This is a genomic window from Pseudomonas sp. NMI760_13 (assembly GCF_021283245.1).
GTDB lineage: Bacteria > Pseudomonadota > Gammaproteobacteria > Pseudomonadales > Pseudomonadaceae > Aquipseudomonas > Aquipseudomonas peradeniyensis.
The window spans coordinates 1-57671 of sequence record NZ_JAJSRC010000019.1 but is presented as its reverse complement, the minus strand read 5'-3'; the positions used below and the strand labels follow the sequence as shown (position 1 = coordinate 57671).

49 protein-coding genes and 1 pseudogene (1 of these 50 running past the window's edge) are annotated in these 57671 nt (G+C 62.9%); 7 read left to right on the top strand and 43 right to left on the bottom strand.

Annotated features, from left to right (window positions below):
* The 33 genes from LU671_RS18930 to LU671_RS18770 form a co-directional block, all read right to left on the bottom strand.
* Nucleotides 1-622, bottom strand: the 5' portion of a protein-coding gene (locus tag LU671_RS18930) for a protein phosphatase CheZ (protein ID WP_203651664.1). 167 nt of this gene lie to the left of the window's left edge; 622 of the gene's 789 nt are visible here — the first part of the coding sequence; it begins with the start codon at nucleotides 620-622; the stop codon falls past the left edge of the window.
* A gap of 19 nt (nucleotides 623-641) precedes the next feature.
* Nucleotides 642-1016 (bottom strand): chemotaxis response regulator CheY, encoded by a 375-nt coding sequence (locus tag LU671_RS18925; protein WP_023630863.1) that lies wholly within the window; start codon nucleotides 1014-1016, stop codon nucleotides 642-644.
* Nucleotides 1017-1120: 104 nt separating this feature from the next.
* Complete coding sequence (gene fliA / locus LU671_RS18920; RefSeq protein ID WP_050706656.1) at nucleotides 1121-1861, bottom strand: RNA polymerase sigma factor FliA; 741 nt, start codon at nucleotides 1859-1861, stop codon at nucleotides 1121-1123.
* Nucleotides 1858-2691 (bottom strand): flagellar synthesis regulator FleN, encoded by an 834-nt coding sequence (fleN, locus tag LU671_RS18915; protein ID WP_016393812.1) that lies wholly within the window; start codon nucleotides 2689-2691, stop codon nucleotides 1858-1860. The genes fliA and fleN overlap by 4 nt, the downstream gene beginning before the upstream one ends.
* A gap of 114 nt (nucleotides 2692-2805) precedes the next feature.
* Complete coding sequence (gene flhF, locus LU671_RS18910; RefSeq protein ID WP_050706657.1) at nucleotides 2806-4119, bottom strand: flagellar biosynthesis protein FlhF; 1314 nt, start codon at nucleotides 4117-4119, stop codon at nucleotides 2806-2808.
* 11 nt (nucleotides 4120-4130) lie between these two features.
* Entirely contained in the window at nucleotides 4131-6260 is a 2130-nt protein-coding gene (flhA, locus tag LU671_RS18905) for a flagellar biosynthesis protein FlhA (protein ID WP_232856538.1), read from the bottom strand.
* A gap of 1027 nt (nucleotides 6261-7287) precedes the next feature.
* A complete protein-coding gene (gene flhB / locus LU671_RS18900) occupies nucleotides 7288-8430 on the bottom strand; it encodes a flagellar biosynthesis protein FlhB (protein ID WP_232856537.1) in 1143 nt (380 codons plus the stop codon).
* Between the two features lie 2 nt (nucleotides 8431-8432).
* Complete coding sequence (gene fliR, locus LU671_RS18895; RefSeq protein WP_198742974.1) at nucleotides 8433-9209, bottom strand: flagellar biosynthetic protein FliR; 777 nt, start codon at nucleotides 9207-9209, stop codon at nucleotides 8433-8435.
* 7 nt (nucleotides 9210-9216) lie between these two features.
* Nucleotides 9217-9486, bottom strand: coding sequence for a flagellar biosynthesis protein FliQ (gene fliQ / locus LU671_RS18890; RefSeq protein ID WP_050706662.1), 270 nt, complete (start codon nucleotides 9484-9486; stop codon nucleotides 9217-9219).
* Between the two features lie 21 nt (nucleotides 9487-9507).
* Nucleotides 9508-10263, bottom strand: a complete 756-nt coding sequence (fliP, locus tag LU671_RS18885) for a flagellar type III secretion system pore protein FliP (RefSeq protein WP_232856536.1) — start codon at nucleotides 10261-10263, stop codon at nucleotides 9508-9510.
* Entirely contained in the window at nucleotides 10263-10700 is a 438-nt protein-coding gene (gene fliO / locus LU671_RS18880; protein WP_267967042.1) for a flagellar biosynthetic protein FliO, read from the bottom strand. The genes fliP and fliO overlap by 1 nt, the downstream gene beginning before the upstream one ends.
* 9 nt (nucleotides 10701-10709) lie before the next feature.
* Entirely contained in the window at nucleotides 10710-11174 is a 465-nt protein-coding gene (fliN, locus tag LU671_RS18875) for a flagellar motor switch protein FliN (protein ID WP_050706705.1), read from the bottom strand.
* A 46-nt stretch (nucleotides 11175-11220) separates the two neighbouring features.
* Complete coding sequence (gene fliM, locus LU671_RS18870; RefSeq protein WP_050706665.1) at nucleotides 11221-12189, bottom strand: flagellar motor switch protein FliM; 969 nt, start codon at nucleotides 12187-12189, stop codon at nucleotides 11221-11223.
* Nucleotides 12190-12199: 10 nt separating this feature from the next.
* The gene (gene fliL / locus LU671_RS18865) at nucleotides 12200-12697 is read right to left on the bottom strand and encodes a flagellar basal body-associated protein FliL (protein ID WP_050706666.1); all 498 of its coding nucleotides are present in this window, start codon (nucleotides 12695-12697) and stop codon (nucleotides 12200-12202) included.
* A gap of 147 nt (nucleotides 12698-12844) precedes the next feature.
* Nucleotides 12845-14191, bottom strand: a complete 1347-nt coding sequence (locus LU671_RS18860; protein ID WP_232856535.1) for a flagellar hook-length control protein FliK — start codon at nucleotides 14189-14191, stop codon at nucleotides 12845-12847.
* Nucleotides 14192-14258: 67 nt separating this feature from the next.
* Nucleotides 14259-14606, bottom strand: coding sequence for an Hpt domain-containing protein (locus LU671_RS18855; protein WP_232856534.1), 348 nt, complete (start codon nucleotides 14604-14606; stop codon nucleotides 14259-14261).
* 50 nt (nucleotides 14607-14656) lie between these two features.
* On the bottom strand, nucleotides 14657-16348 hold the full coding sequence (locus LU671_RS18850) for a fused response regulator/phosphatase (protein WP_232856533.1): 1692 nt from the start codon (nucleotides 16346-16348) through the stop codon (nucleotides 14657-14659).
* A gap of 8 nt (nucleotides 16349-16356) precedes the next feature.
* On the bottom strand, nucleotides 16357-16662 hold the full coding sequence (locus LU671_RS18845; protein ID WP_232856532.1) for an STAS domain-containing protein: 306 nt from the start codon (nucleotides 16660-16662) through the stop codon (nucleotides 16357-16359).
* A gap of 287 nt (nucleotides 16663-16949) precedes the next feature.
* Nucleotides 16950-17405, bottom strand: a complete 456-nt coding sequence (gene fliJ, locus LU671_RS18840; RefSeq protein WP_232856531.1) for a flagellar export protein FliJ — start codon at nucleotides 17403-17405, stop codon at nucleotides 16950-16952.
* Between the two features lie 6 nt (nucleotides 17406-17411).
* Nucleotides 17412-18767 (bottom strand): flagellar protein export ATPase FliI, encoded by a 1356-nt coding sequence (gene fliI / locus LU671_RS18835; RefSeq protein WP_203651647.1) that lies wholly within the window; start codon nucleotides 18765-18767, stop codon nucleotides 17412-17414.
* A complete protein-coding gene (gene fliH, locus LU671_RS18830) occupies nucleotides 18757-19530 on the bottom strand; it encodes a flagellar assembly protein FliH (protein ID WP_232856530.1) in 774 nt (257 codons plus the stop codon). Before fliH ends, fliI begins: the two co-directional genes overlap by 11 nt.
* A 176-nt stretch (nucleotides 19531-19706) precedes the next feature.
* A complete protein-coding gene (fliG, locus tag LU671_RS18825) occupies nucleotides 19707-20726 on the bottom strand; it encodes a flagellar motor switch protein FliG (RefSeq protein ID WP_023631000.1) in 1020 nt (339 codons plus the stop codon).
* Complete coding sequence (gene fliF / locus LU671_RS18820; RefSeq protein WP_050706673.1) at nucleotides 20719-22497, bottom strand: flagellar basal-body MS-ring/collar protein FliF; 1779 nt, start codon at nucleotides 22495-22497, stop codon at nucleotides 20719-20721. Before fliF ends, fliG begins: the two co-directional genes overlap by 8 nt.
* Before the next feature lie 15 nt (nucleotides 22498-22512).
* Nucleotides 22513-22845, bottom strand: coding sequence for a flagellar hook-basal body complex protein FliE (fliE, locus tag LU671_RS18815; RefSeq protein WP_050706674.1), 333 nt, complete (start codon nucleotides 22843-22845; stop codon nucleotides 22513-22515).
* Nucleotides 22846-22952: 107 nt separating this feature from the next.
* Nucleotides 22953-24329 (bottom strand): sigma-54-dependent transcriptional regulator, encoded by a 1377-nt coding sequence (locus LU671_RS18810; protein WP_232856529.1) that lies wholly within the window; start codon nucleotides 24327-24329, stop codon nucleotides 22953-22955.
* Entirely contained in the window at nucleotides 24326-25543 is a 1218-nt protein-coding gene (locus LU671_RS18805; RefSeq protein ID WP_050706676.1) for a sensor histidine kinase, read from the bottom strand. Before LU671_RS18805 ends, LU671_RS18810 begins: the two co-directional genes overlap by 4 nt.
* Before the next feature lie 160 nt (nucleotides 25544-25703).
* Nucleotides 25704-27179 (bottom strand): transcriptional regulator FleQ, encoded by a 1476-nt coding sequence (gene fleQ, locus LU671_RS18800; RefSeq protein ID WP_186714839.1) that lies wholly within the window; start codon nucleotides 27177-27179, stop codon nucleotides 25704-25706.
* A 166-nt stretch (nucleotides 27180-27345) separates the two neighbouring features.
* Nucleotides 27346-27642, bottom strand: coding sequence for a flagellar protein FliT (locus LU671_RS18795; RefSeq protein WP_186714840.1), 297 nt, complete (start codon nucleotides 27640-27642; stop codon nucleotides 27346-27348).
* Between the two features lie 14 nt (nucleotides 27643-27656).
* A complete protein-coding gene (gene fliS, locus LU671_RS18790; protein WP_232856528.1) occupies nucleotides 27657-28052 on the bottom strand; it encodes a flagellar export chaperone FliS in 396 nt (131 codons plus the stop codon).
* A 131-nt stretch (nucleotides 28053-28183) separates the two neighbouring features.
* A complete protein-coding gene (gene fliD, locus LU671_RS18785) occupies nucleotides 28184-29587 on the bottom strand; it encodes a flagellar filament capping protein FliD (protein ID WP_232856527.1) in 1404 nt (467 codons plus the stop codon).
* A gap of 78 nt (nucleotides 29588-29665) precedes the next feature.
* A complete protein-coding gene (locus LU671_RS18780) occupies nucleotides 29666-30043 on the bottom strand; it encodes a flagellar protein FlaG (protein ID WP_198742987.1) in 378 nt (125 codons plus the stop codon).
* Between the two features lie 73 nt (nucleotides 30044-30116).
* Nucleotides 30117-30977 (bottom strand): flagellin domain-containing protein, encoded by an 861-nt coding sequence (locus LU671_RS18775; protein WP_232856526.1) that lies wholly within the window; start codon nucleotides 30975-30977, stop codon nucleotides 30117-30119.
* 249 nt (nucleotides 30978-31226) lie between these two features.
* Complete coding sequence (locus LU671_RS18770; RefSeq protein WP_232856570.1) at nucleotides 31227-32162, bottom strand: ketoacyl-ACP synthase III; 936 nt, start codon at nucleotides 32160-32162, stop codon at nucleotides 31227-31229.
* A gap of 312 nt (nucleotides 32163-32474) precedes the next feature.
* Here LU671_RS18770 and LU671_RS18765 point away from each other — a divergent pair.
* From LU671_RS18765 to LU671_RS18735, 7 genes and pseudogenes are all read left to right on the top strand, one after another.
* Nucleotides 32475-33594 (top strand): annotated as a pseudogene (locus LU671_RS18765) (DegT/DnrJ/EryC1/StrS family aminotransferase).
* Nucleotides 33591-34322 carry a WbqC family protein gene (locus tag LU671_RS18760; RefSeq protein WP_232856525.1) on the top strand — a complete coding sequence of 244 codons (732 nt, stop codon included), beginning with the start codon at nucleotides 33591-33593 and terminating at the stop codon, nucleotides 34320-34322. The pseudogene LU671_RS18765 and the gene LU671_RS18760 overlap by 4 nt, the downstream one beginning before the upstream one ends.
* Nucleotides 34315-35295 (top strand): hypothetical protein, encoded by a 981-nt coding sequence (locus LU671_RS18755; RefSeq protein ID WP_232856524.1) that lies wholly within the window; start codon nucleotides 34315-34317, stop codon nucleotides 35293-35295. The genes LU671_RS18760 and LU671_RS18755 overlap by 8 nt, the downstream gene beginning before the upstream one ends.
* Nucleotides 35292-35849, top strand: coding sequence for a GNAT family N-acetyltransferase (locus tag LU671_RS18750; protein WP_232856523.1), 558 nt, complete (start codon nucleotides 35292-35294; stop codon nucleotides 35847-35849). The genes LU671_RS18755 and LU671_RS18750 overlap by 4 nt, the downstream gene beginning before the upstream one ends.
* Nucleotides 35846-36625 (top strand): phytanoyl-CoA dioxygenase family protein, encoded by a 780-nt coding sequence (locus LU671_RS18745; RefSeq protein WP_232856522.1) that lies wholly within the window; start codon nucleotides 35846-35848, stop codon nucleotides 36623-36625. The genes LU671_RS18750 and LU671_RS18745 overlap by 4 nt, the downstream gene beginning before the upstream one ends.
* Before the next feature lie 5 nt (nucleotides 36626-36630).
* Complete coding sequence (locus LU671_RS18740) at nucleotides 36631-37383, top strand: class I SAM-dependent methyltransferase (protein WP_232856521.1); 753 nt, start codon at nucleotides 36631-36633, stop codon at nucleotides 37381-37383.
* Entirely contained in the window at nucleotides 37380-40889 is a 3510-nt protein-coding gene (locus tag LU671_RS18735) for a glycosyltransferase family 2 protein (RefSeq protein ID WP_232856520.1), read from the top strand. The genes LU671_RS18740 and LU671_RS18735 overlap by 4 nt, the downstream gene beginning before the upstream one ends.
* Nucleotides 40890-41170: 281 nt before the next feature.
* Here LU671_RS18735 and LU671_RS18730 read toward each other — a convergent pair whose 3' ends face one another.
* From LU671_RS18730 to LU671_RS18685, 10 genes are all read right to left on the bottom strand, one after another.
* Nucleotides 41171-43909 (bottom strand): glycosyltransferase, encoded by a 2739-nt coding sequence (locus tag LU671_RS18730; RefSeq protein WP_232856519.1) that lies wholly within the window; start codon nucleotides 43907-43909, stop codon nucleotides 41171-41173.
* A 50-nt stretch (nucleotides 43910-43959) separates the two neighbouring features.
* Entirely contained in the window at nucleotides 43960-47535 is a 3576-nt protein-coding gene (locus tag LU671_RS18725) for a glycosyltransferase (protein ID WP_232856518.1), read from the bottom strand.
* 126 nt (nucleotides 47536-47661) lie between these two features.
* Nucleotides 47662-49230, bottom strand: a complete 1569-nt coding sequence (locus tag LU671_RS18720) for a flagellar hook-associated protein 3 (protein ID WP_232856517.1) — start codon at nucleotides 49228-49230, stop codon at nucleotides 47662-47664.
* A gap of 13 nt (nucleotides 49231-49243) precedes the next feature.
* Nucleotides 49244-51292, bottom strand: coding sequence for a flagellar hook-associated protein FlgK (gene flgK / locus LU671_RS18715; protein ID WP_232856516.1), 2049 nt, complete (start codon nucleotides 51290-51292; stop codon nucleotides 49244-49246).
* Nucleotides 51293-51304: 12 nt separating this feature from the next.
* A complete protein-coding gene (flgJ, locus tag LU671_RS18710) occupies nucleotides 51305-52498 on the bottom strand; it encodes a flagellar assembly peptidoglycan hydrolase FlgJ (protein WP_203651608.1) in 1194 nt (397 codons plus the stop codon).
* An 11-nt stretch (nucleotides 52499-52509) separates the two neighbouring features.
* A complete protein-coding gene (locus tag LU671_RS18705) occupies nucleotides 52510-53619 on the bottom strand; it encodes a flagellar basal body P-ring protein FlgI (RefSeq protein WP_408005613.1) in 1110 nt (369 codons plus the stop codon).
* A gap of 12 nt (nucleotides 53620-53631) precedes the next feature.
* The gene (gene flgH / locus LU671_RS18700; protein ID WP_050706703.1) at nucleotides 53632-54327 is read right to left on the bottom strand and encodes a flagellar basal body L-ring protein FlgH; all 696 of its coding nucleotides are present in this window, start codon (nucleotides 54325-54327) and stop codon (nucleotides 53632-53634) included.
* A 79-nt stretch (nucleotides 54328-54406) separates the two neighbouring features.
* Nucleotides 54407-55192 (bottom strand): flagellar basal-body rod protein FlgG, encoded by a 786-nt coding sequence (flgG, locus tag LU671_RS18695; RefSeq protein ID WP_050706704.1) that lies wholly within the window; start codon nucleotides 55190-55192, stop codon nucleotides 54407-54409.
* A gap of 48 nt (nucleotides 55193-55240) precedes the next feature.
* A complete protein-coding gene (locus LU671_RS18690) occupies nucleotides 55241-55981 on the bottom strand; it encodes a flagellar basal body rod protein FlgF (protein WP_203651601.1) in 741 nt (246 codons plus the stop codon).
* A gap of 217 nt (nucleotides 55982-56198) precedes the next feature.
* The coding region (locus tag LU671_RS18685) for a calcium-binding protein (RefSeq protein WP_269806769.1) at nucleotides 56199-57671 on the bottom strand (1473 nt) is incomplete at its 5' end.

Here is a 57671-nt window from a genome sequence, read left to right as displayed (position 1 = left end):
CGACCTGGCTTGCCATCAGCACGAGCTTGAGCAGATTGCTTTCGACTTCGGTGACCAGCGCGGTCACCCGTTTGATCACCTGGCCGGTGAGATCCTGATAATCCTGGGCCAGGACGATATCGTTGAGATGGCCGGCGACCTTCTGGTTACCTTCGGCACTGTGCGCCAGGAAACTGTCCACACGCTTGACCAGCTCACGGAATTCCGGCGCTGCCACCTCGCGGCGCATGAAGCGCTGCCAGTCGGCGGACAGGCTCTGGGCCTCGGCGGCGAGGTCGTTGAGCACCGGGGTGCACGCCTCCGCCAGGTCCATGGTGCGGTTGGCCGCACCTTCGGTGAGGCGAACCACGTAGGAGAGGCGTTCGGCGGCGTCGGTAATCTGCGACACTTCCTCGGCCTGCGGCATGGACGGGTCGATCTGGAAGTTGACGATTGCACTGTGCAGTTCACGGGTGAGCTTGCCGACCTCCTGGTACAGCCCGCGGTCGCGGGTCTGGTTCAGTTGGTGGATCAGCTGCACCGCATCACCGAACCGGCCGCGCTCAAGGCTCTCGACCAGCTCCTGGGCATGCTTCTTCAGGGTTGATTCAAACTCACCCAAAGAGTTGTTGGTTGACTCCATTGCGCCCCCCAGACGTGACTCAGCCGTTGACGCGTTCGAAGATCTTCTCGATCTTTTCTTTCAGCGCCAGGGCGGTGAAAGGCTTGACCACATAGCCGTTTACGCCGGCCTGGGCAGCTTCGATGATCTGCTCGCGCTTGGCTTCGGCGGTGACCATCAACACCGGCAGGTGCTTGAGGCGCTCGTCGGCACGGACCGCGCGCAGCAGGTCGATACCGGTCATGCCCGGCATGTTCCAGTCGGTTACCAGGAAGTCAAAGTGCTCACTGGTGAGCATCGGCAGTGCCGTGTTGCCGTCATCGGCTTCCTTGACGTTGGTGAAACCCAGATCACGCAACAGGTTCTTGATGATCCGCCGCATCGTCGAGAAGTCGTCAACGATGAGGATTTTCATGTCTTTGTTCAATTAGACCTCCAAGCAGTCTTAAACGCGCTCGGCGCCGAGCGCGCACTCAATCAATTCGGCACCACAAAAAAACGACTGCATCGAACCTTGGCTCAACGCGCCCGCCATTCACCCAGGCGACTGCGCAGACGTGCCGCGCACTGGCTGTGCAACTGGCTGACACGCGATTCGCTGACCCCCAGCACCTCACCAATTTCCTTGAGGTTCAGCTCTTCGTCGTAGTACAGCGCCAGCACCAGGCGCTCGCGTTCCGGCAGGTTGGCGATCGCCTCGGCCAATGCGGCCTGGAAGCGCTCGTCCTCCAGGTCCCGCGCCGGCTCCAGCTGGTTGCTGGCGCCATCCTCGTGCAGCCCCTCGTGTTCGCCGTCCTGCAGCAGGTCGTCGAAACTGAACAGGCGACTGCCCAGGGTGTCGTTCAAAATCCCGTAGTAATCATCGAGACTCAATTGGAGTTCGGCAGCAACCTCGTGATCTTTAGCGTCGCGCCCCGTCTTTGCTTCAACGCAGCGAATCGCGTCGCTGACCATGCGCGTGTTGCGGTGCACCGAGCGTGGCGCCCAGTCACCCTTGCGCACCTCGTCGAGCATGGCGCCGCGGATGCGGATACCGGCATAGGTCTCGAAACTGGCGCCCTTGCTGGCATCGTATTTGTTGGCCACTTCCAGCAGGCCGATCATCCCGGCCTGGATCAGGTCCTCGACCTGGACGTTGGCTGGCAGGCGCGCCAGCAGGTGGTAGGCGATACGCTTGACCAGTGGCGCGTAGCGTTCGATCAGCTCGTACTGAGCGTCCTTGGCGGCCTTGCTGTACATCTTGAAACCACTCGCGTTCATAACACTGGCCCTGCACTGGTGGGCTGCACCAGGCGCTCGACGAAGAATTCCAGGTGCCCGCGCGGGTTGGCAGGCAACGGCCAGCTGTCGACCTTCTGCGCGATGGCCTTGAACGCCAGCGCGCACTTGGAGCGCGGGAAAGCCTCGTAGACCGCCCGCTGCTTCTGCACGGCCTTGCGCACACACTCGTCGTACGGCACGGCGCCGACGTATTGTAGGGCGACGTCGAGGAAGCGGTCGGTGACCTTGGTCAACTTGGCGAACAGGTTGCGCCCTTCCTGCGGGCTCTGGGCCATGTTGGCCAGCACGCGGAACCGATTCATCCCGTAGTCGCGGTTGAGCAGCTTGATCAGGGCGTAGGCGTCGGTGATCGAGGTGGGCTCGTCACACACCACCAGCAACACTTCCTGGGCCGCGCGGACAAAGCTGACCACCGAGTCACCAATACCCGCAGCGGTGTCGATCACCAGTACGTCGAGGTTGTCGCCGATCTCGCTGAAGGCCTGGATCAGGCCGGCGTGCTGGGCGGGCGCCAGGTGCACCATGCTCTGGGTGCCGGAAGCCGCCGGGACGATACGCACGCCGCCGGGGCCCTGCAGCAGCACATCGCGCAGCTCGCAGCGGCCTTCGATGACGTCGGCCAGGGTGCGCTTGGGCGTGAGCCCCAGCAGAACGTCGACATTGGCCAGGCCCAGGTCGGCGTCCAGCAACATGACCCGGCGACCGAGTTCGGCCAGCGCCAGGGACAGGTTCACTGAAACGTTAGTCTTGCCGACGCCACCTTTGCCACCGGTCACGGCGATCACCTGTACGGGATGCATGCTACCCATGTCTGTTCTTTACCTTGTCTCGCTTGGACCCAGGCCACATGAGGGGCTGAACGTTCAAGGCCACGGTCCGGCCGGGCAACCCCATGATGTAGGTACTTTGCACAGTATTCACCCTCAACCCGCACGCTTGCCAGGGTTGTGGTAGAGATCAGCGAACATGTCGGCCATGGCCTCGTCGCTGGGCTCGTCCTGCAACTGCACGCTGACCGCGCGACTCACCAGTTGGTGCTTGCGCGGCAGTTGCAGGTCGTCAGGAATGCGCGGCCCATCGGTCAGATAGGCCACCGGCAGTTCATGACTGATGGCAAGGCTCAGCACTTCGCCGAGGCATGCCGTTTCATCGAGCTTGGTCAGGATGCAACCGGCCAGGCCGCAGCGCTTGTAGCTGTGGTAGGCGGCGGTGAGCACCTGCTTCTGGCTGGTGGTTGCCAGCACCAGGTAATTCTTGGCGGCGATGCCGCGCCCGGCCAGGGTCTCGAGCTGCATGCGCAGCGCCGGGTCGCTGGCCTGCAGGCCGGCGGTGTCGATCAGCACCACGCGCTTGCGCAGCAGTGGTTCCAGCGCCTGGGCCAGCGACTCGCCCGGGTCGACATAGGTGACCGGCACGTTGAGGATGCGCCCCAGGGTCTTGAGCTGCTCCTGGGCGCCGATGCGGAAGCTGTCCATGCTGACCAGCGCCAGGTTGTTCGCGCCGTACTTGAGCACGTAGCGGGCGGCCAGCTTGGCCAGGGTGGTGGTCTTGCCCATGCCGGCCGGGCCGACCATGGCGATGACCCCGCCCTCCTCGATCGGTTCGATCTCGGGCACTTCGATCATCCGCGCCAGGTGTGCCAGGACCATGCGCCAGGCATGACGTGGGTCTTCGATTTCGGCAGTGAGGTCGAGCAACTCGCGGGCCAGGCCACCGGACAGGCCGAGGCGCTGCAGACGGCGCCAGAGGTTGGCCTGCTGTGGCTTGCTGCCCTGCAGCTGGCTCCAGGCGAGCGAACCGAGCTGGACTTCCAGCAGCTCGCGCAGGCCGGTCAGTTCGGAGCGCATGGCATCGAACAGACGCGGATCGACGGGGGCCGCTGCCGGCACAGCCGCGACCACCGGCTCATCGACATGCGGTTCGATCAACGGCTCGGACGCAGTCAGCGACTGGCCGGCAAACAATTGCCGGTTGCCGCCTTCGACGGCATCACCGCGCCCGGTCAATTCGGCCTGGGCGGTGACGATGCGCGACTGCGTCTTGCGCAACTCGTCCTCGAGCTCCGCATTGGGCACGCGTGGGGCCAGGGCGGACAGCTTGTAGTCCAGCGCGGCCGTCAGTTCGACACCGCCAGCGATGCGGCGGTTGCCGATGATGGCGGCGTCGGAGCCGAGCTCATCCCGGACCAGCTTCATGGCCTGACGCATATCGGCGGCGAAAAAACGCTTAACTTGCATAACCCACTACCTCAGCCGTTGGGGCCCACGGTGGCAACAATGGTGACTTGCTTGTTGTCAGGTATTTCCTGATACGCCAAAACATGCAAATTCGGTACAGCCAGGCGACCGAAGCGCGACAGCATGGCGCGGATCGGGCCGGCGACCAGGAGGATGGCCGGCTGGCCCTGCATTTCCTGACGCTGGGCCGCCTCGATCAGCGAACGCTGAAGCTTCTCGGCCATGCTCGGCTCAAGAAGAACACCATCTTCCTGACCCTGCCCGGCCCTTTGCAAACTATTGAGCAAGATCTGTTCCAACCTTGGCTCCAAGGTAATCACAGGCAGCTCGGACTCAACGCCGACAATGCTTTGCACGATGGCGCGGGACAAACCGACGCGCACCAGCGCCACCAGCGCGGCGGTATCTTGACTCTTCGCCGCGTTGTTGGCGATGGCTTCGGCAATGCTGCGGATGTCACGCACTGGTACCTGCTCGGCGAGCAGCGCCTGCAGGACCTTGAGCAGGCCCGACAAGGAAATGACACCCGGCACCACCTCCTCGGCCAGCTTCGGCGAGACCTTGGCCAGCACCTGCAGCAATTGCACCACCTCCTCGTGCCCGATCAGCTCGTGGCAGTGCTTCTGCAGGATCTGGTTGAGGTGGGTGGCGACCACGGTGCTGGCGTCCACCACCGTATAGCCCAACGATTGCGCCTGGGCGCGCTGGCCGACATCGATCCACACGGCTTCCAGGCCGAAGGCCGGATCGCGCGAGGCGATGCCGTTGACCGAGCCGAACACCTGGCCCGGGTTGATCGCCAGCTCCCGATCCGGGTAGATCTCGGCCTCGGCCAGGATCACCCCCATCAGCGTCAAGCGGTAGGCGCTGGGTTGCAGGTCGAGGTTGTCGCGAATGTGCACGGTCGGCATGAGGAAGCCCAGGTCCTGGGAGAGCTTCTTGCGCACGCCCTTGATCCGCGCCAGCAACTGGCCACCCTGGTTGCGGTCCACCAGCGGAATCAGGCGATAGCCGACCTCAAGGCCGATCATGTCGATGGGCGTGACGTCGTCCCAGCCCAGCTCCTTGGTGTCCATGGCGCGCTGCGGTGAAGGCAGCAGGTCCTGCTGACGCTGGACCTCCTGCTCAGCCACGAGCTTGGCCTTCTGCTGTTTCTTCCATACCAGGTAGGCGCCACCGCAAGCCAACCCGCCCAGGCCGAGGAAGGCGATGTGCGGCATGCCGGGCACCAGGCCCATGACAATCATCAACGCACCGGAGACCGCCAGGGCTTTGGGCGAATCGAACATCTGCCGATTGATCAGCTTGCCCATGTCCTCGGACCCCGAGGCGCGGGTAACCATGATCGCAGCGGCGGTGGACAGCAGCAGCGATGGCAATTGCGCCACCAATCCGTCACCAATGGTCAGCAGGGCGTAGACCTTGCCGGCGTCGCCGAAGGTCATGCCGTGCTGCAACATGCCGATCAGCATGCCGCCGATGAGGTTGATGAACAGGATCAGCAGGCCGGCGATGGCGTCACCGCGGACGAACTTGCTGGCACCGTCCATGGAGCCGTAGAACTCGGCCTCCTGGGCGACCTCGGCGCGGCGCGACTTGGCCTGGGCCTGGTCGATCAGGCCGGCGTTGAGGTCGGCGTCGATGGCCATCTGCTTGCCGGGCATGGCGTCGAGGGTGAAGCGCGCGCTCACCTCGGAGATACGCCCGGCGCCCTTGGTCACCACGACGAAGTTGATGATCATGAGGATGGCGAACACCACCGCACCGACGACGTAGTTGCCGCCGATCACCACTTCACCGAAGGCCTGGATCACCTTGCCCGCGGCGCCATGGCCCTCCTGGCCATGGAGCATGACCACGCGGGTGGAGGCGACGTTCAGCGCCAGGCGCAGCAGCGTTGCCACCAGCAGGATGGTGGGAAACGCGGCGAAGTCCAGGGGACGCAGGGCGTAGACGCAGACCAGCAGGACCACGATCGACAGGGCGATGTTGAAGGTGAAGAACACGTCGAGCAGGAACGGCGGGATCGGCAACATCATCATTGCCAGCATCACCAGCAGGAGCAGCGGCACGCCGAGGTTGCCCCGGCCGAGACCGGCCAGGTTGTTGCGGGCGTTGCTGATTAACTGAGTGCGATCCACCGCTATTCCTCTTCAAGCAAAACTTTGACGCCTGTGTGGCGGCTGGCGCTGCCTTTGCAAGAAGCTTTCCAACTTTTCTGGGGGTGGGGGTTTTCGGGGGTTCGGGGATTACTGTTTTGATTTTTTTATGCGCATTCATTGGCGATGGTGACGCATAGGCACCTTTTCGCCTTTACGGCGACCTACTTTTGCTCTTGGGCAAAAGTAGGCAAAAACCGCTGGCTCCATTCATCCGGCCCCTACGCTTCGCTCCGGGGTTCCCTCGCTCCGTTCTTGCTCCCGTGGGTACCGCGCTGTACGGCCCATCCTGGGCCGCAGCGCTCGACGGCCATCCATGGCCGTCGCCCCACTACGCAAGAACTCCGCTCGGCCTCCTGAAGTCGCAATTGGTGGCGCCTGAACTATCGCGCGTTTAGAATCAAGAGCAAGAGCAAGAGCAAGAGCAAGAGCAAGAGCAAGAGCAAGAGCAAGAAATTCGAAGTTGGTTATTTGACGGTTAATTATGTATTGGCTGTTCCGGCCCTTTCGCGGGGCAAGCCCGCTCCTACAGGGATCTATATAACGGCGACTATTGCGTGGGAGCGGGCTTGCCCCGCGATGTAATCGAGAGCTTAATTAAGCTTCAACTAGCGATAGCTGCGCCAGTCCAGGCGCCGCTCGTAACTTCGCGACTTCAGGAGGCCGAACGGAGGTCTTGCGGAGGGAGGTGACGGGCATGGATGCCCGTCAAGCGCTGGGGCCCAGGATGGGCCCTGCAGCGCGGCCCTCCCGGGAGCAAGGCCGGAGTGAGGGGACCCCGGAGCGAAGCGCAGGGGCCGGATGAATGGAGCGAGGATTTTTTGGTGACTTTTTGATCCTTCAAAAAGTTACCCGCCGTAAGGGCGGAAGGTGAATAAGCGTCGACATCACAAATGAATGCACATACAACTTTCAACACAACCACAACCACAACCACAACCACAACCACAACCACAACCACAACCAAACCAAACCAAACCAAACCAAACCAAACCAAACCAAACCAAACTCAACTATCCCGCCGCAAATCATCAGGAATCGGCAAATCCTCTTTCAAAGGCTCCGGCGCCTTCCCCTTGCCCGCCCGATACTGCCGAATCTGGAACACATAGGCCAACACCTGCGCCACCGCCAGGTACAACCCCGCCGGAATCTCCTGCTCCATCTCGGTAGAGTAATAGATCGCCCGCGCCAGGGCCGGCGACTCAAGTATCTGCACGTTATGCTCGACCCCGATCTCCCGCATCTTCAAGGCGACAAAATCGGTACCCTTGGCCACCAGCAGCGGCGCCGAGCCGCCCTTCTCGGGGTCGTACTGCAAGGCCACGGCATAGTGGGTCGGGTTGGTAATTATCACATCAGCATCCGGCACCGCCGCCATCATCCGGCGCTGCGACGCCTCGCGCTGCAGCTGGCGAATACGCTGCTTGACCTCAGGCTTGCCCTCGCTGTCCTTGTACTCGTCCTTCACTTCCTGCTTGGTCATCTTCATTTTCTTGTGGGTCTGCCACAGCTGGAACGGCACATCGGCCGCAGCGATGAGCAACAACCCAGCCGCCATCCACAACGCGCTCCAACCCACCACCTGAACCGAATGGATGATCGCCTGCTCGAGCGGTTCGTTGGCAATCGCCTGCAGTGCCTGGCGATCCCCGGCCAACACCACCAGTGCCACGATCAGGATCACGAAGAACTTGGCCAGTGCCTTGAGCAGCTCGGTCAGCGCATTCATCGAAAACATGCGCTTGATCCCCGACAAAGGGTTCATGCGACTGAACTTGGGCTGCAGCAGGCTTCCGGAAAACAGGAAGCCGCCCAACGCGATCGGGCCGACGAACGCGATCACGAACAGCAGGATCAGCACCGGCTGCGCCGCCCAGATGGCCATCTTGCCCGAGGCCAGCAGGAACGCCGCCATGCTCCCCTCGTCCACCACCACCTCGCGGGTAAGGCTGAAGTTCATGCGCATCAGCGCCATCAATTCTTCAGCCAGGTGCCCACCAAAGGCCAGCAGTCCCCCGGCGCCAGCCAGGGTCACCGCCACCGTGTTCAATTCCTTGGAGCGGGCGATCTCACCTTTTTCCCGCGCGTCGCGCTTGCGCTTGTCGGTGGGTTCCTCTGTCTTGTCCTGACCGCTTTCGCTTTCAGCCATGCTCAGCGCGCCCGTGCCAGCTCACGCAGCCACTGCAGCGCTTCGCTGGCCAGTGCCTGGTAGTGTGAAAGGATATCGGCCAGGCCGATCCAGAAGATCACCATGCCCAGCACCAGCGTAAGCGGGAAACCAATGGAGAAGATATTCAACTGCGGGGCGGCGCGGGTCATCACGCCAAAGGCGATGTTGACCACCAGCAGCGAGGCGATAGCCGGCAGGATCAGCAACAACCCGGCCCCCAGCACCCAGCTCATGCGCCCGGCCATTTCCCAGAAATGATCGACCACCAGCGCGTGCCCCACCGGCAACGTGGTGAAGCTCTCGGTGAGTATCTCGAACGCGACCAGGTGGCCATTCATCAGCAGGAACAGCATGCTCACCAGCATGGTCATGAACTGACCGATAACCGCGACGTTGACGCCGTTGGCCGGATCGACCATGGAGGCGAAGGCCATGCCCATCTGCACCGCGACGATCTGCCCTGCGACCACGAAGGCCTGGAACAGCAACTGCAGGGAAAAACCGAACAATGCCCCGACAATCACCTGCTCGGCGCACAACAGCACGCCACGCAGGCTCAACGGGTCGATTTCAGGCAGCGGTGGCAGGGCCGGCACGATCACCACGGTGATGGCAACGGCAACGTACAGGCGTATCCGGGCCGACAGCATCTTGGTGCCGATGATCGGCATCGTCATCAGCAAGGCGGTCACCCGGAACAACGGCAGGATGAAGGTGGCGACCCAGGTGCCGATCTGCGTGTCGGTCAATTCCAGCATCGTGGCGTCAACCGACCAGCTGCGGAATGCTGGTGTAGAGGCCGATGAAGTACTCCATGAACTTCTGCGTCAGCCACGGACCGACGACGATCAGCGTGACCAGCATCACCAGCAGGCGCGGAAGAAAGCTCAGGGTCTGTTCGTTGATCTGCGTCGCCGCCTGGAACATGGCCACCACAAGGCCCACCAGCAGGCTCGGCACCACCAGGATGGCGACCATCATGGTGGTCATCCACAACGCTTCGCGAAACAGGTCGATGGCGACTTCAGGTGTCATGCGAGGCTCTCCTTGACGGCGTCAGACACCGCCGAAACTTCCGGCCAGGGTGCCCATGATCAGCGCCCAGCCATCGACCAGGACGAACAGCATGATCTTGAACGGCAGCGAGATGATCAACGGCGACAGCATCATCATACCCATGGCCATCAGCACGCTGGCGACCACCATGTCGATGATCAGGAACGGGATGAAGATCATGAAGCCGATCTGGAACGCAGTCTTGAGCTCGGAGGTGACGAACGCCGGCACCAGGATCGTCAGCGGCACCTGGTCGGGCCCGGCGATATCGGTGCGCTTGGACAGGCGCATGAACAGGTCGAGATCGCTCTGCCGGGTCTGTGCCAGCATGAAGTCCTTCAACGGTACCTGGGCCTTGTCGATCGCTTGCTGGGCGGTCATCTGCTCGGCCAGGTAGGGCTGCAAGGCGTCCTTGTTCACCCGATCGAACACTGACGCCATGATGAACATGGTCAGGAACAGCGCCATGCCGGTAAGCAACTGGTTCGAAGGAGTCTGCTGCAGACCCAGGGCCTGACGCAGGATCGAGAAAACGATGATAATGCGGGTGAAGCTGGTCATCAGGATGACGAACGCCGGGATAAAGCTCAGCGCCGTCATGATCAGCAGGATCTGCAGGCTGACCGAATACTCCTGCTGCCCGTCCGCCCCACTGGACAGGGTGATGGCCGGAATCGACAACGGATCGGCGGCCAGGGCCAGCGGCGCGGCCAGCAGCAGCGCCAGGGTCAACAGAAAGCGCACTGCGCCGCTCATCACTTCTTGTCCTTCTGGTCCTTGCCCATCAGCTCGAGCAGCCGCTGGGCGAATTCCGGCGTGGCCTGGCGCGCCGAGGCGGGCACATCCACGGGTTCGGCCAGCACGTGCAGGGCCTCGATGCTGCCGGGGGTATGGCCGATCAGGATCTGCTCCTTGCCGACCTGCACCAGCAGCAGCCGATCACGCGGACCGATGGCCCGGGTGCCGATGACCTCGATCACCTGGGCGCCCTGCTGCGCGCTGCCCTGCATGCGTCGCAGCAGCCAGGCCAGGAAGAAGATCAGCCCCACCACCAGCAGCAGGCCGATCACCGTTTGCGCCAGCTGCGCGCCCATTCCACCGGGCGTCGCCGTCGAGGCAGCAGCAGGCTCGGCGGCGGCGATCACCACCTCGCTGACCAGCAACGCACCGAAGGCTGTGACGCTCCGCAGCATGCCCTTCACTCAGCGCAGCTTCTTGATACGTTCGCTGGGGCTGATCACGTCAGTCAGGCGGATGCCGAACTTCTCGTTGACCACCACCACCTCGCCATGGGCGATCAGCGTGCCGTTGACCAGTACGTCCAGCGGCTCGCCGGCCAGGCGGTCGAGCTCGATCACCGAGCCCTGGTTGAGCTGCAGCAGGTTGCGGATGCTGATCTCGGTGCTGCCCACTTCCATGGAGATGCTCACCGGGATATCCAGGATCACGTCCAGGTTGGGGCCTTCGAGGCTGACATGCTCGTTGGGCTTGGGCGAGCTGGCGAACTCTTCCATTGGCAGGCGGCCGGCGCCGGCCGAAGCGGCGTCGGCTGCCAGCAGTGCGTCGATGTCAGACTGACCGGCATCACCGGTCTCTTCCAGGGCGGCAGCCCACTCATCGGCCAGGGCCTGTTCCTCGGGAGAGTTGATCTCGTTTTCGTTAGCCATGATTTCCTCGACAGGCATTCAATACGTTGGAGCGACCGGCACGCCGTCAGCGGCGTTCGATCGGGTCGATGATCTGCAGCGACAAGGTGCCCTTGTGCGAACCCAGCCGCGCCTTGAACGACGGCACGCCGTTGGCGCGCAGCACCAGGTGCTCCGGCAGTTCCACCGGAATCACGTCACCCGGCTGCATGTGCAGGATGTCGCGCAGCTTCAGCTGGCGACGGGCGACCGTGGCCGACACCGGCACGTTGACGTCCAGTACGTCTTCGCGCAGGGCCTTGACCCAGCGCTCATCCTGGTCGTCCAGGTCGGACTGGAACCCGGCGTCGAGCATTTCGCGCACCGGCTCGATCATCGAATAGGGCATGGTCACGTGCAGGTCGCCGCCACCGCCATCGAGTTCGATGTGGAAGGTCGAGACCACCACCGCCTCGCTGGGGCCGACGATGTTGGCCATGGCCGGGTTGACCTCGGAGTTGATGTACTCGAAGTTGACCGGCATGATCGCTTGCCAGGCTTCCTTGAGGTCGACGAAGCACTGGTCCAGGACCATGCGCACCACGCGCAGCTCGGTCGGGGTGAACTCGCGACCCTCGATCTTGGCGTGACGCCCGTCGCCACCGAAGAAGTTGTCCACCAGCTTGAACACCAGCTTGGCGTCGAGGATGAACAGCGCGGTACCGCGCAACGGCTTGATCTTGACCAGGTTGAGGCTGGTGGGTACGTAAAGCGAGTGCACGTACTCGCCGAACTTCATCACCTGCACGCCGCCCACCGCCACGTCGGCGGAGCGACGCAGCAGGTTGAACATGCTGATACGGGTATAACGGGCGAAACGCTCGTTGATCATTTCCAGGGTCGGCATGCGACCCCGCACGATACGGTCCTGACTGGTCAGGTCGTAGCTCTTGATGCTGCCGGGCTCGCCAGCGCTCTCGGTTTGTACCAGCCCATCGTCCACCCCATGCAGCAGGGCGTCGATCTCATCCTGGGACAGCAGGTCCTGCACGGCCATCTATGTGCTCCTACTGCAATACGAAATTGGTGAACAGCAGCTGGTCGACGACCGGCCTGCCGACTTCCTTCTGCGCCACTTCCTGCACCACCGCGGTGGCCTTCTGGCGCAGCATCTCCTGCCCGACGGGGCTGGCGGCAAGGGTGTCGAAGCCCTGGCCGGAGAACATCATCACCAGGTTGTTGCGGATCACCGGCATGTGCACCTTGAGCGCTTCAAGATCGGCCTGGCTGCGCCCCTGCATGGTGATGCTCACCTGCATGTAGCGCTGGCGGCCATTCTGGTTGAAGTTGACCACGAAGGCCGGTGCCAGCGGCTCGTAGATCGCCGGCAGCTTGACATTGCTCTGCGCGGCGTCAGGCGCTGGCGCCGACTCGCTCTTGTGCATGAAGAACCAGGTAGCGCCTACCGACAGGCCGACCGCCAGGAGCAGGGCCAGCACCAGCAGCAGGATCAACTTGAGTTTGCCTTTAGTGGCGGGGTCTTTCACTGCGTCACTCTTCGCCATGCCAATAATCCGTCGTCCATCGGGGTTTCAAGGAAGGATGACGTGGCTTGAGCAAGTGTTATGCCAAATCTGCCCGAGTCGGAAAGTACCAGCCCCGTCGCGGGAAAGTACCCGCCCGACGGGGCATGGCCAGGGCCGGGGGGAAGATCAGGCGTAGTAGTCGACCATGCTGCTGCCGATCACCGTCTGCTGCTCGACGGGATGCGCGGCATCGGCCAGTTCGCTGCCCTCCCCGGCCGCCTCGGCGCGCCTCGCCGCGACGCCGGACAGGTTCGACCCACCCTGCTGCGCCTGCTGCTGTTGCTGCTGCTCGCGGGACTGATCGGCCACGCTGACGTCCGGCTGCGCCAGGCCTTGCTGGGCGAACAGCTCGCGCAAACGGTAGGCCTGGCTGTCGAGGGCATCGCGCACCCCGGCGTGACCGCTGACGAAGTGAATCTGGGTGGATTGATCCGCCGCGACATTGACACGAATGTCCAGGCGACCCAGCTCGGCAGGTTCAAGCTGGATATCCGCCGACTTCAGGTTCTGGCTGGACAGGTACATGACCCGATTCACCAGGCCTTCGGTCCAGGCCCCCTGGTTCATCGCCAGCGGCTGCTGCAGCGGGCTCGGCGCTACCGGCACGGCGTTGGCGGTCTTGGGCGTCGCCGCTTGCGTCAGGTTTGCCAGGCGATTGGCGAAGTCATCCACACGCGTGTCGCTGCTGGCTTCCTTGATATCCTTGAGGCCATCGTCGATCAGCCCGGCGAACGCCTTGTCGCCACGCTCGGAGTGCCCGGCCTCGGACTCGGCCTTCTCTGTCACATTCGCCAAGGTATTGACGGCAGTCGCGGCCGGGTCGGCCGGTACCTGGCCATTTTCCGGGCGCGCGCTGGCGGCATGCGCCGAAGTCGTGCCCTTGGCCTGGGCCTCGTGCTCCAACGCCAGACGCAAGGTCGGCATATCGGCCAATGGGTCGGCCTGCGGATCGAAGTTTGCGTCCTTGAGGACCTCCTCACCGACCGGCGGAGCCGGCACGGCGGGTTGCGGCGTCTGCACCGCCGCCTGCAAAACCGGCGCGACCGCTTCGGCCTGGGCCTGGATCAACTGCGCGCCGGCCTGGGCATCGGTGATCTGCCCTGCCACCAGATTGGCATCGAGGGAGGGAGTATTACTGCTATCAGCCGACTCGTCCGTTTCGCCGACCGGCTTGGCTTCAGCCGTCGCAGGCAAGTTCTTGCCGTCATCGGCAACCGCTGGCTTGCTGGCATCCGCCGGCTTGCCGCCATTGGCGGGGGCTGCCTGCTCCTTGGGCTTGGCCGCAGCGGTATCCTTGGCAACCTTGACATCACGGGAAGGGGTATTGTCGCGACCCTGCCGAGCCATGACCTGGTCGAAGCCACCGACCTGGCTGGCCGGGGCTTGCAGCGGCTTGTCCGCCACTCCGGCAGCCGGGCGCGACGCCGTGTTGACGAGGCCGGCTTGCAACAATGGATTGGATGCGACAGGCATTGAAAGGTCTCCGCGGCAGAACTGGTAAAGTGCATCTGTGCGAAGAAAAGCAAAACTCGCGCCAGCTTTACTCGGCGGCGATTCGCTGACGCTCGCCACGGTAGAAGCGCTGGACCTCCAGGTACTCCTGGTCGATGCGGTTGATCAGGTCCTCGATGCCATACAAGGGTTGTTGACGCACTCGCTCCTCGAGCTGCTGACACAGCTTGGCCAGGCCCACGGCCCCCATATTGCTGCTGCTGCCCTTGAAACTGTGTGCGGCAAGGCCCAGCTCGTCGGCATCCTTGGCCTCGTGCAGCTGGTTCAGACGCCGCTCGGAGTCTTCCAGGAAGGTTTCCAGCAACTGCAGGTAGCCATCTTCCATGACCTCCCGCAAATCACTCAGCACCTTCTGATCAATATGCATGTCCGCCACTTGCTCACTCCTTGATCAAGCCTGATTAGGCCCGAGCCGCGCAAACCGGCTCACCATTGAAACGCCACGCGCGCCAAGCGTCCACCCTCCAACCACTGGGCATTGCCGGCCAACCGCCGCACCAGGCCCACCCCTCGCCCACTGAAGCCCTGTTCCACTGGCGTGGCGGCCGACAGGCGCTCCACGTCGAAGCCCGCGCCGCTGTCGCGGACCTCGATGATCAGACGCCCACCCGCACCTTGAGGTTCCACCCGCAGGGCAATACAGACGCTGCCGTGCACCTCTCGCCCCAGGCGCTCGGCGCGCTGGCGATAGTACTCGGCGAAGCCTTCGGCGTCGCGCTTGAGCGCCGAGTCCAGCCCCAGCACACCATGCTCCAGCGCATTGGAGTACAGCTCGCTCAGCACACTGTGCAACTTGCCGCTGCTGGGCCTGAGGCCGTGGATTTCCTGCAACAGCTGTACCAGATAAGGGACCGGGTTGAAGCGCCCCAGGCTCTCGCCCCGCAACTCGAACTGCATCGACCAGTCCAACGGACTGGAACGACCACTGTCGGAGTACACCACCGCCTGCGGTACTACATGTTCAGGCGCCAACATGCGGATATCGCACAGGCTGATATCGTCACGAGACTGGCCGCCGAAGCCCGCCAGTGCCTGCATGACCTCGTCGAACAACACCACCGGATCGCGGTTGGCCGCCAGCACCGCCAACAGACGCTCCACACCGAACAGGCATTCCCGGGCATCCCCGGTGTCGACCACGCCATCAGACAGCAGGAACAGTCGCTCCCCCGCCGCAAGCGGCCTCACCTCGGTGGTATCGTCGAACTGCTCGGGCGGCAGGATGCCCAGCGGCAGGTGACGCGAAGGCAACACCTCGAGCACCTCGCCTTGCGCCGACAACCGATAGCCATCCGGCATGCCACCGTTCCAGAGCTCCACGGTTTCTCGCTGGAAACTCAGGTTGAGCAACAGCGCACAACAGAACATGTCCACAGGCAGGATGCGCTTGAGCTTGGCGTTCATCTCCCGCAGCGTTTCGACCAGGCCGTAGCCCTTGGCGGTCATGCCATAGAACACCTCCGCCAGCGGCATGGCGCCGACCGCGGCCGGCAGGCCATGGCCGGTAAAATCCCCCAGCAGCACATGCATGTCGCCCGAAGGGGTAAACGCCGCCAGCAACAGATCGCCATTGAACAGCGCGTAGGGCGATTGCAGGTAGCGGATGTTCGAGGCACCCAGGCAGCCGGAGTGGGCGACCTTGTCGAACACCGCCTTGGCCACCCGCTGCTCGTTGAGCAGGTGATGGTGATGGCGGGCGATCTGGTCGCGCTGCTCCAGCACCGTCGCCTGCAGGCGACGCAAGCGGTCCATGGCTCGGATCTTCGCCGCCAGGATGACGGCGCTGTAGGGCTTGGCCATGAAATCGTCGCCCCCGGCCTCCAGGCAACGTACCAGCCCCTCCTCTTCATTAAGGGAGGTCAGGAAGATGATCGGCACCAGCGCCTCGCCGGCCAGCGCCTTGATCCGCCGCGCCGCCTCGAAGCCATCCATCACCGGCATCAGCGCATCGAGCAGCACCAACTGCGGCCGCCGCTCGGCAAACAGCGCCACCGCCTGCTCGCCGTTCTCGGCAGTGACCACCTCATGCCCCTGGCGCCGGACGATCTGCGCCAGCAATAGCCTGTCCGCGGTGCCGTCCTCGGCCACCAGCACGGTCAACGGCTGATCGGCGGACATGGCCACGCTCAACTGATGTCGAACAGCTTTTCGAAGTTGGAGATCGCCAGGATCTTGCGCACATCAGGGCTGGCATGGACCACGCGGATATCCGAATCCTCGCCACCGACATGGTCGCGCAGCAGCAGCAACATGCCCAACGCCGAGCTGTCGAGATACGTGGCCTCCTTCAGGTCGACCACCACGGAGTCCGGACGCGGGCGCTGGCGCTCGTAGGCATCCCTGAATTCCTGATGCTTGCCGAAATCGAAACGACCCTTGACCTTGATCGTCAGCTTTTTCCCATCCTGTGAAAAATCAGTTTCGACTGCCATGCGAGCGATTCCTTCGATGATGGCGAATGCGACTTCTGAAGGTTTAGCAGGCGCTGACGGCAGGTGCAAGGTGGTGGACCTGGGTTGCCCCCGTGCAGGGCTGTCGCGCAGAGAACCGCGATTGCCTGGCCAGCACACACCCTGTGGGAGCGGGTTTGCCCGCGAAGCCGACATCGTGGTGGATGGCACGGGCTTCGCCCGTGTTCGCGGGCAAGCCCGCTCCCACAGGGATCGCGCCAGACTCTAAAAATTGAGCAAGACAGTTGCTCCCACAGGTCCCTGCTAAATCAATAAGTTATGTGCTGGCGCGGCAGGCGCTGGGACAGCTCATCGAGCAGCTTCTGCTCGCGCTTGTCCTCAGCCCGGCGCGCTTCGTCCAGGTAGCGCTGGACCAGCTTGCGCAGCCCTTCGACCCGGGCATAGGCCTGCTGCCAGGTGTTGCGGGCGTTGTTCAGGTTGTTCTGGTGCCAGGCCATGCTCTGGCGCTGCTGGGTCATTGCCGCTTCCAACTGCCCGAGGAAGCGCTGGTAGTTGACCAGCCAGTTGCCGTCGACACCCTGGCTGCCGCGATTGATCCATTGCTGCTGATAGGCCTCGCGAAAACTCTCGAGCTCGGCCTGCTTGGCCTGGGCATCGCTGAGCAGCCTCTGGAAATGCCCCAGGCGCTGGGCGGCCTTGCGCTCGGCCTCCTCGGCCATGTCCACCACCGGCACCAGGCGTGCCGCTCGGCTGGGCTGGGCCATGGCCTATCAGCCCGCCGGCGGCGCGAACACCGCGGCCAGTTCTTCACGGCTCTGCGCCATGCCGACGTTTTCATCCAGACCCTGGCGCAGGAAGTCCACCAGCCTGGGTTGCAAGGCGATGGCCAGGTCCGTCTCCGGATCGCCACCAGCCACATAGGCGCCGACGCTGATCAGATCGCGACTCTGCGACAGGCGCGACCACAGCTGCTTGAACTTCTGCGCCTGACGCAGGTGATCGGGGTCGACCACCTGGGGCATGACCCGGCTGATCGAGGCCTCGATGTCGATGGCTGGGTAGTGCCCTTCCTCGGCCAGGCGTCGGGACAGCACAAAGTGGCCGTCGAGCACGCCCCGCGCCGAATCGGCGATCGGGTCCTGCTGGTCGTCGCCTTCGGACAGCACCGTGTAGAACGCGGTAATCGAGCCACCGCCCGGTTCACCATTACCAGCCCGCTCCACCAGTTTGGGCAGCTTGGCGAACACCGACGGCGGATAACCGCGGGTGGCGGGCGGCTCGCCGATGGCCAGGGCAATTTCGCGCTGGGCCTGGGCAAAACGGGTCAGCGAGTCCATCAGCAACAGGACATTCTTGCCCTTGTCGCGGAAATACTCGGCAATGCGCGTGCAATACATCGCTGCGCGCAGACGCATCAAGGGCGCGTCATCCGCTGGCGAGGCGACCACCACCGAGCGCTTGAGCCCCTCCTCTCCGAGGATATGCTCGATGAATTCCTTCACTTCCCGACCCCGCTCGCCGATCAGGCCGACCACGATGATCTCGGCCTCGGTAAAGCGGGTCATCATGCCCAGCAGCACCGACTTACCGACACCGGTACCGGCGAACAGGCCCAGGCGTTGGCCGCGGCCGACAGTGAGCAAACCATTGATACTGCGGATACCGACATCCAGCGGTTGGCTGATCGGATCACGGTTGAGCGGGTTGATGATCGGGCCGTCCATCGGCACCCAGTCCTCGGCCTTCATCCCACCCTTGCCGTCCAGCGCGCGACCGGCGCCATCGAGCACCCGGCCAAGCATGCTCATGCCCATGGGCAGGCGGCCGCTGTCGTCCAGCGGCACCACGCGGGCACCGGGCGCCAGGCCGACAATACTGCCGACCGGCATCAGGAACACCTTGCTGCCGGCAAAGCCCATGACTTCGGCCTCCACCTGCACCGGGTGATAGCTGTCGTCGTTGATCACCAGGCAGCGGCTGCCCACCGCAGCGCGCAGGCCTTCAGCCTCCAGGGTGAGACCGACCATGCGCAGCAGGCGCCCTTCGACGATCGGCTGGTCGGGCAGCTTCACCGCGTCGGCATAGCCCTCCAGGCGCTTGCCGAAGCTGGTCCGGTCAAGGCGCATCGGCTTCACCCGCCGGCACGTCCAGCTCGACGGATATATCCGGCGCAGCAGGATGCAGGGCCTGGTCGTGGAACTGGTCGAACAACTGCATCACGGCCTTTTCGATGCGAGTCTCCATGGTCGCGTCGATACGGCTGTGAGCGGTCTCGATCCGGCAGCCGCCCGGCAGCAACGACTCATCCTCAAGCAGTTTCCAGCTCTCCTCATGACGCTCGCGCAAGGCCTTGGCCAGCTCGAAATCCTGCGGGTTGAGGTGGATACGGATGTTGTCGGCACCCATCGGCAGCAGTTTCAGCGCCTCACGCAGGACGTGGGTGATCTGGCTCGAATCGCTGCGCAACTCGCGACCGATGACCTGGCGGGTCATGCTGGCGACCAGTTGCACCAGGGCTTTCTCGATCTGGGTGTCCTGCTCGGCGATGGGCTCGAGCAGATGGTTCATGACCTGTTCGAGGCTGGCCAATTTGGCCGCCAGGGCCACTTCGGCCTCCTGGCGAACCTTCAGCTGGGTGCTGTGGAAGCCTTCGCGCTCGCCAGTGGCGAAGCCTTCGTTGTAGGCCTCCTGGCGGATGGCCTCGAGCTCTTCGAGGGTCAGCGGCTGGACTTCCTCCAGCGGCACCTCTTCGACTTCTTCCTCGATAACCTCAGGCTCCGGCTCGGGTTGCGGCTCGGGCTCGGGGTCGAAGCTGGGCAGCGCCCACACATCCACGCCCTCGAGGTCGCGGGCACGGATCAGGTCGCTGGGGTGTTCGGTGGTGGACATGTTTTCAGGTACTCAAAAGCCATCTGCAACCAACGCGCCCCTGTAGGAGCGGCCTTGTGCCGCGAAAGGGCTGCAAAGCAGCCCCTCGATATCGATGTCACCGCAAAATTGTCGGGGCAGCCTTGCCCTTTCGCGGCACAAGGCCGCTCCTATAGGGGACCGCGTCGCCCCGCTGATCAGATCATTTCCTCGGCGCCCTTGCCGCCCAGCACGATCTCGCCGGCCTCGGCCATGCGACGGGCGATGGTGAGGATTTCCTTCTGCGCCGTCTCCACGTCGCTGACCCGAACCGGCCCCTTGGCCTCCAGGTCGTCGCGCAACAGCTCCGACGCACGCTTGGACATGTTCTTGAAGATCTTGTCCTTGACCCGCTCGTCGGCGCCCTTGAGCGACACCACCAGCACGTCCGAAGACACCTCGCGCAGCAGCGCCTGGATGCCACGGTCGTCGACGTCGGCCAGGTTGTTGAAGACGAACATCAAGTCTTCGATCTGCTCCGACAGGTCGCTGTCGATCTCGCGGATCGAGTCCATGAGCGCGCCTTCCACGGAACTGTCGAGGAAGTTCATGATGTCGGCGGCGCGCTTGATGCCACCCAGGGTGGTGCGCGCGGCATTGGAGTTGCCGGAGAACTGCTTCTCGAGGATCTGGTTGAGCTCCTTGAGCGCCGCCGGCTGCACGGTGTTGAGCGACGACACGCGCAAGACGATGTCCAGGCGCACCTTGTGGTCGAAGTTGCTCAGCACCTCGCCGGCCTGGTCGGGGTCGAGGTAGGCGACCACGATGGCCTGGATCTGCGGGTGCTCGTAGCGGATGACGTCGGCCACGGCACGCGGCTCCATCCACTTGAGGCTGTCCAGGCCGCTGGTGTTGCCACCGAGCAGGATGCGGTCGATCAGGCCGTTGGCCTTGTCCTCGCCAAGAGCCTGGTTGAGCATCTTGCGGATATAGCCGTCGGAACCGACACCCAGGCTGGTCTGGTCGCCGACGATCTCGACGAACTCGCTCATCACCTGCTCGACCTGCTCGCGATGGACGTTGCCCATCTGCGCCATGGCCACACCGACCCGCTGCACTTCCTTGGGCCCCATGTGGCGCAGGACCTGCGCGGCATCGGTCTCGCCGAGCGAGAGCAGGAGGATGGCCGCCTTGTCGACGCGGCTCAGCTTGGCGGTAATGGCTCGATTGTCACTCATCGGCGTTGATCCACTCTTTCACGACCTGGGCCACGCGGCCCGGGTCTTCGGCCACCAGGCCCTTGATTGCGTTGAGCTGTGCCTCGTAACCCTCGCTCGGGCTCGGCAACAGAATGCTTGTCGGGCCACCCAGGCTGACGCGGTCGTTGGCCAGTTCGCCATCCAGACCGATCATGCCGCCCAGCTCCATGTCGCTGTCCGTGGCAGCCTGCTTGCCGCCACCTGTGATGTTGTTGAGCACCGGACGCAGCACGCCGAACACCAGCACCAGGATGAACAGCACGCCCAGCACTTGCTTGACGATGTCCCAGAACCACGGCTGCGAGTAGAACGGAATGTCGACCAGCTCGTCGCCACGGTCGGCGGCGAACGGCACGTTGATCACGGTGACGCTGTCGCCACGGCTGGCATCGAAGCCCACTGCGTCCTGCACCAGGCGAGTGAAGCGCGCCAGGTCCTCGGCACCCCACGGAGTGCGGGTGGTTTCGCCGGTGGCGGCGTCGAGCTTGACCTGGTCGTCCACCACCACGGCCACCGACAGGCGGGTCAGGCGACCTTGCTGCTGACGGGTGTGGCTGATGGAGCGATCCAGCTCGAAGTTCTTGGTGCTCTGCTGACGCTTGTCGCTCGGGTACGGCGCAAGCATCGGCTGGCCGGTGGCCGGGTCCATGATCTGCTGGCCGTTGGCATCCACCAGCGGCTGGCCAGGCTGGATGGCACCGGCCGGCGTGGCGGCGGCCTTGGCGTTCTCGGGCGCGGAGGCGCCGGCCGGCGGCTGGTTGCTCAGGGCACCCGGCACACCTTGCGGGCCCTGGCTGCTGGCACGCTGTTCGTTGACCGACTGTTCGCTGCGCAGCGCCGGCTGGTCTGGATTGAACTGCTCGGAGGTGGACTCGACGGCGCTGAAGTCGACGTCGGTCGACACCTCAGCCTTGTAGCGGTCGTTGCCCAGCACCGGCTGGAGGATATTGTGCACGCGCTGGGTGAGCATGCCTTCCATGCGGCGGCTGTAGTCGAACTGCTTGCCCGCCATGGTCAGGGCGGTGTCCTGCAACTGGTCGGAAAGCAGGTTGCCCTTCTGGTCGACCACGGTCACCTGGGACTTGTCCAGTTCCGGAACGCTGGTGGCCACGAGGTTGACGATGGCCATGACCTGGCCCGCCTCCAGGGCGCGGCCCGGGTACAGCTCGACCAGCACCGAGGCGCTGGGCTTGCGCTCGTCACGCACGAACACCGAGCTTTTCGGGATCGCCAGGTGCACGCGGGCGGCCTTGACATTGTTCAGGCTCGACACGGTACGCGCCAGCTCGCCTTCCAGGCTGCGACGGTAGCGAGTGGCTTCCATGAACTGGCTGGTGCCCAGGCCCTGCTCCTTGTCGAGCAGCTCGAAGCCGACGTTGCCATCGCTTGGCGCAACACCGGCGGAAGCCAGTTTCAGGCGCGCACGGGAGAGGTCGTCGGCCTTGACCAACAGGGCACCGGAGTTCGGCTCTACGCGATAGGGGATATCGGCGGCGGTCAGGGCATCGATCACCTGCTTGGTGTCGGTGCCCGCCAGGCTGCCGTACAGCGGCCGGTAGTCCGGTTGCTGCGACCACAGCACCACGGCGAAACCGATGGCCACGCTGGCGGCCAGGCCGACCAGCAGGCCGACCTGACGCAGCATGGGCATCTGCGAGATGTTTTCCAGGAATGCCATGCCGAACAGCGGCGGCTTGGCCGCTGGCGGACCACTCTTGGCGGGGGCGTTATCGACGACTGCTTCGGCCATGACTCACTCTCGCCCTTATACCGGCATCTGCATGATGTCCTGGTACGCCTGTACCAGCTTGTTGCGCACCTGGGTCAGGGCCTGGAACGACACCGAGGCCTTCTGCGAGGCGATCATCACGTCGGTCAGGTCGACTCCGCTCTTGCCGATCTCGAAAGCGTTGGACAGCTGGGAGGAGGCCTGCTGCGTTTCATGCACCTTGCCAATGGCCTGGCCAAGCATGTCGGCAAAGCTGCTCTGGCCTGGCGCCAGTTCAGGCGCGGCGACAGCCTTGGGCTGGGACATGGCTTCGGCCTGCATGGCACGCATGTCCAACATCAGACGATTGAATTCAACACCTTGGGTCATGGACTTCTCTCTCCGGCTGCCGCACTTTTTTTGACACTCGTGCAGCGAATGGGTTGGAACTAGCAAGAGGAGTGCCAGCCAACCCGAAAATCATTCAAAACGACGCATCAACCGAACAGGCTGGCCTCGACATCCAGGCCCGCGTCACGCATCTGCGCCAGCTTGTAGCGCAAGGTGCGCGGACTGATCCCCAGGCGCTCGGCAGCCTCCTTGCGACGGCCGCGCTCGGCACGCAAGGTGTCGATGATCATCTGGAACTCATGACGACGCATGTCGTCGCCCAGCCCCCCAACCTCGACAACCGGCTCAGCAGGTAATGGCTCAATAGTGGCCACTTTCGGCGCCGACAATGGAATGGCGCCAGCCAGACAGAAATCCGCCGCCTCGATCACACCGCCCTGCTGCAGGATCAGCGCCCGCTGCACGGCGTTATCCAGCTCCCGCACGTTACCCGGCCAGGCATACGCCTGCAGGCACGCCCGCGCCTCGCTGGACAGGCACACCTGGGCATGGCGCATCTTGCGGGCATGGCGCGCCAGCAGGCGCTCGGCCAGCGGCAGGATATCGGCAGGACGCTCGCGCAGGGAGCGCCAGGCCATGGGGAACACCGAAAGGCGGTAGTACAGGTCTTCACGGAAACGGCCGGCCGCCACCTCCCCCACCAGGTCGCGGTTGGTCGTGGCAAGGATGCGGATGTCCAGGGCGATGGGCTTGCGCCCACCGACGCGCTCGACTTCGCGTTCCTGCAGCACCCGCAGCAGCTTGGCCTGCAAGCCGAGCGGCATCTCGGAAATCTCGTCCAGCAGCAAGGTGCCGCCGTCGGCCTGCTCGAACTTGCCGGCCTGGGCGGCGATCGCCCCGGTGAAGGCGCCCTTTTCATGGCCGAACAGGGTCGCCTCGAGCATGTTGTCCGGGATTGCCGCGCAGTTGATCGCCACGAAGGGCTGATCCGCCCGCCGCGACTGCTGATGGATGTAGCGCGCCAGCACTTCCTTGCCGGTTCCCGACTCGCCGGAGATCAGCACGGTGGAGTCGCTTTGCGCAACCCGTGCCGCCAATTCCAGCAATTGCCGGCTGGCCGGCTCGCACGCCACCGGCCCCTCGTCATCGCTGCCGGCAGCGCTGCCGACGGCATGACGCGCCACCAGGCCGTTCAGCGCTCCGGGCTCGAAAGGCTTGACCAGATAATCGACAGCCCCCTGGCGCATGGCCTCCACCGCCCGCTCCACCGCCGCATGGGCGGTCATCAGCAACACCGGTAGCTGTGGGTGCTGCCGACGCAGTTGGGCGAGCAGTTGATGACCGTCCATGCCCGGCATGTTCACGTCGCTGACCACCAGGCTGAACGACTCTTCAGCCACCGCCAGCAAGGCCTCCTCGGCACTGCCGACGGCACGGTGGCAGAAACCGCCGATCTCCAGGGTATCGGCCAACGCCTGACGCAGGACCCGATCATCCTCGACCAGCAGTACCTTGACGCTCATTGATTTACCTCCCCACGGCCGTCGATCAACGGCAGCAGCACGGTGACACAGGTACCACGGCCAAGCCTGGAGCGTAGCTGCAGGGTGCCGCGGTGCGCGCGCACCACCGCCTGGACCACCGCCAACCCCAAGCCGGTGCCGGTCGCCTTGGTGGTCACGAATGGCTCCCCCAGGCGCGCCAGCAGCTGCTCGTCGATACCGCTGCCGGCATCGCTGACGCACACGCGCAGATTGTCGTCGCGACGCGACAGGTGCACCTTGAGTTTCGCCGGCCCGCTGCTGGCCTGCAGGGCATTTTCGATCAGGTTGAGCAAGGCGCCGACCAGGGTGTCACGGTTGCACAGCAACTCCCCGAGACGACTGTCGCACTGCCAGCGCACCGCATGCCCCTCGACATGGGCATGAGCCGCCTGCTGCAGCGCCTGGAACAACGCCTTCGGGCTGATCCGGTCATTGAGCGGCAATTCCCCGCGGGCGAACACCAGCATGTCACGCACCTGGTGTTCGAGCTCGTGGAGACGCTCCTTGAGGTTGCCGGCAAAGCGCAGCCGGGTTTCGTCGGTCAATACCTGCTGCGGTTCGGCCAGGTGGCTGGCATAGAGCATCGCCGCCGAGAGCGGCGTGCGGATCTGATGCGCCAGGGACGCGATCATGCGCCCCAGCGAGGACAGGCGCTCGTGCCGCGCCAGCTGATCCTGCATACGGCGGGTTTCGGTCAGGTCGTTGAGCAACACCAACTGCCCCGGCTCGGCATCCAGAGAGCGCGTCGCGATGGACAGGCGACGCCCGTCACGCAGGGAGACCTCATGGCCGTCATCGTCACGCGGCGCGAAACTGCGGGCGATCACCTCGCGCCAGCGCATGCCGATCAATGGCTCGCCGAGCAACTCGCAGGCCGCCGGATTGGCTTCGCGCACGCACCCTTCGGCGTCGATCACGATCACCCCGCCCGGCAGCAGGTCGAGCAGGTTCTGCAGGCGATTGGCCAGGCGCTCCTTCTCATCGAGCTCGGCCATGCGCTGCGCACTGACCACCGCCAGCTCGCCCTTGAGCTCGCTGACCCGCGTCTCGAGCATGGTGTAGGACTGGCTCAGCTGGCTGGAAACCTGATCGAACAGGGCGAACGCCTGCTCAAGACCCTGCCGGCTTTCCTGCTCGAGCGGGGTGTGCCCGCGCGGATCGGCGGCATGGGAACGGTGGGCGGCCTGGGGCATCGTGCTCTCTCGCATGGCTGACCGTCATAAAAACGGTATGTTGCCTGCGCTGTAGCAATAGCCGTGCCGGAGATGGGGATAATCGACTGCAGGATCGTTGATCGAAGGCAATGGCCGGGACTGTCACAGCCCCCGACCATTGCGTCCAGGCAAGACGGGATCAGTCGTCCGCCTGTTCCTCGCCACCTTGGCGGCTCATGCCGTACTTGCGCATCTTCTCCACCAGCGTGGTACGCCGGATGCGCAGTCGTTCGGCAGCCCGGGCAACGATGCCGTTGGCATCATCCAGCGCCTGCTGGATCAGCCCCTGCTCGAGGCTGCCGAGGTAGTCCTTGAGGTCCAGCCCCTCGGGCGGCAGCATGGCGTGGCTGGCGAAGTTCGGCGCATGGCCATTGATCGCCACGCGCTCCTCGAGATCGGAGCGCAGGCTGTCGACCAGCTGTTCATCCTCGTCATCCACATAACGGAACTTCTTCGGCAGCTCCGCCACGCCGATCACCCCGTACGGATGCATGATCGCCATGCGCTCCACCAGGTTGGCCAACTCGCGGACGTTGCCCGGCCAGCCGTGGCGACACAACGACATGATCGACGCCGAGTTGAAGCGGATCGAGCCGCGCTTCTCGTGCTCCATGCGCGAGATCAGCTCGTTCATCAGCAACGGGATGTCTTCGACCCGCTCACGCAATGGCGCCATCTCGATCGGGAACACATTCAGCCGGTAATACAAATCCTCGCGGAAGGTCCCGTCCTCGATCATGGTCTCGAGGTTCTTGTGCGTCGCGGCGATGATGCGCACATCGATGCTCTGGGTCTTGTTGCTGCCGACCCGCTCGAAGGTACGCTCCTGCAGCACGCGCAGCAGCTTGACCTGCATCGGCAGCGGCATGTCGCCAATTTCGTCGAGGAACAGCGTGCCGCCGTTGGCCAGCTCAAAACGCCCGGCACGGCTGGTGATCGCCCCGGTGAAGGCGCCCTTTTCGTGGCCGAACAGTTCGCTTTCGAGCAGCTCCGCCGGGATCGCCCCGCAGTTGACCGGCACGAACGGTGCCTCGCGACGCTTGGAGTGGTAGTGCAGATTGCGCGCCACCACTTCCTTGCCGGTGCCCGACTCGCCAAGGATCAGCACGCTGGCATCGGTGTCGGCCACTTGCTGCATCATCTGCCGCACATGCTGGATGGCACGGCTGGTGCCCACCAGGCTGCGGAACAGGTTGGGCTCGCGCTGGCGACCACGCTCGCGGGCCTGGTCGTACATCTCGCGATAGACCTGGGCACGGTGCAGGGAGTCGAGCAACTGGCTGTAGCTCGGCGGCATCTCGAGGTTGGACAGCACACGGCGGCGCAGGTCCTCGGGGAAGTCCGCAGAAGAAATTTCACCCAGAAGCAGAACCGGAAGGAACTCATCCCACCCGGCCACTGTCTTAAGGAGCCCCAGCACGCTGGCCGGGGCATTTACGGTACCGATCAGGACACACAGCACTTCACGGCTGGAAGACAAACCCTCGACCACCTGCTGCCAGTCGTCGCTGGAGCAGGACAGGTTTTCTTCGCCGAGAAAATTCAGGACCACCGCCAGATCGCGGCGGCGTTCGCTGTCGTCATCGATCAGGAGAATCTTGGTTTCACGCCACATGCAATAGCAACTTCCCTAGTCATATCGGCGCCCGAAGGCGTGCACGACATCATTCCGACTGAATGGTCAGTGTTCGGACGTCTGAATTTCGAAAACAGCCACTAGTAAAGTCAAAAAACGGCACACAGTCAAATTTATGGCGCGCTGATTTTTGTGTAACCTGTGGTCAGGTGAACAAATGGTATACCTTTGTCGCGTTTTCTGCCTGACGTATCTTCGCCATCTCGTCGACCACTGATTGACGCTCGCCACTTGCAACTTCGATTAGCTGCCGATAGACAGCCTGCAGCTGCTCCAGACTGGCACGCACCTCATCCTCGTTCGACAACGCCTCGGCCAGCACATCGTCGACGCACAGGCGGCACTCCAGATCCAGCTCGCCAACCGCCTCCCAGTCACGACTGGCCAGGGCGGCGAGCAGCAGCTCGCGGGTCTGGTCGATACGCTCGATCACCTCACTCATGACAACCTCCTGGTTCAGGGCGCCGGCTGCTGTTCGCCGATCGCGTCCCAGCCTTCCTTGACCGTGATCAGCAGACGCGCGACTTCGTCGATGATCTCGGGATCGCTCTTGACGTTGGCCTCGACCAGGCGACGACTCATGTAGGTGTACAGGTTGTCCAGGTCGGTCAGGCTGTCGGCGTGGTTCTCCAGGTCGAGACCCTCGCGCAGACCGCCGATGATATCGATGGCCTTGCCGATCAGAATGCCCTTCTGGGCGATATCCTTGCGGGCAATGGCGCCCTTGGCCTGGGCCAGGCGGTCGAGACCACCCTGCATGAGCATCTGCACCAGGCGGTGCGGACTGGCCTCGGAAGTCTGTGCCACGCCATTGACTTTCTGGTATTGCCGAAGGGCCAACATCGGGTTCATGGATCTACCTCGTTGCAGCGAAAAGGTGCATATACCTCTTGTATCGCCGCCGCGTCAAAAAACTTTAGCCGGAAAAGACAAAGCCCGGCACGCCTGTGAGACGCCGCCGGGCTTTTGTCATGCGCGATCGATCAGGACTTCTTGGCCTGGGCGTTGATCGCCTCGAAGATCGAGGTGATCTGCTCGCCTTGTTTCTTCATCTTGGCCAGGGCGGTATCGAGCGCAGAGAATTTCTTGGTCAGCGACGCAGTCAGCAACTCGGTACGACGATCAAGCGCCGCCTGCTGGTTCTGCAGGTTCCTGGCAGCCTTGTCGAGGTTGCTCTTGCGAGTATCAAGCGAACCACCCGTGGAATTGTACGGATCAATTGCCTTGTTCATCCGCTCGAACAGACCATTGGTGCCGGTGAACAGCTCCTGGATTTCCGAACCGAGCTTCTTGTCGTTCAATGCAGAGGTGAACTTGGTGCTATTGAACTCCAGGGTGCCATCTTTCTGGGTGTTGATACCCAACTGACTGAGCGTGGTCAGCTTGTCTCCTGCCCCCACTTCCGTCAGCACCTTGCGCACATCGGCAAGCAACGACCGGGTAGTCGGGTCGTTGGTCAGCGGACCAAGGCTCTTGACGTTGCCGTTGGCGTCCTTCTCTGGCGTGACCAGCGCAGTAACAGCCTTCTGCAGGGTGTTATAGGCATCGACGAACGACTGCACCGATTTCTTCAGGCCTTCGTTGTCCAGCGCTACAGTAGCCTTGGTGGCATTACCGCCCGTGGAGACACCGGTGAGCTCGAGCGTCAGGCCACTGATAGCCTGGTCGACAGTATTCTTCGGGCTTTTCAGCGCCAGCCCGTCGATGGAAAATTCCGCATCCTGGGCCAGCCCACTGATGTAACCCGCGCCACTTCCGCTGATGGGCTGAGTACCGTTGATGGTCAGCTCCGGAATACCACCGATAGAGATGTCGCTGCCCTTGCCGGTCGTGGTGGAGCTGAACACCAGGCGAGAACCACCCGCCTCATTGATGATGTTGGCGGTGATACCGTTGGCGCTCATTTCCTTGTTGATCTGGTCGCGCACGCTCTGCAGTGTGGCACCGCTGGCGACGTTGACCTTGTAGTCCTTGCCGTTCTGGCTGATGGTCAGCTCACCGGCGCCGATCGCCGTGCTGGCACCACCCACGAACTGCTTGCTGGCGACCTTGGAGCCGGTGGCCAGCTTGTCGACCTTGATATCGTAGGTCCCAGCGACCGCCGAGTTGCTCGACTTGATCTTGACCACTTTTTCGTCAGCGGAAGTGCCAGCGAAGGCATTGAACGAAGGGGCGTTCTTGTCGTTGAGCTTCTTCATGGCGTCCTGGAACGCCGTCAAGGCGCTGCGCAGGGAACCGATACCGGAGATCATCGCGGAGTTGTTGCTCGTCTGCCGAGCAATCTGGTTGGCCTTGGCCGAGGTGTCGGCATTCACCAACACGCTGACGATGTTCTTGATATCGAGCCCGTAGCCCGCACCCGTGTTGGTAGTAATCGGGCTTGCCATGCTGTCGCTCCTCTCTTCGATGAGTCGGCCCCGCTCCTGCAAGACCGACTTGAATCACACATTTGCGTTCGCCGCCAATCAGACCTTGGCGTCGAACAGAATACTTTTGACATCGCTCAGGCTATGGGCGATCCGCAGGGCCTCTTCCGAGGGCAACTGACGAATCAACTCACCGGTTTCACTGGCGATGACCTTGACCACGATCTTACCGGACTCTTCGTCTGTGACGAACTCCAGATTGCGTCGCGTTTCCTTCAGGAACTTCTCGATTTCCGAGACAGCGCCTTTGACATCATTTGCAGCCTGCACCTTGTCGGCGCCCTGCACCTTACCCGGATCCTGCTGCTTCTCGCCATCACCGGAAGTGCCTGGCGACCGCGCAACCGGTTTTTCAGCAACCTGCTCGGCCGTGCGTGCAGCCGGGTAAGACAGGTTCAGCTTGACGCTCATGTCCATGTCCAGCACCTCACAATGAAAAAGGCGGGGAAGCGCCTGGAGAGCACTCCCCCGCCATCAGCTATCAGGCAGATTAGCCCAGCAGCTTCAGGACTGCCGATGGCAGCTGGTTGGCCTGGGCCAGAACCGAAGTCGAAGCTTGCTGCAGAGTCTGCTGCTTGGTCAGCTGTGCAGTTTCAGAAGCGAAGTCGGTGTCCTGTACACGGCCACGAGCGGCTTCGGCGTTCTCGTTGATGTTTTGCAGGTTGTTGATGGTGCTGGTCAGACGGTTCTGCGAAGCACCCAGGTCGGCACGCGAGGTGTTGATTGCCTGCAGGGCGTCGTCGATGGCGCTGACGGCGGCGCTGAAGGTAGCCTGGGCGCTGCTGCTGTCGGCACCGGTGATGCTCTTGCCGGCCAGGGCAGTCAGGGCTGCGTCAGTACCAGTGGTCTTCATTGCAGCGCTGAGGCTGATGGTGATCTGGTTGGCAGCGCCAACGTTCGAACCGACCTGGAAGGTCATCACGCCGCCGGAACCGTCCAGCAGGTTCTTGCCGTTCAGCTGGGTGCTGTCAGCGATACGGTCGATCTCTTTCAGCATCGACTGGAACTCTTTGTCCAGAGCGTCGCGGTCTTGCGAGCTGTTCGAGTCGTTTCGCGATTGCAGTGCCAGTTCACGCATACGCTGCAGGATGTTGGTCTGCTCTTGCATCGCGCCTTCAGCGGTCTGGGCGATGGAGATACCGTCGTTGGCGTTTTTGATGGCCATGGTCTGACCACGGATCTGCGAGGTCATGCGGGTAGCGATCTGCAGGCCGGCGGCGTCGTCTTTGGCGCTGTTGATTTTCAGGCCGGAGGACAGACGGGTCATCGAGGTGCTCAGTGCGTCGGAAGCACGGTTCAGGTTCTTCTGAACGCCCAGAGAGGTGGTGTTAGTGTTTACAGTCAAAGCCATGACGAATTCCTCGTTGGATTGGGTACTACGGCTTCCGGCCTTGGCAATTCGCCGGGTAGGTGGCCTAGAGAACCTTCGTAATGTTTATCGTCGTCAGGGCAGTTTGCTTTAGGGCGATTTCCCAATTTTTTTACTGGCATCCTGCCACCCCAATGAAATCAGGGGTTTGACGCCAAATTACCAACAGCCAAAAACAAAAAAGCGCTGACCGATAACGGGCAGCGCCTCTTCTATATAGACACGCGGAGCTTAGCCATTGCGCTCGATGATTGCCGAGCCCCATGACAGGCCGACGCCGAAACCACTGAGCGCGACACGCTTGCACTGCGAGCCGATCACATGCTTTTCCAATAGCAGCGGAATGCTCGAGGAAACGGTATTGCCGGTCTCGACCATGTCCTTGACGAACTTCTCGCGCTGACGCCCCTCGTCGAAACGCTGCGAGACCGCATCGACGATCGCCGCGCTCCCCTGATGCAGGCAGTAAAGGTCAATATCCTCGGCCTTCAAGTGACTGGCCTCGAGCAACTGCTGCAGGTGCGCCGGGACCTTGACCAGCGCAAAATTGTAGACTTGGCGACCATTCATGAAGAACGTGCCTTGGGTGGTGCGCAAGTGCTCGGCACCCGCCCCATCACTGCCAAACAGCGACTTGCCCAGCTGCCAGGCAGCGTCCTCGCCCATCCAGGTGGCCGTTGCAGCATCGCCGAACAGCATGGTGGTATTGCGATCTTCAGGGTCGACAATCTTCGAATAGGGATCTGCGGTGATCAACAAGCCATTCTTCAGCCCCGCGGCATCCATGAAGCCCTTCATGGCATACAGGCCATAGACATAGCCGGAGCAGCCCAGCGAGATATCGAAGGCAGCGATGGCGGTGGACAAGCCCAGCTTGTTCTGGACGATCGCCGCGGTATGCGGCAGGCCCTCGGCATCGCCATTCTGGGTAACGACGATCACCACATCGATGGACGCCGGATCCAGCGCCGGATTGCCAGCAAACAGCGTACGGGCGGCCTCGACGCACAGATCAGAGGTTTCCTGATCGGCACCCTTGCGCGGCAGGAAGGTCGAACCGATCTTGCCGAAGATGAAATCCTGATCCTTGCCGAATTTCGCACCCTGGGCGTAATTGTCGACACCCTCTACAGGTACGTAACTGGCGATACTTTTGATGCCAATCATTGTGGCTTCCCGATGGAAATGGCGAAAATTCACGGGCTTCGCGACCAAGGCCATACACCCTGCCTACCGTCTCGACGAGGCTGCCCGCTGACTCAATAGATTAGAGATGCACGTTTCGACTGCCAAGTCACTCTCGCAACTCGACTGCGTCCCGCCATGCCGACACCGGAGGTTGGCCGACTTTTTGCTAACCAAGCAGAATTCCCGGTGCGAGACGTCGGTTTCATGGCGAAACCCTGACTGGATACACCGTTCGGCGCCAGGCCTATCAAGCCCTGCTTCCCCTAATTCGTAAAAAGAGCCGACCCGTCCATGGCCAAACCCATCACAGTCACCAGCCCACTGCTGCCTCCACTGGAGGAATTCCTGCCCTACCTGGAAAGCATCTGGGAGAGCAAGCGACTGACCAATGCCGGGCCATTCCATGCGCAACCGGGAGCAGGAGCTGGCCGAATACCTGGGGGTAGAGCACATTTCGCTGTTCTCCAACGGTACTCTCGCATTGGTAACGGCACTGCAAGCCCTTCGCGTGACGGGGGAAGTGATCACCACGCCCTACTCCTTCGTGGCAACCGGCCATTCGCTGCTTTGGAACAACCTCAAGCCGGTCTTCGTCGATATCGACCCGCTCACCAACAACCTGGATCCCCAGCGCATCATCGAAGCCATCACGCCGGAGACCACAGCGATACTGCCCGTGCACTGCTACGGCATCCCCTGCGATGTCGAGGCCATCCAGGAAGTAGCGGACACCTACGGTTTGAAAGTCATCTACGACGCCGCCCATGCCTTCGGCGTACGCCAGAACGGCGAGAGCATCCTCAACAATGGCGATCTGTCGATCCTCAGCTTCCACGCCACCAAGGTGTTCAACACCTTCGAAGGCGGTGCCATTGTCTGCAAGGATGAAAAGCTCAAGCGCCGCATCGATTTCCTGAAGAATTTCGGCTTCGTCGACGAAACGGTGATCATGGCCACCGGAATCAACGGCAAGATGAACGAGATCCAGGCCGCCTTCGGTGTACTGCAGCTGCGCCATATAGATGATGCGCTCCAGCGCCGCCGGCGGGTATTCGAACGCTACCGTCAGGCGCTGGAGAGCGTCGAGGGCATCACGCTGTTGCGTCAACCGCAGGGACTGGACTGGAACTATGCCTACTGCCCGATCCTGATTGATGAAGAGCGCTTCGGCACCTCGCGCGACAAGGTCTACCAGCTTTACCGCGACCAGAACATCCTGGTCCGCCGATATTTTTATCCGCTGATCTGTGAGTTCCCGATGTACCGCGGCCTGGCGAGTGCCAACCTCGACCACCTGCCCAACGCCCTGGAAGTCTCGCGCCAGGTTCTCTGCCTGCCTATCTATCCGGATCTCGACGACGACACTCTGGAACAGATCATCGACATCCTGCTGGGAGCCCGTCAGGCATGAGCAACGCAGTTGTGGGCGAACACCGGCGAATCGCGCTCATGCAACCCTACTTCCTGCCGTATCTGGGATACTTCCAGCTGATTGCCGCATCGGACCACTTCGTCCTGTATGACAATGTGCAATTCATCAAGAACGGCTGGATCGAACGCAATCGATATCTGCTGGAGGGCGAGGCGAAGTGGTTCCGCATCTCCCTGACCAAGGACAGTCACACCCAGCAGATCATGAACCGGCGCATCGCCGAGCAATTCAGCCTGGAGGATCTGCTCAACAAGCTGGAGTTCGCCTATCGCAAGGCCCCTCGTCGCGAACCGACGATGACCTGGCTCGAAGGCCTGCTCGCACCAGCGGCAGACAGCATCGCGACCCTCAACGAACGCCTGCTCAAGGCATGCTGCTCACTCCTGGCGATCGACACCCCCATTTCACGAGCCAGCGAGCTCGGACCCGGCAAAGGCCTGCTGGGCGAAGAGCGGGTCATCGAAATCGTCCAGGCGTGCCGCGGCACCCACTACCTCAACCCTGTCGGTGGCGGCCACCTGTACCAGGCCCAGGCCTTCGGGCAGTCCGGCATCACCCTTGAGCTGCTTCACGCCAGCCTGCCACCCTATGCCCAGGGTAGCAGTCGCCCATTTGTTGCCGGCCTGTCGATCCTTGATGCCCTGATGTTCCACGAGCCCGAAAACGTGGCCGCATGGGCAAGACTTGGCGAGATCCAATATGCCTGACGCCATCGGTGGCTACTTCGAACTGGAATTGCGCAAGGGCCAGACGCCCTACCCCCAAGCCTCGGCCTTCAACAGTGCACGCGCCGCTTTTCGCGCCCTGGTGCAGGCCCGGGCTCCACGCCGCATTCACCTGCCGTACTACATCTGCAACGTTCTCGAGCAAGCCCTGCAAGGCCTGGAGGTCGAACTATGCCGCTATGGGCTGGACGCCGACCTGAGCCTGGCCGCGCCGCCCGGACTGACGAGTGACGAGGCCTTGTTGTACGTCGACTACTTCGGGCTCAAGGGAGACTATGTTCGCCAAGTGCTTGCTCCACGATACGGATACCAGTTGATCGTGGACAACTCACAAGCACTGTTCAGCGACGCCCTGCCCGACATTGCCACGATCTATTCGCCACGCAAGTTCGTCGGTGTTGCCGATGGCGGCTGGCTGGTCAATGGCCCGGCCGAATTGCCTACCCCACCGCAAGGCACTTCCCTGGATCGATTCGGGGCATTGCTCGGACGCCTGGAGCAAGCTGCCGAGCACCATTATGTCGATTACCAGGCCAACGAGGCATCGCTCACCCGGCAAGGCGTCATGGCCATGTCCACCAGTACCGCGCGGGTGCTCGACAGCATCGACTACGCGCAGGTCAAGGAGCGGCGCGGCAACAACTTGAACGTCCTGCGCCAGCATCTCGACACCTTCAACAGCTTCCGCTATTGGCCAGATGCCATTGTTCCGGCGCTGTGCTACCCCTTGCTGCTCGACTCGGCATCCGCGGCGGGCAGCTTGCGCCAGCACCTGCTCGAACAGGCCATCTACGTTCCCTGCTACTGGCGGGAACTCATCGACAATCCGGCGACACCTCCTATGGAGCGCCATCTGGCCGAATGCCTGTTACCGCTTCCCCTGGATCAACGCTACGACGCAAAAGACATGCAGCGACTGGCTGACGCCGTCATCACTCATCTGAGGAAATCATGAGCATCAAAGGTCAACGCATCGTGCTGAGGGCACTGGAACTCGAAGACCTGCCTGCACTGCACCGCTGGTCCAATGACGAGGCCCTGTGGAGCTTGCTGGGTGGCTGGCACTTCCCGGTTTCTCGCGAAGCACAGAAGGAATGGCTGCTAGGGCTCAAGAATGACCCGATGAATCAGCGCTTCGGCATCGAGACCCTAGACCACGGACTGATCGGCACTGCAAACCTGGTCGGTATCGACTGGAAGAACGGCACCGCCGAACATGGAATGATGATCGGTGACTCGACACTGCGCGGCAAGGGCTATGGCACCGAAGTCATCGGCACGGTCATGCGCTATGCCTTCGACGAACTGGGCCTGCACCGGTTGTGGACGACGATCATCGAATACAACGAAGCGTCCCTGGCAACCTATACCCGCAAAGTACCCTGGACCATCGAGGGCGTGCAGCGTCAATGGTACTACCGCAAGGGTCGTCGCTGGGACCGTGTCGTCCTCGGCGTCACCGTCGACGATTACCGCAACTGGCTCGAGCAGCAGGAGCAAGACCGATGAACGCACTACATGAGGAACTGCGACTCAACGGCTATGCCTGTGTACCCGAGCTGATTGGACAGCCACTGCTCGATCAGTTGCGTGACGACCTGAGTGCCGCCATTGATCGTTGCCGCCAGGTCCAACTGGAGAACGGCATCACCCAGCGCACCGAGCAGACAGCCCATCATATCCTGACCTCGGACAGCCGATTCATCGAGCTGCTGGCCAGGCTCGCGCACTGGGGACTGACTGACGCTCTCACGCACATGCTTGGGGGCCTGCCGATCCTCAACTCCTTTGGTGGCCTGAACAATCTCAGCAGCACCGACGCTTATGTGCGAAACGTACACAGGGATGTTCGCTCATGGTCCGCCGAACACATGCAGATGGCCCAGGCCCTGGTGCTGCTTGACGATTTCACCGTCGACAACGGCGCAACACTGTTCCTGCCAGGCTCGCATACCGCGCCTGACAAACCCACTGACGTCGACTTCGAGACAGGTGCCAACAAGGCGCTCGGCAAGGCCGGCTCCATCTACCTGTTCGACTCGCGGATCTGGCATGCGGCCGGCATCAACCGAACGCCGGATCCACGCCGCTGCCTGACGCTGACATTCACTCGCAGCTACTTCAAACCGCAATTCGATTATTGCCGGGCATTGGGCGATACGTTCTGCATCGCCCAGCCGGCGGCCGTGCAACAACTGCTCGGCTGGCACGCCCGGACCCCTACGACCCTCCATGAGTGGTACCAGCCTGAAGATCAGCGCTTCTACCGCAAGAACCAGGGATGAGCCCCATGACCACACGCGACTACAACCAGGAATTCCAGGACAACGCCCATCGCAGCTATTTCTATGACTTCGATGCGCGGCTGCGGCGCTACATGCTGGAAACCTTCTCACCCTGGCTGCTCGACGGTGCGGCACTGGAGATGGGGTGCTTTGAGGGCGCCTTCACCGCATTGTTCGCCGAGCGCTTCAAGGACCTGACGGTTATCGAGGCCGCCAGCGACCTGATCGAAGTGACCCGCAACAGGGTCGATGCGCCGATCAAGTTCGTCTGCAGCACCTTCGAACAAGCACAGCTCGAACCACGCTACCAGAACATCTTCCTCATCCACACCCTCGAGCACCTCGACGATCGCCGCCAGGTGCTGGAGCGCGTGCGCAACTGGCTGGCACCGGGGGGACGCCTGTTCATCGCCGTGCCCAATGCCAATGCGCCGTCGCGCCAGATCGCCGTGAAGATGGGCCTGATCGAACATAACAGCGCGGTTACCGAAGGTGAGCGCCTGCACGGCCATCGCATCACCTACAGCCTCGACACCCTGGAGCAGGAAGCACGTGGCGCAGGCTGGCGAATCGCCCAGCGTGGAGGCGTGTTCTTCAAGCCACTGGCCAACTTCCAGCTGGACCAAGCCCTGCAAAGCCAATTGATCGATGACCGTTTCATGGACGCATGCCAAGCCCTGGGCATGGTCTATCCCGACCTGTGCGCCAGTGTCTATGTCATCTGCGAACTGCCTGACAAAGCACCGGAAAAGCCATGATCAACTCAGCCCTGCACGGTAAGCCGCGCCACCCGTACTACGTCTTTGCCCCCGACTACCGGGAAACCTCGTCGGGCATCTGTGTGCTGCACTACCTCTGCCACGCCCTGAACTTGGCGGGGTATGAAGCCTACGTCAGCCAGTGCGTCACCAACCCCAATTTGCGCACTCCGATCCTCACGGACGAAGTGCGCCAGCATCACCAGGCCATAGGCCTGGCGCCGATCGCGGTGTATCCGGAGGTGCTAGACGGCAACCCCCTCGGCACACCTATAGTGGCGCGCTATATCCTCAACCGTGAAGGCTTCCTGACCGGCCGCACGATCGACGCCCAGGACAGCGACCTGTTCTTCTATTACACCCAGGATTTCGGCGCAGATGCCAACAGCGATGACTTGCTGCTGCTGCCGATCATCGACTCCGAACTGTTCTCGCCACCACTGGAGCCGGTCGAACGCAGCGGCCACTACCTGTACCTGAACCGCATCGATCGATCGCTGGTCGACCTCTCCCTGCTACCGAGCGACGTACAGATCCTCAGCCTGGCCAATCCGAAGTCCCTGGCGGAACTCGCGGAGATCTTCCGCACGGCCTCGGTGCTCTACAGCTACGAAATCTCCGCCACTTGCACAGAGGCCATGCTGTGCGGTTGCCCGGTCATCTACCTGCCCGGTGGCCATGTCAAGAGCCAGCCATTCACCGAACAGTTCGGCAATGCCGGGTCGGCGCTCTACGATGAACCGGGCGGGCTGGAGCGAGCCCGTGCGACAGTCATGCAGGCGCGCGCACGCTGGCTGGACATCGAGAAGGCTTTCTGGCCGCAACTGCAGCGTTTCCTGGATATTACCCAGCGTGCGGCCGTCCAGTACGTCTGCGATCACCGGGTGCCCTCCGTGAAGGATTGGCTACGCCAGCGGCAAACGACCCCCGCTCAGCAGCGCCTGGTCGATGCTCGTCGCCAGGCGTTGCGCGGGCAGACCAGCCTCACGGTACTGGTGCGCGACAAGCACGGCGAGGCACGGGCGCTCGACGATACCCTGGAAAGCCTTGCCTGGTGGAGGTCGAGCAGTTCCATCGACCTGCGCACCATTGTCCTGAGCACCACTGCCACACCAACACGCGCAGACCAAGACACGCACTGGCTGCATGTCAGCTCACCCGGTGCTATCGAGCTCAACGAGGTCTTGCAAGGCGATGACAGTGATTGGTTGCTTCTGCTCGATGCCGGTGACGAGATCCTGCCATCGGGCGCCTTGCTGCTCGACCTCGAACTGGCCGGCGCGCAAAACTGCCGGATGATCTATTGCGATGGTATGTTCCGCTCGGCCGAGGGCCCTGGCGCAGCCCTTCGCCCGGGTGTCAACCTGGACTACCTGCTGAGCCTGCCATTGGTCATGGCCTCGCACTGGCTGGTCCGCCGCTCGCTGGCAGTGCAGGCCGGCGGCTACGATGCAACGCTCCCCGACGCGCTGTCACTGGACCTCGTGCTGCGACTGATCGATATCGGCGGACTTGATGGCATCGCCCATCTGGAAGAGCCGCTGGTCGTCAGCGATTTACCAGTGGTCGTGGAAAACCAGGACGAGCGCGAGGCGGTGCTGCGCCACCTGGCCAACCGTGGCTATGCCCAGGCCGAAATCGTGGAAAATCCACCTCGCCATTACCACGTCAAATATCGGCATGCGCACCAGCCGCTGGTCTCGATCCTCATTCCGACTCGCGACCAGCTGCCACTGCTGCGCCGTTGCATCGAGAGTCTTCTGGAGAAGACCCGTTACCCACATTTCGAAATCATCCTGATCGACAATGACAGCCAGTTGCCGGAAACCCTGGAATGGCTGCAGCTCATGGCGAACATCGCCGCAAGCAAGCTGAGCGTACTCAACCACCCAGGGCCGTTCAATTTCAGCGCCATGAACAACCTTGCCGCCTGCCATGCCCGCGGCGAATACCTGCTGTTGCTCAACAACGACGTGGCGATCCTCAACGACGACTGGCTGGATGAACTGCTCAACCATGCTCAACGCCCGGAAGTCGGCATCGTCGGCGCCAAGCTGCTCACACCAACGGGGCATGTCCAGCATGCCGGCCTGATTGGCGGCCTGAACGGGCCAGCCGGCAGCCCCAACGCCGACCAGGCAGCCCATGATGGCGGATACCTGCAACGCCTTCTGGTCGACCAGAATGTCAGCGCTGTCAGCGCCAGTTGCCTGATGATTCGCAAGGAAGTCTACGAAGCCGTCACGGGCATGGACGAAGCGCACTTCCAATTGACCTGCAATGACCTGGACCTGTGCCTGAAGGTCGGTGAACTCGGCTACCTCAATGTCTGGACACCCCACGCCCTGCTACTTCACGAAGGTGGCGCGACCTGGTCCGAGGCTCGCAAGGATGCACGCTTGCGCCAGCGCTTCGCGCAAGAGCAGCACCACGCCCAGAAGAAGTGGCTGACGACCCTGGCCAATGACCCGACCTACAACAAGAACTTTGCCCTCAGGGGCACTGGCTATTCGTTCGAGGCCTTGCACGACCTCACCTGGAAGCCTCTCTGCTGGCGCCCACTGCCCGTGGTGCTGGCCTATGCCGCGCTTGACGAACAAGTAGCCTCGGAGCGCCTGAAACCGGTCTTCGGCGCCTTGCGCGACGCCGGCCTGATCGATGGCTGCCTGAGCACGCGCGCGCTCAGCCCGGTCGAGGTCGAGCGTCTGCGCCCGGACGTCATCGTCATCCAGCACCAGAATGACCGCCGCCGCCTCAAGCTGATCAGCCAAGGGGTGGAACTGTCACAGGCCTTCAAGGTGCTCGAGGTCAGCGGACCAATCGCCGGCCTGGGGGCTGGAGCCGCCTCGACCAGCATGGAGCTGGAAATTCTGACACAGGCCATGCGCCTGGTGGATCGGGTCGTCGTGCCGACGCAAGCCATGGCCGACGCCCTTGCGCACATGCACCCTGACATCCGCGTGATCGGTACCCGCCTGGACGCACGCTGGGCCAGCCTGCCATCCCCGGCAAACCTGGACGGCAAGGTACGAGTGGGCTGTGGTTTCTCCGCCAGACACCCGCGAACGTCGCAACTGGCAGAAAACCTGGTACGCCGGTTTGCCGACCAGGTGGACTGGATCCTTTGGGGCGACGTGCCGCATCACCTGCATGGCTGTGCGCGTGAAATTCATCCAGGCAATGTCCAGTACACGCCCAGGATGCTGGCCAGCCTGAACCTGAACACGGCCTTGGCGCTGCGCGCGGATGACCCGGCCGAACAATTCAATGACGCCTTGCCTCTACTGCAATTTGCCGCCTGCGGCCACGCGGTGATCTGCAGCGATGTCGAGTCATTCCAGGTCGACCTCGATGTCATGCACGTACGTAATGAACTGGACGCCTGGGCACAGATGCTCGAACGCCACCTCGGCGATACCCGCGACCACATCCGAAAGCCCGAACAGATCGGCTTGCTGGATGAGTCGCACCTCCAGGACTGGCAACTGGCCTGGTCGCCGAACTGACCGCGCCATGTAATATCGACACAGGGGCTACCTACCTCGATAGCCCATCGCAAACCGCAAAAATCCGATGCCTGAAAGGGCATCGGATTTTTCATGGGCCTCGTTCGGCCACGATGCGGATCAGATTCCTGTGTCACTGAGGATCGACGGCTGGTCCATCGTCGAAGAAAGCCTCGACGCCTGCGATCCAGCCTCTGACATTCGCCGAAGATGAAAAAATGCCAGTCAGTTTGACTGACTGGCATTGATCCAGATGCCCGTGCTGCCGGCGAGTGCGCCAGTCAAATCAACTGTTCGAGCCAACCGAGGGAGGCAGACAGCCCCTGCTCATCGCTCAGGCGATCAAGCCCTCTCGACCCTACGAAAGCGGCAGGCCACTTCGCAGCCAGGAGCGTGGCGACTTCATCATCCAGAGCAGGCAATCCAGCTGCGAGCAATTGTGCCTTGGGCGTCCAGACAGCCAACAACCCTGCTTCGCGAACCGCCAGGCTCAAGCCGATGCCGATATCCCCGGCGAGCGGCAGGCCACCACAATGTTCGAACGCATCCCTGCTCACCATAAGGCAACCATCGGACACCGCCGGGCACGCACGTACCGACAGTGGCCATTGCACCGCGACGCTGTCCGCTTGCGACAGATGCAGCCAGGGCGAATACACCCGAGGACCGGCCAGCAGTTCGAAACCTGCGTGTGCCAGCGTCCCGTCAGCCGCCCACAGGCTGGCGCCGACAACGCCAACCTCTGGCCTCTGCGCCTCGTTCAACAGCGATTCGATCCAGGCAGGCGTGATTACCTGGCAATGCGGCGACAGCAACACCAGGTAATCGCCACGCGCCTCGCCAGCCGCCAGACCAAGCAGTTGCTGACGCGTGGCACCGGCTTCGCCAGCGACGACCCGCAGGCGGCCACCGAATGCCTGAAGCGCTTCGGCCTGGTCTGCGCAAGGTTGCCCGGGAAGCGCCAGCACCACTTCGTAGCGCGGATAGCGAGTTCGCTGAAAAATACCGGTCAACCAGGTAGGCTCGACCTCGCCCGCCAGCACGATGCTGACCATCGGTGTGGCGCTATGGCGGAAGTCGATTGCCAGCCCCCCCGCCCCTGGCTCACTGATCTGAGGACGATAGCCCAGCTGGGTGAGGTGGCGATTGAGGATCTTGCGCGCCTCCTCGGTAAATACCGAGGAAGGTTGCCGGCTGACCACCAGGTAGTCATCCATGTGTGCCAGGCTGGCAACTCCGTGATGCTCGACCAGGCGCAGCAGCAAGTCATACTCCAGGGTCTGCGGGTCAGTGCCGTTGTAACCGTCCAGGTCGAGCACCGCCTGTCGACGCACCAGCCAGTGTCGCGCCATCAGCCCCGGCTGGCTACGCAACAGATCCAGGTCGCTGCCAGGCCGGCGCACCGCGAACAGGCGCCCATCAGTGTCACGCTGGACTTCGTCGGCGGCGATAGCCTGGCAAGCCGGGGCCTGGGCAAGTTCAACCGCCAGGCGCATCAACCCGCCGGCAAGAAGCACATCGCCCGCCTCGAGCAGCAACAGCCACTCACTGGGCAACTGGCGCAGCAACTGGTTCAAGTGCGAAACCCAATTGCCCTCGCCGACCTGGATGAAGTGCAAGGTATCGCGCGCGGTGGTAATTGCCGGTGGCTTGCCAGCCTTGAGCACCACCAGCTTGAAATCGCGCAGGCCACTGGCCAGCAGGCTGTCGAAGGTCGCCTGCAAGGCCAGGTCATCGTTTTCCAGGTCAAGCACGACAAATGCAATCTGTGGCGCCGGGTGTTCGGCCAGGTGGGCCAGCACTCGCTTGCGCGCTGCTTCGTCCGGGGTGGCCGCGTCGATCGCCGCGAGTACCTGCCCCGATGGTGTGTCGAGCAAGGAGTGGCGAGTCTCGCTATCCGGCACCTCAAGCAGGCGTGCGATCCAGTCATTCATCTCACGGGCATGATGCGCATTGCCCTCTCCAGTCAGCATCGGCTCGAGGCGGCGGCATACCTGGAGGTTGAACAAGCCCAGCCCCAGCGCTTTCCAGTAGCGCTCCTGCAGGCTCTCGCGGGTGTCATTGGGGTGCATCACCAGCAGGTCGCGCTGACGGACCCACGCCCCCTCGAGGGCATGCCGGTGGCGCTTGCCGGTCGGCCAGGCGTGACAAAGGAACTCCACCTCGGTCAACCGATCGAACAGCGGGCGACTGTAGTAAGGCAGTTCCACATGCTGACTGGGTTCGAACGAACGCACCGGGTCATCGATCACGCTGGTCCAGCGCGAGGTGAAAAGCAGCGGCTGTTCGCCCTGGCTCCAGGTTTTGCGTATGAAGCGATTGAGCGTTTCGAAGCCATCATCATCGGACAGCACGCCCTGATCCCCACCACCCCACTGGCGCAGGATACGCACGGTCTGGATCAGTCGCTCCTCGCGCACGGCAGGGGGCAGGCTCTCAGGCCGCGACTCGCAGACCACGTCGGTCTGCTCGAGATGGGCGACCGTCCCACGTAGCAGGATTGCGCAAGACAGCGCCACTCGCCAGCCTGCAACATCAAGCCCCTCTGGCAGCGACACCAGTGCGGCCTGCAGCGCCTGCGTGCGGATTACCGCGCGCCAGGCTTGTTGCTCGGCGTCAGCGTGGCGTCGCAGCCGATCAAGGACACCCTCGCCCGCCTGCGTGCAGAACACCGCCCCCACCTTGTGATAAGTCAGCTGGCTATTGCCCGGCGCATAGGCCAGGGCATGGCCTTGCACGGCCATCACCTCCGGCTGGGCATGCAGGTACCGTGCAGCATTGTCCAGCGCGGCACCCAGGACAAAGTCGGCATCCAGCGCCAGGCACACGAACGGCGTCGTCACCTGTGCCAGCAACTCGACCAAAGCTGCGGCATCGACCACCGCCGACGACGCCAGGCCCAGGCACGGCACGCCGGAGCGACGGTAGTAGTGCGCCGCGCGAGCACGGTGATCCGCCTGGTCATGTCCGAGCAGGACGACGGTCACTTCATCACGCGACCCAAGTGTAGTTTCGTTCATAGGGCACCTGTTCATGGGGTTCGGCACCTGGCTTGGCCAGGCGCCAGGATTCAGTCAGCCAGCCAGGCGTTGGCCCAATGCTGCAGATGGTGTTCGTTCAGTACGTAGTCACGCAGAACCGCCTCGCGTAGTGCATCACCCTGGCGGTAGCTGGCCATCGGGTCGGCAAGGTGCATGCGGATTGCATCCAGCCACTGCTCGGTGGTGTTCTCGCGAACCCTCGTGCAGGGAAGGTAGCCTGCATATGCCTTGGTGTCGGTGCAGATGACCGGGAAGCCGCACGCGCCATATTCCAACAGGCGCAGGTTGCTCTTGCAGTCGTTGAACAGGTTCTGCTCCAACGGCGCCACCGCCAGGTCCAGGTTGAGACTGGCCAGCTTGCGCGGATAGTCCGCGAACGAGATCCCTGTGTGAAACTCCTTGACGTAGGGCAGCAGCGCCTCCGGACACATGCCGAAGAACACCCAGTCGACTTCGCTGGCCAAGGTCTTGATCACATCCAGCATCAATTCCAGATCACCGCGGTGACTGGTACCCCCTGCCCAACCCACACGCGGACGTACGCTGGTCTGGCGCTGGCTGGTCAGTCCGCTCCACAGCGATGCGGCGAGCATGTTGGGGACGACACGGATGTCCTGGTGCATGCTCGACAGCGCGTCGGCCAGTGGCTCGGTGGAGACCACCACCCGGTCGCACAGGGAAATCGCCTTGCTGACCAGCTCACGCATGTTGCTCGGCATGTTGCGCGCATGGTCGTTCTTCTTCGGTGGATCGATGATGTAGTCGTCCAGCTCGTAGATGCGCCGCGCACTGGAAAAGCGCTTGTACTGTTCGATATCCCTGACGTTGGCGGGCAGGTAGCGGCACTGCAGGATCACCACATCGGGCTTTTCCCGCTCGAGGTCGATCAGCCCCGGCGCGCTGTAGTCGATACGCCCCTGGATCCAGCCCGACCGCTCCAGCTCATTGAACGGCTGGACCACTCGATAGTGTCCGACCGCCGAGGTGCTGCTCGGCAGCGCCAGGACAGACGGCATGGCCCGCGCGATGAACGGATCCCACCCACCCCGCAATCCAGGGTCGAAGTTGAAATTCGGCAACTTGAGGCTGAGGTTGCGGTTGTAGGCCGGATCATTCGCCACCCAGGCCAGCCAGCGCGCATACAAGGCATCACGGTCGTCCTGCCAGCTTCGCGGCGAGCTTTCCTCGGCCGCCTGGGCGCCCAGCCTGGCCACACGCGCGAACGGCGTCCACACCGACAGATAACCGGCCGCCCGCGCCCGCAGGCACAGGTCGGCGTCGTGCAGCGATGCCTGCAGCGCGGCAGTGTCCAGCCCCCCCAGCTCGGCGAACAGTTCACGCCGCACCAACAGGCAGTCCAGGCTCAGCGCGCTCCAGTTCTGTACCAGGCTCAGCCGGTTCATGTAGCCGTCTTCGTTCACCGGGCAGCCCAGGAATGGACTGGCCGCCGTGGCCTGCATCCCCAGGACCAGGCCCGCCGAAACCACGGCCCCACTGTTGTCGAACAACTTGGGCCCGACCATCCCGACTTCGGGACGCTGGCCAAGCTGCAGGAGCTCGGACAACCACTGCGGTTCGAACAGCACGCAGCCGGCATCCAGCAGCAACAGGTAGTCGCCCCGAGCGTATACACTGCCCTCGTTGAAACTCTGCGCTCGACCCTGGGCGGCACTCTCGAGTACCCGCAATTGCTCACTACCCAGATCCCGCAAGCCGTCGAGCCAGGCACGCACATCATCCGACGTCCCGACGCTGGCGACCAGCACCACCTCGAAATCGGGATGCGCGGTACTGGCCAGCACAGACTCGACGCACCGCACCAGCACCGCCAGGTCGCCAACGGCAGGAATGATGATCGACACGCTCGCGACCTGGGGGTGCAGGTAGGTGACCCGGGTCATCAGGCTGCCAGCAATACCCTGCACCTGCGCGTCCACACCCAGGCGCCGCAGGTGTGCCTCCAGCACCCGCGGCGCCTGGACGTGGCCTGCAGTGTCGGCCAGCCATTCGGCATAGCCGTGTCGGCACTGCACCAACACCTCTGGGATATGCTCGACCACCTGCAGGCCGTGAGCCTCGATCATTCGCCACAGCAGGTCGTGAGGCGCCAGGCTTTCGAAGCCGACGTCAAAGCCCCCAAGCTCACGCACCGCCGCATTGTTGAATGCCAACAGGCGCCCGACGTAGGGCAGGCTGCGCATCAGGTCGAGGTTGAAGTCCGGCTTGAAGATCGGTGCCGACGCGGCGAGGCTGTCGTTGGCACCCTCATCGATGTACAGGCACAGGCTGTCACCACGCAGCGCCATGCGCTCGGCCATGATCACCAGCGCATGGGTATGCAGGCAGTCGCCAGCACGCAGCAGGAACAGCCAGTCGAGTGACGGACCGTCAGCCAGCCAATGGTTGAGCGAGATAAACTCGGCATCGCCGCGCACCAGGTAACGAACACGGTCTTGCACCGGCCGTTCAAAACCCTCAGGCGTCACTACCAGGACTTGTTGGGTCGGGTAGGATTGCTGCCAGAGACTGTCCAGCGTCGCACGCAATACCTTTTCGTCACCTGCCTCACAGTACACCACCACCGCGATACCCGGCTGGCTTGGCCATTGCTCCACACGTTTGGGCAAGAGCCGTTCCTGCCCGGAGGATAGCCGGCGATGCTCGAGCCATTCAGCGTACAGCTCGGCAAAACTCAGGCTGTGGGTACCGATCTGCTGGTTGAAGTTGGCCATCTGCGCCCCGAAGAAGCGCCGAAGATCGAGCTCGTCCCACTTCTGCTGGGGGTTTTCCAGGTAGTCCGCCAACGGCATGTAGCGTACCCAGCCGTGGGCGGGCGCCGGCTCGGCATTACGTTCGGCGAGCATCTGCAGCAGCCACTGGGTGTCGCTCTTGTACGCCTCGACCATGGTGCCTTGATGGCTAAGACGCCCCGGACGCACTCGTTCCAGGCTCAGTACCTGCTCCAGGCTGGCCAGCTGTCCCCTGCGCAGAACGCAAGCGTAGAGCGCCAGGTCCAGGCGAGCGGAAAAACCCTGCCCATCCTGCACCAGGGTGGGCAGGTACGCCGCGACCTGGTCACGGCGCAGCAAGGCGTGGCTCAAGCCACCGAACAGGTTGGGTGCATCATCGGCGACGCTTTCCAGCAAGTCGGTGCCGTGCAGCACCGCACTGTGCACGGAAATCACGAAGTTCAGCGCACGTGAAGGCAATAGTACGTCATCGGCGGCGCACAACAGGCGCTGGCAGATGACCATGCTGATCTGTTGCGATTCGCCGAGCACACTGGCCTGCTGGCTGATACAGCCGGCAAACAGCGTGTCATCGTCACAGAGGAACTTGATCAGCTCGCCCGAGGCGTGCGTCAGGCAAGCCAGCAGGTTGCGGGCGAAACCAAGGCGCACCGGGTTGCGTACGTAGCGCAAGGGAGCTGGCGAAGTGACCCGCAGCTCATCGCAGATCGCCTCGATCTCGCCCCCGGGGCTGTCGTCGCATACGACGATCTCCAGATTCGGGTAATCCTGGGCGATCGCGCTGGCCAACGTGCTGCGGAAAAACTCAGGATTGAACGCGGGAATGGCAATACTGACGAGGGGTTGTGCGCTCACGGGTACTCACTCAAGGCAAAGGTTCGCTGACAGGGCTGGATGCCCTGCCGGGCGTCTGGTCAGGCCCATGGCACCTTCGAGGAGCCGCCTCACCCTGCCGAAAGGCGGACGAGACGGCTTCGTGGATCAGATGTAGTTGACCAGCGACAGGCCGGCGATCTTGGCGAAGGACTGCATCGAGGCCTGCAGCATGTTCTTCTGCATTTCCAGGCGCAGCATCACTTCGGCCGGATCGCTCTCGCGGATCGAACTTTGTGTCTTGGTGTTCTCGCCAGCAAGCGCCTCGTTGGTTTCAGCCTGTACATCCAGCGCCTGGCCACGACCACCGATGGCAGAGATCGACGACGACACCTGGTTCATGCCGCTGGCGATATTGCCCAGCGCCGCGTCCTGCGCGGCGAGGAAGTTCTGCCGCGCCACCGGATCATTGTCCTGCGGGGTGCTCAACGCGGTCCGCAGTTGGCTGATGGTGTTGAGGATGTTCTGGTTCTGATGGGTGTCCGCCTTGACCGCGAACGAGTCGCCGGCATTCGGAGCGCCTGCCAGGTCGAACGTCACACCGGCAGCAGTGGCCGTGGTGCCACTGAGCGTGCCGCTGGAGATCGGACGGCTGTCGGCGGTCATCGGCGAGGCATACAGCTCGAAATCGGTGGCGCTGGTGAACTTCAGCACCGCGCCGCCCCCCGGGAACGCAGCCTTGTAGGCGGTCGGGTCGCTGATGGTCGCATCGGTGATCTGCGCCGACGAGGTATTGCCCGGGCTGCGGGTACCGGCGATCGAATCGGCCTTGGAGCTCAGGTTGAAGCTGTGACCGGCGATGGCGGCATCCGGGTTGGCTTCGTCACCCGCCTGGAAGCTGATCTTCAGGCGCAGGTCGACACCGCGGAAGCTGATGGTGGTATTGGTACCCTTGGGATCGAACTTGCCACCCTGGCTGGCTTCCAGGGTCACATCGTTGCCGCCGGCATCGAGGATCTTGTACTCGGTGCTGCTGGTGAACTGGACGCTGTAGGGTTCGCCACTGCGGAAGCGGTCGTTGTAGGTGGTGTTACCGGACACCTGGCCGTTGGACAGGCTGACCCGGCCGTCATCGGTGGCCGGCGCGGTCAGGCGGGTCTCGCTGCGGCTGGTGTTGAGCGCCTGCTCGAAGGCGCTGTAGCCGGTCTCGTTGGCGGCCAGGCTGAGCATGTCGCCGACCTGCAGCATCAGGTTGCTCTGGTCGCCCTGGTAGCTGTAGGTGCCGTCGGAGTTGCGCACGTAAGGCTGGGTATCGCCCTTGGAGCCGGAGAACAGGTACTTACCGTTCTCGTCCTTGCTGTTCATCAACGAGAACAGCTGGTCTTCCAGCGAGGCCAGTTCGGAGGCGTTGGCCTTGCGATCGGCGTCGGTGAAACTGGCGTTGCCGGAGCTGACAGCCAGTTCGTTGACGCGCTGCAGGATCGAACCGATGGCGTTGAGCGTGCTTTCACTGCTGCCCAGCGCGTTGCGCACGTTGGTGATATTGCCCTTGTACTGGTCGAGCATGTTCTGCTGCTGCTCGAGCTGCAACAGGCGCGCGGCGCCGACCGGATCGTCGGCGGCGGTGCGCACGCGAATGAAGTCGCTGGCTTCCTGCGTCGTCTTGTTGACGTTGCCGAAGGTGCGCTCGTAGTTGGCGCTGCTGCTGTTGTAGAACTGCGGGGTGGAGATGCGCACGGTCTACGGCTCCTTAAAGGCTGTTGATCAAAGTGGCGAAGGTTTCCTGGGCCGCCTTGATGATTTGCGACGACGCGGTGTAGTACTGCTGGAACTTGACCAGGTTGCCGACCTCTTCGTCCACGGACACGCCGGAGCTCGAGTTGCGGCTGGTCAGGGCGGAGGATTGCAGCGCCTGGGTGGCGTTGCTGTCCATCTCGGCCTGGTTGGTCTTGCCACCGACGTTGGACACCAGCTTGGCGTAGGCATCGGTGAAGCTGATGCCCTTGCCGTCGGCACCGGTATCGACGGTGGGTTTGGTCTGCAGGTTGATCACCGACTGGGCGTTGCGGTTGTCGGCCGAGCCGGCACCGGTCAGCGAGACGGTGTAGTTGTCGCCGCCCTTCGGGGCGCCAGCGACGGTCATCTCGAAGGTGAACTTCTTCTGCGTGCCGCTGGCGTCGTTGATCGGGTTGCCGCTGCCATCGACCATCGGCACGGACAGCTGCAGCTTGTTCTCCTGGCCGGGGATGATCGTGCCGCTGCCGATGGGGCTGCCCTTGGCATCGAACATGGTGTAGGTCTGGGGCGAGGTCTTCTCGTCACCGAACACCAGCTTGACCGGCGTCGAGTACTTGAGCCCCGTCTGCAGGTCGGCGCGCTGGGCGGCATCGTAGATGTCCAGCTCGGAGGTCAGCGTGGGCTGGCCGATCTGCCCGGTGCCCTTGTTGCCCGAGCCGCTGGTAGCGGTCAGCGGGCTGGCCATCGCCAGGCGCTTGGGATCGGTGAGCACCGTCTCGATGCTGGCCGCGGCATTGCGGGTGGGGGTGATCTTGAAGCTATCACCAGCGATCGGCGTGCCACCGCGCAAATTGAGGCTGAAGCCGTCGATCACCGGTGGCGGAGTGGCAGTGATGTCGAACTTGCCCATCTCGGTGTTGTCAGGCAGACGACGTACTGTGAACTCGTTGGCGCTGGTGAACGTCACCTGGTAGTCGTTGGTGGTCAGCTTGCCGGTATCCTTGATGTTCACATCGAGGTTGCCGGAACCGGGGCTGTTACCCAGCTTGGCCACGCTGCGCCCGGCCATGGCGGCGGCGCTGTTGATGTCGCCGAACAGGGTCGCGCCGAACTCGCCGTTCTTGTCGATGCCCTGGGCCAGCTGGCTGTTGATCGCATCGGCCACCACCAGGGCCACACGGCCCAGCTCGTTGAGCGCAGGGTCCAGGGTGTCCTTGCGGTAGCGCAGCAGACCGCCCAGCTCGCCGCCGGTGGTGCTGTCGGTGATGTCCATCTTGGTCGAGCCGCGATTGAGCACCAGGTTCATCCGCGACGGGTCGGTCGCCGCAGGCTCCACGCCCAGGGTCTGGGTGGTGTTGCCCAGCACCAGCGACTGGCCGTTCTTCAGGTAGATGTCGTAGTTGCCGTCACGCTCGACCACGTCCACGCCGATCAGCTTGTTCAACTCGCGCACCGCGCCGTCGCGCTGGTCGAGCAGGTCGTTGGGCTTGCCGGTGATGGCGGTCATCTTGACAATCTGCTGGTTGTACTCGGAGATCGTCGCGGTCAGCTTGTTGATCTGGTCGGCCGTCGCCGCCATGTTGGTGTTGATGTTGCTGTTCTGCTGGTTGAACTGCGCCGACAGGCTGTTGAAACGCTTGGCAAGCGATTGGGCGCTGGTCAGCAGCAATTGCCGCGAGGCATCCTCGGTGGGCTTGGCCGAGGCGTCCTGCATCGCGCTGAAGAAGCTCTTGAGCGCCGCGGTGATACCGGTGTCGGCGCTGGACAGGGCATTGTTCAGCGGGCCGATCTGGTTGAGGTAGGCGTTCGCGTCGCTGGACAGCGACGTGGTGGAACGCAGCTGGTTCTCGAGGAAGGCGTTGTACACCCGGCGCACATCGGACAGCGTGGTGCCGGTGCCGATGAACACCTGGCCGACCTGCTGGCCACCCTTGGTCTTCTGGACGATCTGCTGGCGAGAGTAACTTTCCACATCGGCATTGGCGATGTTGTTACCCAGGGTGTACATCCCGGACTGGGCGGCGCCCAGGCCAGACATACCGATATTGATCAAACTCGCCATGGTTTCCTGCCCTTAAAGTTTCGTGGTGGTACCGAGCATTGCGTAGCTCTGCTGCGACTTCATCTGTTTTGCGATCTGCGAGATCTTGCTGGCGTAGTTGGGGTCGGTGGCGTAACCGGCCTTCTGCAACTCCCGCACAAACTGTTCTGGTTTATCGGCCGCCCGCACTGCATCTTGATAGCGCGAATTGTTCTGCAACAGGCTCACCAGGTCGTGGAAGCTGTCCTGGTAGCTGTCGTAGGAACGGAACGCCGCGGTCTCCTTGACGAACTGGCCATTGCGGAACTCGCTGGTGATCGCCCGCGCCTCGCCGCCCTGCCAGCTGCCGGTGGCCTTGATGCCGAACAGGTTGTGACTGCTGCTGCCATCGGGGTTGCGCATGACCGACTTGCCCCAGCCGGTTTCCAGCGCGGCCTGGGCCACCAGGTAGCGCGGATCGATACCGATGCGCTTGGCGGCCTGCTCGGCCATCGGCAGCATGGTGGCGACGAAGGCGTCGCTGTCGGCGAAGGCCTTTTTCGGTGCCAGCGGCGGCTGGGCCACGGCCCGACCGAGAATCTGCAGGTTGCCACCTGGCGCCGCGAAGCTGCGGGCCGGCTCCCAGTCGCCGACGGCCACGCCACCGGGCGGGATATCGCCACGCCCAGGCAGTGCCGTGGCATTGGCGACGGCATTGCCAGCGGACGGCACGATGCCGGACAGCAAGCGATCGGTGAGCTTGCCAGGCAGCGCCAGGCGCCGCGCATTGAGCGCAGCCACATCGTTACGCGTAGCGGCACTCTCGACCATGTGCGCGGGCTCGGCCACTTTCGAGGCCCACAATGCCGGCGCCTGCCCTTCGATCCGGGGAAACGGACTGGTGTTCGGGCGCGCGGCCTTGTTCTTCGACAGCTGGCGCACCAGCACATCCTGCAGGCCGATACCACCCCCTTCGCGCGACATGCTCACGGCCATCTGTTGGTCGTACATGTCGCGGTACTGCTTGACCGTGTCGCTGTTCATCGGGCTGTCTTCGTCAGCCATCACATCGCTGGCCTTGCGCGACGCCTTGAGCATCTCGCTGATGAACAACGACTCGAACTCCTGGGCCACCTTGCGGATGTTGCCCTCGCTGTCGCGATCCCCGCGCTTGAGCGAGCCCAGGCGATTGAGGTCGGTGTAGGCGCCGCTGTCGGCCTGACTGGAAACAAGACTCTTCGAATTCATCCCTGGCGTCCTCAGATCACGATCAGGTCGGCTTGCAACGCACCAGCCTGCTTCAGCGCTTCGAGGATGGCCATCAGGTCGCTCGGCGCCGCGCCGACCTGGTTCACCGCACGGACGATCTCATCCAGCGTGGTGCCCGGGCCGAACTTGAACATCGGCTTGGCTTCCTGCTCGGCGTTGACCCGCGAACGCGGCACCACCGCGGTCTGACCATTGGAGAACGGCCCCGGCTGGCTGACGATCGGATCTTCGGTGATGGTCACGGTCAGGCTGCCGTGAGTAACCGCCGCCGGCGACACCTTGACGTTCTGGCCGATGACGATGGTCCCGGTGCGCGAGTTGATGATGACCTTGGCCACCGCCTGGCCCGGATCGATCTCGAGGTTCTCGAGTATGGACAGGTAGTCCACGCGCTGGCTCGGGTCCATCGGCGCGGTGACCCGCACCGAACCGCCATCGACGGCCTGGGCCACGCCCGGGCCGAGCAGCTCGTTGACCTTGTCGACGATGCGCTTGGCGGTGGTGAAGTCCGGACGATTGAGATTGAGCGTCAGGCTATTGCCCTGGTTGAATCCGCTCGGCACCGCGCGCTCGACCGAGGCCCCGCCGGGAATGCGACCGGCCGACGGAACGTTGACGGTGATCTTCGAGCCGTCGCGACCTTCGGCATCAAAGCCACCCACCACCAGATTGCCCTGGGCGATGGCGTAGACGTTGCCGTCGATACCCTTGAGCGGCGTCATCAACAGACTGCCGCCACGCAGGCTCTTGGAGTTGCCGATGGAAGACACGGTGATATCGACCACCTGGCCGGGCTTGGCGAATGCCGGCAAGTCGGCATGCACCGACACGGCGGCAACGTTCTTCAACTGCACGTTGCCCGACCCCGGCGGCACCTTGATACCAAACTGCGACAACATGTTGTTGAAGGTCTGCAGGGTGAACGGTGTCTGGGTGGTCTGGTCACCCGTGCCGTTGAGGCCCACCACCAGGCCGTAGCCGATCAGCTGGTTGGCGCGCACGCCGGAAATGCTGGCGATATCCTTCAGGCGCTCGGCGTGAGCACCGAACGCACAGGACAGAAGCAGGGTCGCGGCAATCAACCGCCTAGCGTTGAACATGGTCATCCGTACTCAGAAAGGCCAGAGCGGGCTGATGAAGAAACGGTCCAGCCAACCGGGCTGGCTGGCATCGGCGAACGAGCCGGTGCCCGAATAGGTGATGCGCGCGTCGGCCACGCGGGTGGACGGCACGGTGTTGTCGGTGGCGATGTCGTCGGCACGAATCAGGCCGGCAATGCGCACCAGTTCCTCGCCGGTGTTCAGCGTCATCCACTTCTCGCCGCGCACGGCGATGATGCCGTTGGGCAGCACCTCGGCCACGGTCACCGTGATGGAACCGGTCAGGGTGTTGCCCTGGGTGGCCTTGCTGTCGCCCTTGGTGGAGCGGTCGCCGCTGTAACCGGCTTCAAGCGTGAGGTCGCCGCTGCCCAGCGGGTTGTTGGTGTTGGGCACGGTGCCGAACAGCGAGGTCAGGCCGATATCGGCCTTGCTGTTCTTCTGGATCTGGGAACCGGCGTTCTTGCTCGCCGAGGTACGCTCGTTCAGGGTGATGGTGATGATGTCACCGACCCGGAACGCCTTGCGATCGGTGTACAGACCCTGCTCGAAACCGGCCTGGTAGATCGAGCCGTTGTTGGCCGCCGCCGGCAACGGGGTGCGCGGCAAGACCGGCGCATAATACGGGTCGTTTGGCTTGGGCGTCGGCGCAACGCAACCAGCCAGCAACACCACCCCCCCCAGGGCGAATACGGACAACAGACGGCTCATGACACTTACCTCATGGTGAAACAGGCGCTGCAACAGCGAGCGGATGATCAGCGGCCCGCCTTGATCGGACCGCCAGGGCTTACAGCTGCTGGGTGACGAACGACAGCATCTTGTCGGCGGCGGAGATGACCTTGGAGTTCATCTCGTAGGCGCGCTGGGTGGTGATCATGTTGACCATTTCTTCCACGGTGCTGACGTTGGACGCCTCCAGGGTTTTCTGCAGGGTGGGGCCGAAACCGTTCAGGCCAGGCGTGCCGATCTGCGGCGCACCGCTGGCGGCGGTCTCGAGGAACAGGTTGCCGCCGATGGCCTGCAAGCCCGCCGGGTTGATGAAGTCGGCGGTCTGGATGTTGCCGATGACCTGCGCGGCCGGGTTGCCAGGGGTAGTGATCGACACCGTGCCGTCCTGGCCGACAGTGAAGGTCTGGGCATCCGGCGGTACGACGACCGCAGGTTCCAGGGCGAAGCCGTTGGCGGTGACGACCTGGCCGTCGGAGTTCAGGTGGAAGGTACCGTCACGGGTATAGGAGACGGTGCCGTCAGGCTGCAGCACCTGGAAGAAGCCACGACCGTTGACCGCCATGTCCAGCGGATTCTCGGTCGTCTGCAGGCTGCCGGTCTGGAAGTTCTTCTGGGTGCCGACGATACGTACACCGGTACCGACCTGCAGGCCCGAAGGCAGCTCGCTGTCCTGGGTGGACTGCGCACCGGGCTGGCGCTTGATCTGGTACAGCAGGTCCTGAAACTCGGCGCGATCACGCTTGAAGCCAGTGGTCGAGACGTTGGCCAGGTTGTTCGAGATGACCGCCAGGTTGGTATCCTGGGCGGAAAGGCCGGTTTTAGCGACCCAAAGAGCCGGAAGCATTTAGTGTTCTCCTCGTGCGCCTGTTTTACGGCACCCGTTCAAATGTGATTAGCCGATCTGCAAAACCCGAGCCATGGCTTGATCGCCTTCCTCGGCCGCTTTCATCATCTTGACGTGCAACTCGAACTGTCGGGACAGCGCCAGCACCGATGTCATTTCCTCCACGGCATTGACGTTACTGCCTTCGAGGAATCCCGACACCACGCGCACGTTCACGTCCATGTCGGCCGGCTGGCCGCTGGCGGTACGGATCAGCCCGTCCTGGCCCTTGATCATGCCCTTGATGTCAGGGTTGACCAGCTTGATTCGGTCGACCTCGGCCATCACCCGCGGGTCCTCGCCCATGGCGCGGATGCTGATGGTGCCGTCATCGCCGATCTCGACCTTCTGCTCCGGTGGGATGGCGATCGGACCGCCATTGCCGATTACCGCCATGCCGTTGCCGGCGCGCAACACACCGAGGGCGTCAATGTTCAGGCCGCCAGTGCGCACGTAGGCCTCGCTGCCATCGGGGGCCTGCACGGCAATGAAGCCGTTGCCGCTGACCGCCACGTCCAGCTCGCGACCGGTTTCCACCAGCGGACCGGCACTGAAATCGGTGGCCGGCCGTTCGCTCATGGCAAACGCACGCGCCGGAAAGCTGTCGCCGAACACCGGCATCGAACGGGCCTGCTCCAGATCACGCTGGAAGCCGTTGGTGGAAACGTTCGCCAGGTTGTTGGCATGGGCCTTCTGCGCCAGCGCGTTCTGGCTGGCGCCGGTCATGGCCACGTAAAGCATCTTGTCCACAGTCATCCTCCGCTGCACGGGCGATCGATTGCCGGTCGCCGTGGCTGTACGAAGCTTCGAGCAAGTTTCGCGCCAATTACCACAGAAACGACAAAGGCCCCGGTTTACGGGGCCTTTGCCGAAAAGCACGCTGTCAGAGAGACAAAATCTCGGCGGCGAGCGTCTGACAGCGGCAAGGCTTGGCCGCCTGCGGACGCTGTCAGACGCCGCTTGCCTGTCAGGTGATGGTGAAGGTGTCGCCGTTGTTGGTCTGGAACGACTCGATGGTGTTCGAGCCGGCGTACCAGTTGCTGAGCATCACCCCCGAATCGAGGTTGCCGGCATTCCAGTCAGCCTTGGAGAAGATGAAGGCATTGACGCCATCGTTCTGCACCACGACATCCTGGAAGGTCTGGATGTTCTTCAGCACCACCACGTCGACACCTGCGCTACCGGTATCCTGGATCACCACGCCCGCCTTGGAGTAGATCGTGTAGACATCGCTGCCCTCGCCACCGAAAGCGTAGCCGGCCGACATCATGTCCAGGCGATCGGCGCCGGCGCCACCATAGAGTTCGTAGGCAAAACCGTTACCAACCAGGCGATCGTTGCCATCATCGCCATACGCCTTGCCGTTGGTGGTCTGGATGGTGTCGTTGCCGGCATCACCATGGTAGACGGAACCCGTGTCGTTCAGCGCACCGGTGATGGTGTCGTCGCCGTCACCGCCATTGACGACATCCGCCTGCGCGACCTGGGTGTTCGCCGGGCGCGCCAGGGCACCGAAATCGGTGGAGTAGATGCCATCCCCGTAGAGGATGTCATTGCCCGCACCGCCATTGATGACATCGTCGCCTTCGGCGCCATAGAGCGTGTTCGCACCGGCATCGCCATTGAGCACATCGGCGAACGCGGAGCCCGCCAGCCCTTCGATTCCACTCAGCACATCACCCTCGGCATGCCCGCCAGCCACAGTACCTGCGGCAAGATCGATCGACACGCCGGCATTGCTCGAGATGTACCAGGCCGAATCCCGACCGGACCCACCATTGATCACATCCGCGCCAGCACCGCCAATGAAGTTCTCGTTCGCAGTGGTCCCCACGAACGTATCGTTGAACGCCGTACCCTCGAAACTCTCGATACTGGTGAACAGGTCATTACCGGTAGCGTTCAGATCGAGCGTAACCCCAGCGCCCTCGCCGGCGAACGTCAACAGATCGACACCTAGCGAGCCATTGAAGTCGTTGGGCTGGTCGTTGGCCACAAAGACATCGCCCGACGACGAGCCGACGAACTTCTCGATGCCCTCGAAGGTATCGCCCTCGGCGATACCGCCATGCACGCCGGTCTTGAGATTCAGGAGAATGCCGGCAGTGCTGTCGCCATACGAAACAGTGTCGATACCCGCGCCGCCGACGAAACGGTCGGCACCGGCACCGCCAAACAAGGTGTCATTGCCAGCGCCACCGACAATCACGTTGTTGCCGGCATTGCCATAACCGGTGAAATTGCCAGAGCCGATGTAGGTGAGGTTTTCCACTTCGTTGGTCAGGGTGTAGCTGGCCAGGGAGGTGCGCACCTCGTCGATGCCGCCACCGGCCTGCTCGAACACGCCGGCCGCGCCATGCAGGTAGTACACGTCGTTGCCGGCACCACCGGCGAAGCTCTTGCTCGAACCCGTCGCCTGCATGATGAAGGTGTCGTTCTG

What these genes read in the sequence shown, in the direction of transcription:
- LU671_RS18925 (WP_023630863.1), bottom strand. Translation starts at nt 1,016, where the DNA reads ATGAAAATCCTCATCGTTGACGACTTCTCGACGATGCGGCGGATCATC.
- fliA (WP_050706656.1), bottom strand. Translation starts at nt 1,861, where the DNA reads ATGAACGCGAGTGGTTTCAAGATGTACAGCAAGGCCGCCAAGGACGCT.
- fleN (WP_016393812.1), bottom strand. Translation starts at nt 2,691, where the DNA reads ATGGGTAGCATGCATCCCGTACAGGTGATCGCCGTGACCGGTGGCAAA.
- flhF (WP_050706657.1), bottom strand. Translation starts at nt 4,119, where the DNA reads ATGCAAGTTAAGCGTTTTTTCGCCGCCGATATGCGTCAGGCCATGAAG.
- flhB (WP_232856537.1), bottom strand. Translation starts at nt 8,430, where the DNA reads ATGGCTGAAAGCGAAAGCGGTCAGGACAAGACAGAGGAACCCACCGAC.
- fliR (WP_198742974.1), bottom strand. Translation starts at nt 9,209, where the DNA reads ATGCTGGAATTGACCGACACGCAGATCGGCACCTGGGTCGCCACCTTC.
- fliQ (WP_050706662.1), bottom strand. Translation starts at nt 9,486, where the DNA reads ATGACACCTGAAGTCGCCATCGACCTGTTTCGCGAAGCGTTGTGGATG.
- fliP (WP_232856536.1), bottom strand. Translation starts at nt 10,263, where the DNA reads ATGAGCGGCGCAGTGCGCTTTCTGTTGACCCTGGCGCTGCTGCTGGCC.
- fliO (WP_267967042.1), bottom strand. Translation starts at nt 10,700, where the DNA reads ATGCTGCGGAGCGTCACAGCCTTCGGTGCGTTGCTGGTCAGCGAGGTG.
- fliN (WP_050706705.1), bottom strand. Translation starts at nt 11,174, where the DNA reads ATGGCTAACGAAAACGAGATCAACTCTCCCGAGGAACAGGCCCTGGCC.
- fliM (WP_050706665.1), bottom strand. Translation starts at nt 12,189, where the DNA reads ATGGCCGTGCAGGACCTGCTGTCCCAGGATGAGATCGACGCCCTGCTG.
- fliL (WP_050706666.1), bottom strand. Translation starts at nt 12,697, where the DNA reads ATGGCGAAGAGTGACGCAGTGAAAGACCCCGCCACTAAAGGCAAACTC.
- LU671_RS18860 (WP_232856535.1), bottom strand. Translation starts at nt 14,191, where the DNA reads ATGCCTGTCGCATCCAATCCATTGTTGCAAGCCGGCCTCGTCAACACG.
- LU671_RS18850 (WP_232856533.1), bottom strand. Translation starts at nt 16,348, where the DNA reads ATGTCCGCCGATCAGCCGTTGACCGTGCTGGTGGCCGAGGACGGCACC.
- LU671_RS18845 (WP_232856532.1), bottom strand. Translation starts at nt 16,662, where the DNA reads ATGGCAGTCGAAACTGATTTTTCACAGGATGGGAAAAAGCTGACGATC.
- fliJ (WP_232856531.1), bottom strand. Translation starts at nt 17,405, where the DNA reads ATGGCCCAGCCCAGCCGAGCGGCACGCCTGGTGCCGGTGGTGGACATG.
- fliI (WP_203651647.1), bottom strand. Translation starts at nt 18,767, where the DNA reads ATGCGCCTTGACCGGACCAGCTTCGGCAAGCGCCTGGAGGGCTATGCC.
- fliH (WP_232856530.1), bottom strand. Translation starts at nt 19,530, where the DNA reads ATGTCCACCACCGAACACCCCAGCGACCTGATCCGTGCCCGCGACCTC.
- fliG (WP_023631000.1), bottom strand. Translation starts at nt 20,726, where the DNA reads ATGAGTGACAATCGAGCCATTACCGCCAAGCTGAGCCGCGTCGACAAG.
- fliF (WP_050706673.1), bottom strand. Translation starts at nt 22,497, where the DNA reads ATGGCCGAAGCAGTCGTCGATAACGCCCCCGCCAAGAGTGGTCCGCCA.
- fliE (WP_050706674.1), bottom strand. Translation starts at nt 22,845, where the DNA reads ATGACCCAAGGTGTTGAATTCAATCGTCTGATGTTGGACATGCGTGCC.
- LU671_RS18810 (WP_232856529.1), bottom strand. Translation starts at nt 24,329, where the DNA reads ATGAGCGTCAAGGTACTGCTGGTCGAGGATGATCGGGTCCTGCGTCAG.
- LU671_RS18805 (WP_050706676.1), bottom strand. Translation starts at nt 25,543, where the DNA reads ATGCCCCAGGCCGCCCACCGTTCCCATGCCGCCGATCCGCGCGGGCAC.
- fleQ (WP_186714839.1), bottom strand. Translation starts at nt 27,179, where the DNA reads ATGTGGCGTGAAACCAAGATTCTCCTGATCGATGACGACAGCGAACGC.
- LU671_RS18795 (WP_186714840.1), bottom strand. Translation starts at nt 27,642, where the DNA reads ATGAGTGAGGTGATCGAGCGTATCGACCAGACCCGCGAGCTGCTGCTC.
- fliS (WP_232856528.1), bottom strand. Translation starts at nt 28,052, where the DNA reads ATGAACCCGATGTTGGCCCTTCGGCAATACCAGAAAGTCAATGGCGTG.
- fliD (WP_232856527.1), bottom strand. Translation starts at nt 29,587, where the DNA reads ATGGCAAGCCCGATTACTACCAACACGGGTGCGGGCTACGGGCTCGAT.
- LU671_RS18780 (WP_198742987.1), bottom strand. Translation starts at nt 30,043, where the DNA reads ATGGACATGAGCGTCAAGCTGAACCTGTCTTACCCGGCTGCACGCACG.
- LU671_RS18775 (WP_232856526.1), bottom strand. Translation starts at nt 30,977, where the DNA reads ATGGCTTTGACTGTAAACACTAACACCACCTCTCTGGGCGTTCAGAAG.
- LU671_RS18770 (WP_232856570.1), bottom strand. Translation starts at nt 32,162, where the DNA reads ATGATTGGCATCAAAAGTATCGCCAGTTACGTACCTGTAGAGGGTGTC.
- LU671_RS18760 (WP_232856525.1), top strand. Translation starts at nt 33,591, where the DNA reads ATGAGCAACGCAGTTGTGGGCGAACACCGGCGAATCGCGCTCATGCAA.
- LU671_RS18755 (WP_232856524.1), top strand. Translation starts at nt 34,315, where the DNA reads ATGCCTGACGCCATCGGTGGCTACTTCGAACTGGAATTGCGCAAGGGC.
- LU671_RS18750 (WP_232856523.1), top strand. Translation starts at nt 35,292, where the DNA reads ATGAGCATCAAAGGTCAACGCATCGTGCTGAGGGCACTGGAACTCGAA.
- LU671_RS18745 (WP_232856522.1), top strand. Translation starts at nt 35,846, where the DNA reads ATGAACGCACTACATGAGGAACTGCGACTCAACGGCTATGCCTGTGTA.
- LU671_RS18740 (WP_232856521.1), top strand. Translation starts at nt 36,631, where the DNA reads ATGACCACACGCGACTACAACCAGGAATTCCAGGACAACGCCCATCGC.
- LU671_RS18735 (WP_232856520.1), top strand. Translation starts at nt 37,380, where the DNA reads ATGATCAACTCAGCCCTGCACGGTAAGCCGCGCCACCCGTACTACGTC.
- LU671_RS18730 (WP_232856519.1), bottom strand. Translation starts at nt 43,909, where the DNA reads ATGAACGAAACTACACTTGGGTCGCGTGATGAAGTGACCGTCGTCCTG.
- flgK (WP_232856516.1), bottom strand. Translation starts at nt 51,292, where the DNA reads ATGGCGAGTTTGATCAATATCGGTATGTCTGGCCTGGGCGCCGCCCAG.
- flgJ (WP_203651608.1), bottom strand. Translation starts at nt 52,498, where the DNA reads ATGAATTCGAAGAGTCTTGTTTCCAGTCAGGCCGACAGCGGCGCCTAC.
- LU671_RS18705 (WP_408005613.1), bottom strand. Translation starts at nt 53,619, where the DNA reads ATGTTCAACGCTAGGCGGTTGATTGCCGCGACCCTGCTTCTGTCCTGT.
- flgH (WP_050706703.1), bottom strand. Translation starts at nt 54,327, where the DNA reads ATGAGCCGTCTGTTGTCCGTATTCGCCCTGGGGGGGGTGGTGTTGCTG.
- flgG (WP_050706704.1), bottom strand. Translation starts at nt 55,192, where the DNA reads ATGCTTCCGGCTCTTTGGGTCGCTAAAACCGGCCTTTCCGCCCAGGAT.